This window comes from Roseicella aerolata (assembly GCF_020523605.1).
In the GTDB taxonomy this organism is placed as follows: domain Bacteria; phylum Pseudomonadota; class Alphaproteobacteria; order Acetobacterales; family Acetobacteraceae; genus Paracraurococcus; species Paracraurococcus aerolatus.
In genome coordinates, this window is record NZ_JAJAQI010000003.1 from 108,180 (window position 1) to 163,287 (window position 55,108).

A 55,108-nucleotide genomic window follows, 5' to 3' on the forward strand; every position below is an offset into this window, starting at 1 on the left:
GCTTCTGGGCGGCGGCGATCTGCCTGCCCGGGTTCCTCGCGCTCAAGCTGTTCGGTTGGGCGGATGGCGATGGGCCGGCCGGCGGGCTCGGGCGCGGGGTGCTGGCGGAGCTGATCGGCTTCATCGTCGCCTGGGCTGGCTTTGCGCTGGCTACTTTGCCGCTGGCGGAGGCGCAGGGGCGCAAGGCGGACTGGCCGCGCTTCATCGCCGCCTGGAACTGGGCGAATGTGGTCCAGTACTTGGTGCTGCTGGCGCTGACGGTGCCGACGCTGCTCGGCCTGCCCGGGCTGCTGGCGCATGGGCTGGGGCTGGCCGCCATCGGCTACGCGCTCTGGCTGGAGTGGTTCGTGACGAAGACCGCGCTGCGGATCGCCGGCGGGCCGGCGGCGATGTTCGTCGTGCTCGACCTGCTGCTCGGCGTCTTCGTCGGCGGCTTCGTCGCCCGGCTGGGCGGGGGCTGAACCCGGACCGGTCCAGGCCAGAGACCGGCGCGGTGGGGGAGAACGGGCGCCCATGGATGGGGCAGGGCCCGCTCGCTCGTATCACGCCCAGTCCGGCTCCTCCGCATAGCGTACGAAGGTGAAGCACAGCCCCTCCGCCGGCGCGGTCATCCCCGCCCGGGTCCGGTCGCGGCTGTCCAGCACCTGCCTTGGCCAGGCCACCCCGCGCCTGCCCTGGCCGACCTCCAGCAGGGTGCCGACCAGGTTGCGCACCTGGTGGTGCAGGAAGCTGCGTGCCTCCACCGTCACCACCACCTCCTCGCCGATGCGCGCCACATCCAGCCGGTCGAGCGTCCGCAGGGCGGATTTCGCCTGGCAGGCGGCGGCCCGGAAGGCGGAGAAATCGTGCTTCCCGAGCAGACGCTGCGCCGCCGCATGCATCGCCGCGGCATCCAGCGGCGCCTTCACATGCCAGACCCGGCCATCCTCCAGCGCCGGCCGGGCGCGGCGGTTGAGGATGCGGTAGCGGTAGCCGCGATGGATGGCGGAGAAGCGGGCATTCCAGCCGGGCGGGGCCAGGCCGGCGCGCAGCACGGCGACGGGGTGGGGCCGGGTGTGGAAGTCCAGTGCCTCCCGCAGCCTCTGGGGTTCGATCTCGCGCGCGAGCTCGATCTGCGCCACCTGCCCCTCGGCATGCACCCCGGCATCGGTGCGGCCGGCGGCGATGGCGGCGGGCGGCACGCCGCCGTTCAGCTTCGCCGCCGCCTCCTCCAGCACCTGCTGAACCGAGAGGCCATTCGCCTGCCGCTGCCAGCCGACGAAGGGGCCGCCATGGTATTCCAGCGTGAGGGCATAGAGCGGCATCAGCCGCCCGATCGCCGGAGCGCAAGGCGCGGAGGCGTGAATCGGCCGGCCGGCAAACCGCCCGATCGCCGGAGCGCAAGGCGCGGAGGCGTGAATCGGCCGGCCGGCAAACCGCCCGATCGCCGGAGCGCAAGGCGCGGAGGCGTGAATCGGCCGGCCGGCAAACCGCCCGATTGCCGGAACGCGAGGCGCGTGCGAGTGAATCGGCCGGCTTGCATCAGCCGAGCAGGGTGCCCGGCGGCAGCGGGAAGCCGCGCAGGAAATCCGCCGCCGGCAGCGGGCCGCGTCCGGGGCGCTGGAGACGGAGCAGGCGGAGCGCGCCGCTGCCGCAGGCGATGGTGGCGGCCTCGTCCAGCACCGTGCCGGGCGCACCGCCGCCGGCGGCGGGTTCGGCCGCCAGCACGCGGATCGCCTCCCCGCCATGTCGGAAGAAGGTGCCGGGCCAGGGGTTCAGCGCCCGCACCCGGCGGTCCAGCGCCGCGGCCTCCTGCACCCAGTCCAGCCGGCCATCCTCCTTGGTCAGCTTCGCCGCATAGGTCACGCCCGCCTCGGGCTGCGGCATGGGCGGCGGCGCCTCGGCCAGGGCGCGCAGGATGAGCCTGGCGCCGAGGTCCGCCAGGGCGTCGTGCAGTTCCGGCGTGGTGGTGCGCGGCCCGATCGGCACGGCGCCCTTCAGCAGCATCGGGCCGGTGTCGAGCCCTTCCTCCATCTGCATGATCGTCACGCCGCTCTCGGCATCGCCGGCCAGGATGGCGGCGTGGATCGGCGCCGCGCCGCGCCAGCGCGGCAGCAGGGAGGCGTGGATGTTGAGGCAGCCGCGGCGCGGCGCCTCCAGCATGGGTTTCGGCAGGATCAGTCCATAGGCGGCGACCACCGCCGCATCCAGGTCGAGCGCGGCGAAGGCAGCATGTTCGGCGACATCCTTCCGCACCCGGGCCGGGCTGCGCACGGGCAGGCCGAGCGCGAGTGCGGCGCGGTGGACGGGGCAGGGGGTCTCCTTCTGGCCGCGGCCGGCCGGACGGGGCGGCTGGCAATAGACCGCCGCGATCTCGTGCCCGGCGCCGTGCAGGGCATGCAGGGCGGGGACGGCGAAGTCCGGGCTGCCCATGAAGGCCAGTCTCATGGGCCGGTATCCGGCGTTATCGCTGCCCGGCCGTGGCGGGCCGTAATGGCATGCGCGGCCCGCCTCGCTCCCGGCGCGAGGCGGAGCGGGGCCCGCATCGGCCCCTTTCCACCCCGGTCGCGCGGGGGAGGGAGGGCCGCCACGGCGCTCACGCCCGCGCCTTCGCCTTCAGATCCTTGGCAAGCTTCCTAAGAATCATGTTGCGCTTCAGCGTGCTGAGGTGGTCCACGAACAGCACGCCGTCGAGATGGTCGTATTCATGCTGCAGGCAGGTCGCCAGCAGCCCGTCCGCCTCGATCTCCCGCTTCGCGCCGGTCAGGTCCAGGTAGCGCATCTTCACCCGGGCCGGGCGCGTCACATCGGCATACTGGCCGGGGAGGGAGAGGCAGCCTTCCTCCCGCACCGCCAGTTCCTCGCTGAGCGCCAGGATCTCCGGGTTCACCAGCACCATCGGGTCCGGCTTCTCCTCCTTCTGGAGGTCCACCACGAACATCCGCAGCAGGCTGCCGACCTGCGGCGCCGCCAGCCCGATCCCCGGCGCCTTGTACATGGCGTCCAGCATCCTGGGCGCGAGTTCGCGCACGGCATCGGCATCGGCCGGCCCGACCGGGCGGGCCTTGGTGCGCAGCCGCGTATCGGGGACCAGGAGGATGGGCAGGGTATCGGCTTCGGACATCACGGGATCACTCTGGGCGCCCCGGAAGTAGCCCCCGCCTGCCCCCCTTGCAACGGCGGCGGCGCCTGACAACATTCCCAGCCGTGGCAGGGTGCTTCGGGCCCGGCCGCCCGCTTCGCTCCGCATGAGGAGGCTACCGTGTCGCGTCCATCGGTCTTCGGTTCGCCGCTCTTTCTCGGCTTCGACCATCTCGAGCAGATGCTCGACCGGGTCGCCAAGAATGCCGATGGCTATCCACCCTACAATATCGAGCAGACCGGCGATAACCGGCTGCGCATCACCCTCGCCGTCGCCGGCTTCGCGATGGAGGACCTGCAGATCACGCAGGAGGACAACCAGCTCGTGATCCGCGGCCGGCAGAAGGATGACTCGGAAGGCCGGATCTTCCTCCACCGCGGCATCGCCGCGCGGCAGTTCCAGCGCGCCTTCGTGCTGGCCGAGGGGATCGAGGTGGAAGGGGCTTGGCTCGACAACGGTCTGCTGCATGTGGAGCTGCGCCGGCCCCAGCCGGAGGTGCGGGTGAAGACCATCCCGATCGCCGGCGGCACCACCGCGAACGGGCCGGCGGCTGCCAAGGTCAACGGGGCCGGACGGCCCGTTGTCGAAGGGCGTGCCACGCGGGGCTGATCCCGCGGGACGCCATCAAGAGCCGGAGCGGAGGGGCGAACCAAGCGTGCCACGCGGCGCTTGGGTAACACCGATGCTCCAGGCCGCATGGGCTTCGGCCATGCCGGAAGGAGAATGTGAGATGAAGAGCAGCAACCCTACCAACGGCCCGGCGGATGCGTCGCAGGTGGCGCTGTCGCTGCGCGAGCTTTCCGTGGCCGACTGGCAGCGCTTCGGCGCGCAGGAGATCGCCTATATCCGGCCGGTGGTCGTGAATGGCGTGCATGCCATGGCGATCCACGCCGCGGACGGCACCCCGATCGGCGCCGCGCCGAATGCCGAGCTGGCGATCGCCGCCATCCTGCAGCATGAGATGGCGCCCGCGCTGGTGCATTGAGGTCCCCATCCGGGGGTGGGAAGATCTCCCGCCCCCGGGGCCGCGCGGCGTTCAGGCCGCGGGCGCGTCGATCCAGCCGATGCAGCCATCCGGCCGACGATAGACCACATTCAGCGCGCCGGAACCGCTGTTGCGGAACATCAGCACCGCCTGGTGCGTGAGGTCGAGGCGCATCACCGCCTCGCCCACTGTCAGCCGGGCGATCTCGGTCGGCTGTTCGGCGACGACCACGCTGTGGTCCACCTTCGCGCCGTCGATCGGGGCGGCATCCTGCTCCTCCGCCTCCTCCTCCGGCTGCAGCACGTATTGCGTCGCGGTCTCGGCCGCGATGTCGCGCGCCTCAGCGAGGCTGCGGGCGTGATCGTTCACGCGGCGGCGGTAGCGGCGCAGGCGCTTCGCGACATGCTCGGCCGCCACCTCGAAGGCGCGGTGGGCGTCCGGCCCCTCGCCCTCGCCCCGCATGAACAGGTTGCGCCCGGCCTTGAGGTTGATGTCGCAGGCGAAGGCGCCCTTCACCTTTGCATCGCGCCGGAAGGTCACGTTCGCCTCCAGCGCATGGTCGAAGTACTTGCGCGCGATGGAGGCCAGGCCCTCCCGGACATGCGTCTGCAACGCTTCCCCGGTCTCGACCTGCTTTCCGGCTACGGTGATGTGCATGAAGGCATGCCCTCCTTGACTGGGGGAGGGGCCGCCCGGCGGGGCCCGCGGCGGCGCGGCGCGGAAGGCGCGCCGTGCCCCGAGTGCGTGCCGTCCGGCGATTCCGAAGGGGCCGGGACGGCAGGATCAGGCCGGGACGGCCTTCTCCCGTTTGCGCTGCACCGAAGATGGGATGCGCAGCGCCTCGCGGTATTTGGCCACGGTTCGGCGGGCGATGTCCACGCCTTCCTGGCGCAATTTCTCCACGATCGCATCATCCGAAAGTACTGCGTCCGGGTCCTCCGCCGCGACCATGGCGCGGATCCGCCAGCGCACCGCCTCGGCGCTGTGCTGCTCGCCGCCCTGGGTGCCGGCGATGGCGGTGGTGAAGAAATATTTGAGCTCGAAGGTGCCGCGGGGGGTTGCAATGTATTTGTTCGCGGTCACGCGGCTGACCGTGCTCTCGTGCATCTGCACCTCCTCCGCGATGTCGCGCAGGATCAGCGGGCGGAGATGCTCGACGCCGTGGCGGAAGAAGGCGTCCTGCCGGCGGACGATCTCCTGCGCCACCTTGATGATGGTGCTGGCGCGCTGCTCCAGGCTCTTCAGCAGCCAGTTCGCGCTCTGCAGCTTCTCCGCCAGGAAGACCCGGTCGTCCTTGCTGCGGGCCCCGACCTGGCAGCGGGCATAGAAGCCGCGCCTGACCAGCACGCGCGGCAGCGTCTCCGGGTTCAGCTCCAGGATCCAGCCGCCATCCTCGCCGCGGCGCATCAGCACGTCCGGCACCACCGCCGGCGCCGGCGGCGCGTCGAAGCTCGCGCCCGGCTTGGGGTCGAGCCGCTTCAACTCGGCGATCATGTCCGAGAGGTCCTCGGCATCCACGCCGCAGACCGCCATCAGCCCGGCGCGGTCGCGCCGCGCCAGCATCTCCAGATTGTCGAGCAGCGCCTGCATGGCCGGGTCCAGCCGGTTCTGCTCGGCGAGCTGGACGGCGAGGCATTCCGCCAGGCTGCGGCAGAACATGCCGACCGGCTCGAAGCGCTGCATGCGCGCGCGCACGGCGGCGACCTTCGCCAGCTCGCAGCCCATCGCCCGGGCGATCGCCGCGTCCTCCACCGCCAGCCGCCCGGCCGGGTCCAGCAGCGCGATCATCTGCGCGGCGATCAGCCGGTCCCGCGCATCCTCGAAGGTGAGGCGCACCTGCTCGCCGAGGTGCTCGCGCAAGGAGCGGCCGCCGCTGGCCAGATCCTCGATGCCCGAGAGATCGTCGGCGAAATCGGCCCGGCCGCCGCGGCCATAGGGGGATTCATAGCCGCCGCTGTCATAGACATTGTCCCACTCGGCATCGAGCGGCCCGGCCTGCTCCTGCGGCAGCGCGTCGGAGACGGCGGCGGCATGGGCGTCCGGCGCCTCCGGCGCGGCGGGCAGGGGATCGACGCGATGGCCATCATCCGGCCCGGGCTGCGGGCGCTCGTCGCGCTCCAGCAGCGGGTTGCGCTCCAGCTCCTCCTCGACGAAGGCGGCGACTTCCAGGTTGCTCGACTGCAGCAGCTTGATGGCCTGCCGCAATTGCGGCGTCATGACCAGGGACTGCGACTGCCGCAGGTCGAGGCGGGGCGCGAGGCTCATGCGCCGGCCCCGCGGCGGGCGGGCGGGCGCGGCAGCCCGGCTACCCGCATGGCGCGCTCACAGGCTGAAGCGCTCACCGAGATAGACCCGCCGCACGCCCTCATGCGCCACGATGTCGCGCGGCGCGCCTTCCATCAGCACCTGGCCATCATGCAGGATATAGGCGCGATCAATGATCTCCAGCGTCTCCCGCACATTGTGGTCGGTGATCAGCACGCCGAGCCCGCGGTCCTTCAGATGCTTCACCAGGTCCCGGATCTCCCCGACCGCGATCGGGTCGATGCCGGCCAGAGGTTCGTCGAGAAGGATGTAGGAAGGGTGAGTGGCGAGCGCGCGGGCGATCTCGCAGCGCCGCCGCTCGCCGCCCGAAAGGGCGAGCGCCGGGGCGCGGCGCAGATGCGCGATGCCGAACTCGGCCAGCAGCGCGTCCAGCATCTGCTCCCGCCGGTCGCGCACCGGCTCCACGACCTCGAGCGCCGCGCGGATGTTGTCCTCGACGCTGAGGCCACGGAAGATCGAGGCCTCCTGCGGCAGGTAGCCCAGGCCGAGCCGGGCGCGGCGGTACATAGGCAGGTGGGTCACGTCATGGCCGTCCATGACCACCTGGCCCTCATCGGGCTGCACCAGGCCGGTGATCATGTAGAAGGTCGTGGTCTTGCCGGCGCCGTTCGGGCCGAGCAGCCCCACCGCCTCGCCGCGCTTCAGGTTGATCGAAACGTTCCGCACCACCGGCCGCTTGCGGTAGCGCTTGCCGAGGCCATAGGCGGCGAGGCCGCCCTCGCCGGGCATGGCCTTCAGCACGGGGGCGGGGGAGGCCTCGTTCATCGGCCGATCCTCGCCGAGCCGGGCTGCTGCTGCTGAGCCGGCTGCTGCTGCCCGGCGCCGTCCTGCTGCGGGACGATCAGCCCCTGCACCCGCGCGCCTGGGGCGGAGACCAGCCGGGCGACGCCGGTGCGCATGTTCACGATGGCCTCCCGGCCGTTGATCTGGTTGTCGCCGCGGGTGATGCGTACCTCGCCCAGCAGCCGGGCCATGCCGGTCTGGGCGCTGTAGACGCCGCGATCGCCGCGCACCACCTCGGTCGCAGTGCGGATCTCGACATTGCCATAGGCCTCGACCCGGTCCATGCGGCCGGCGCCGGGAGGCTCGCGCTCCCCGGGCGCCGCCACCGGGCGGGGCGCCGGCGCGGCGCCGGGCGTGCCGGCGCCTTCCAGGAAATAGGCGACCAGCGTGTCGGCGGCGATGCGGCGGTTCTCCGCCGGCTCCGTGACCACCGCATTGCCGCGCGCCACCGCCATCCGGCGCTGGGACCAGTATTCCAGGCTTTCCCTGGCGGTGATCACCTGGCTCTGGGTGGCCAGCGAAAGGTCGCGGCCGGTCAGCACCAGCACCGCCTGGTCCACGTCATAGACCGCGCGGTCGCCGCGGGCGGTGTCGGTCGCGGTGCGGATGGTGACGCGCCCCTCCGCCTCCAGCCGCCAGATCTCGTTGTTGCCGCCGCGCGCGGGGTCCGCCGAGGGCTCCGCTGGCTGGGGGGCGGCAGGATCGCGCTGGCCGGCGGGGCGGTAGCGCGCCAGCAGCCGCTCCGCCTCCACCGTCACCCCGCCACGGATGGCGCGCGCATTGCCGCGGGCGATCACCACCTGCTCGGCCTGGCGCCATTCGATGCCGTCATTCGCGGTCAGGTCCACCGGCCCGCCCTGGGACAGGTCGATGCCCTGGGCCGCGGCCAGCCGGGGCAGTGCCAGCAGCCCGGCGGCGAGGAGCATCCAGCGGCGCCTCACCGGCCGCCCTCCAGCACCGCATGCGACCGGCCGGTGAAGATCACCACGGCGCCGCGCTCGCGCAGGCGGAAGCCCTCGGCGGTCAGGGTGCCGAAGCCGCCCTGCGCCGCCACCGGCGCATCGCCGCTGGCCGTGCCGGCCTCCACCTGCACGGAGGCCTCGTTGGTGCGCAGCATGGTGCCGTTGTCATGGTAGATCGTGACATCGCCCGTCAGGTCGAGCCGGCCCGCCGGCTTGTCGTAGCGACCGGCCTCCGACTGCACATAGATCCAGGCGCCGTCGCCCAGGACGATGTCGCCGCGCGGTTCCTCCAGGTTGAGGATCTCCTCGCTGCCTTCCTGTTGCCCGGCGCGGGCGGTGACGGTGAAGGGACGGTTCAGCTCGTCCACGCCCTGGTAGCGCGGATTCACCACCCGCAGCGCCTCGGCGCGCGGCTCCACGGTACGGCGGAAGCTGACGCGCGAGCGGTCCTCATTGCCTTCGATCTCCGGCCAGAACACCACCGCGGCCAGCAGGCCGAGGGCGAGGACCGGCAGCAGGCGCTTGGTCCAGGCCACCAGGAAGCGACGGCGGGCGAGCTGCCCCGGCTTTGGTGCGCGGCGGGCGCGGGAGGGCGGCAGCATATGCCGCGGGGCTGCGGCCGTCCGGGCCGCGACCGACGGCATGGGGGGGGACCGGTCCTGCTTCACGGTCGGTCTCCGGCGACGTCCCGGCGGCACTGGGCGGCGGGCCCGGGGCGGTGGTGCCGGCACGGTGCGGGGGCGGGAAGGGTCAGGTCCACGGGCCGATGTATGAGGGGTGCGGGGACGGGGGTCAATGAGCCGTCTCCGTAGCGGACAAGAATCGTGCCAGGGTGTGGCCGCACGGCAGTGTGGCCGGGCGGCAGGGGTGGCGGCGGTCAGTGCGCCAGGATGTCCGGGTCGGCGTAGCCCAGCAGGTCCAGCTCGCCCCGGACCGGCAGGAAGCGGAAGCATTCCTGCGCCAGGGCCAGCCTTCCCTCACGCCGCAGCAGCCCCTCCAGCCTGGCCCAGAGGGCGTGCAGATGGAGGACGTCCGAGGCGGCATAGGCCATCTGCTCGGCAGTCAGCTCGGCCGCGCCCCAGTCGGAGCTCTGCTGCTGCTTCGAGATCTCGACGCCCAGCAATTCCTTGCAGAGGTCCTTCAGGCCATGCCGGTCGGTGAAGGTGCGGACCAGCTTGGACGCCACCTTGGTGCAGACCACCGGCGCGACGGGGACGCCGAGATGCAGCCGCAGCGCGGCGCAGTCGAAGCGGGCGAAATGGAAGAGCTTGGTGGTGGCCGGATCGGCCAGCAGGCGCTTCAGGTTCGGACAGTCGGCGCCGCGGCCGCCCATGCCCGGCGGGATGATCTGCACGAGATGCGCATCGCCGTCGCCGGAGGAGAGCTGCACGAGGCAGAGCCGGTCCCGGTGCGGGTTGAGGCCCATGGTTTCGGTGTCGATCGCCACCATCGGACCGAGATCGAGGCCATCGGGCAGGTCGTGCCGGTGCAGGTGGATCACGGCGGGGCTCCCTGGAGAGGCGCCGCGCGAAAAGAGGGTGGCTCGCACGAGGCCCGAAATCTGGTTCAGCGGAGCCGGTTCCGTCCGGTGCGTCCCGGTTGGGGGTCTGACCCCGCTGCGGGAAATGGTGCCCAGGAAAGGACTCGAACCTTCACGACCTTGCGGTCACTGGCACCTGAAGCCAGCGCGTCTACCAATTCCACCACCTGGGCACAGGGTGCGGAGCCGACGGGGCGTTGTCCGCCGGTGGAGGGGGGAATAAGGCGCCGGAGAGGGAGCGTCAAGCGCCCCCGCGCAGCATTTTTCCTGAGCCAGGGTGGGCGCTTACGACCGGCCTCTCATTCTGTCTCGCAGACAGGCCGGCGCATGTCTGCGGCCTCGGTCGCCGGCGGCCTGGCTGCGCCGCGTCGTGGCCGCACCCCTTCGGGCGGTCAGCCGCCGATGGCGGCTGCGGGCCGGGATTCATGCCGGCGGAGACCGGCGCTGGGGCGGCCCGGCGGACCCGCCGCGCGGGGGGGGGGCGGTCCGCCGCGGCCGGGAAGAGGCCGGCCTGGCTTGGCGCTGCGAGGCACCCACCATATGGTCCGCCGCCCCCCAACATGGCTGGAGCCCCAAGAGCATGCGCGGAAGCACGGTACGCAAGGTTGCCACGGTCTTCGGGGGCTCCGGCTTCATTGGCCGCTACGTGGTCCAGCGGCTGGCCCATCTCGACTATGTGGTGCGGGTCGCCACCACCCATCCGGACAAGGCGCGCTTCCTGCAGACCCAGGGACGTGTCGGGCAGATCGTCCCGCTCGCGGCTGGCGTCGACGATCCCGGCGCCGTGGCCCGCGCCGTTGCGGGCGCCGATCTGGTGGTGAACCTGGTCGGCATCCTGCATGAGCGGAAGCCGGGCGACTTCCAGCGCATCCACCGCGAGGGCGCCGCGACCGTCGCCCGCCTCGCGGCCGAGGCGGGGGTGGAGCGGTTGGTGCATGTCTCGGCGATCGGCGCCGACCCGGACAGCCCGAGCCGCTACGGCAGGACCAAGGGCGAGGGCGAGGCGGCGGTGCGGGCGGCCTTCCCGGCGGCGGTGATCCTGCGCCCCTCCATCGTCTTCGGGCCGGAGGACCAGTTCTTCAACCGCTTCGCCGGCATGGCGCGGATGCTGCCCTTCATGCCGGTGGTGGCCGGCAATGCCCGGTTCCAGCCGGTCTATGTCGGCGACGTGGCCGATGCGGTGATGGCCGCCGCAGCGCGCGACGACGCGGCCGGCAAGACCTATGAACTGGGCGGGCCGCGGGCGATGAGCTTCCGCGAGCTGCTGCGCTTCATCCTGGACACCACCGGCCACCGCCGGCCGATGCTGGACATGCCGGGCGGGCTGGTGCGGCTGCAGGCGAGGCTGTCCGAATTCCTGCCCAACCCGCCGCTGACCCGGGATCAGCTGCTGATGCTGCAGCGGGACAATGTGGTCGCGCCCGGCGCGCCCGGCTTGGCCGAACTCGGCATCGCACCGAAATCCGTGGAGGCGGTGGTGCCGGGCTACCTGAAGCGGTTCCGGCCGGGCGGCGGGCAGCGCGGCTAGCCTGCGGCAGTTTGGTCCGATCCGGACCAAACTGCCCGCCGAGCGTTGCCAGCTGATTGCGAGCGCGGTCCCGATGCCGAATTAAAGGTCAGCTATGCTGACCTGACGCCGAAAAAAGACTCGCCATCAGCGGCACGCACCCGTATTGCTGCGCACAACGCCCTCGCGGGCGGCCGGATGCGCGTGCCCGGGATGGCGGCGACGTGCAGGCCCTGGCTGGCCCGCGACCTTTCGCCTGTTCTGTGAATGCAAGGACCGCGCCAATGGCCGAACGGATGCTGCAATTCGTGCGTCTCTCCCAGGCCCAGCCGGAGAAACGCGACGTCGCGGCCCGCCGGGCGGATTTCGGCGAGATCTACCAGTACCAGGAGTTCGACACCGGCGCGGCCTCCCAGCAGGCCAGCCGCTGCAGCCAGTGCGGCGTGCCCTTCTGCTCGGTCCACTGCCCGCTGAACAACAACATCCCGGACTGGCTGAAGCTGACCGCCGAGGGGCGGCTGGAGGAGGCGTACGAGGTCTCCTCGGCGACCAACACCTTCCCCGAGATCTGCGGCCGCATCTGCCCGCAGGACCGCCTCTGCGAAGGCAATTGCGTCATCGAGAAGGGCTTCGAGAGCGTCACCATCGGCGCGGTCGAGCGCTACATCACCGACACCGCCTGGGAGAAGGGCTGGGTCAAGCCGCCGAAGCCCCGGCAGGAGCTGCCCTGGAGCGTCGGCATCATCGGCGCCGGCCCGGCCGGCCTGGCGGCCGCCGAGAAGCTGCGCCTGCGCGGCTACCAGGTGCATGTCTACGACCGCTACGACCGCGTCGGCGGCCTGATGATCTACGGCATCCCTGGCTTCAAGCTGGAGAAGGAGGTCGTCCTCCGCCGCTGGAAGCAGTACGAGGAAGGTGGGATCCATTTCCACCTGAACTGCGCCATCGGCCGCGACGTGACGCTGGCCGAACTGCGCGAGCGGCACGACGCCGTCTTCATCGCGACCGGCGTCTACAAGGCGCGCGACATCGATTGCGTCGGCAGCGGCCTCGGCGGGATCGTCCCCGCGCTCGAATACCTGACGGCCTCCAACCGCAACAACCTGGGCGATCCGGTCCCGGCCTTCGAATCCGGTGCGCTGGATGCCAAGGGCAAGCGCGTGGTCGTCGTGGGCGGCGGCGACACCGCCATGGACTGCGTCCGCACCGCGGTGCGGCAGGGCGCCGTCTCCGTCACCTGCCTCTACCGGCGGGACAAAGCGAACATGCCGGGCTCCATGCGGGAGGTGAAGAACGCCGAGGAGGAGGGCGTGGAGTTCACCTGGCTGGCGGCGCCCGAAGCCTTCCTGGGCGACACGCAGGTGACCGGCGTGCGCGCCGTGCGCATGCATCTCGGCCTGCCGGACGCGACCGGCCGCCAGCAGGTGGCGCCGGTCCCGGGCAGCGCCTTCACCATCCCCTGCGACCTCGCCATCAAGGCGCTGGGCTTCGACCCCGAGGACCTGCCGAAGGCCTTCGACGAGCCGGCCCTGCCGGTGACCCGCTGGGGCACGCTGAAGGTGAACCACCGCACCATGATGACGGAACTCCCCGGCGTCTTCGCCGGCGGCGACATCGTCCGCGGCGCCTCCCTGGTGGTCTGGGCGATCCGCGACGGCCGCGACGCGGCCGATCAGATCGATGCGTATGTGAAGGCGAAGGCCGGCCAGAAGCTGGCCGCGGCGGCGGAGTGAGGACCATGGACGGCATCATCGAGAACGGCGCGGCCTTCGTCGGAAACTTCGCCGCCAACAAGGCCCGTCTCGAGGCCGCGCAGATCGACACGACCGAGCACGATGCCTGCGGTGTCGGCCTGGTCGCCTCGCTTGACGGCAAGCCGCGCCGCGGCGTGGTGAAGGCCGGCATCGATGCGCTGAAGGCGGTCTGGCACCGCGGCGCGGTGGATGCCGACGGCAAGACCGGGGACGGCGCCGGCATCCATATCGAGATCCCGCAGGATTTCTTCGCCGAGCATGTGCAGCGTGGCGGCGACCGCCTGCGCCCGGGCCGCATCGCGGTCGGCATGGTCTTCCTGCCGAAGACCGATTTCGGCGCGCAGGAGCGCTGCCGGCAGATCGTCGAGGCCGAGATCCTGGCCGCCGGCTACGGCATCTATTCCTGGCGCCAGGTGCCGATCCATGTCGGCTGCATCGGCGAGAAGGCGAATGCGACGCGCCCCGAGATCGAGCAGATCCTGGTCTACGACCCGGAGCAGCGCGACGAGGCGACCTATGAGCGCGACCTCTATGTCATCCGCCGGCGGATCGAGAAGCAGGCCATCGCCTCGCAGATCCCGGAACTCTACCTCTGCTCGCTCTCCAGCCGCTCGATCATCTACAAGGGCATGTTCCTGGCGGAGCACCTGACGGAGTTCTACCCGGACCTGCTGGACGAGCGCTTCGTCTCCCGCTTCGCGATCTACCACCAGCGCTACAGCACCAATACCTTCCCGACCTGGCGCCTGGCGCAGCCCTTCCGGATGATCGCGCATAACGGCGAGATCAACACGGTCAACGGCAACATCAACTGGATGAAGAGCCATGAGACGCGGCTCTCCCACCCGTTGCTCGACCCCTATCTGGACGACATCAAGCCGGTGATCCAGGCCGGCGGCTCCGACACGGCGACGCTCGACAACGTCTTCGAGCTGCTGGTGCGCGGCGGCCGCGACGCGCCGATGGCCAAGGCGATGCTGATCCCGGAGAGCATCGGCAACAACGCCACGATGCCGGCGGCGCATCGCGACTTCTTCCTCTACTGCAACGCGGTGATGGAGCCCTGGGACGGCCCGGCCGCCGTCTGCGGCACGGATGGCCGCTGGGTGGTCGCCGGCCTCGACCGCAACGGGCTGCGGCCGTTGCGCTACACCCAGACCGCGGACGGGCTGCTGATCATCGGCTCCGAGACCGGCATGGTGAAGATCGCCGAGGAGCAGATCGTCGCCAAGGGCCGTGTCGGCCCCGGCCAGTGCATCGGCGTGGACCTGGAGGAAGGCCGCTTCTACGGCGATGCCGAGCTGAAGGACATGCTGGCGGCGCGCCGGCCCTTCGGCCAGTGGACCGAGCGCACCATCCGCATCGACGGCATCGTCCGCGCCGAGCAGGGCGAGCCGGTGCAGTTCCAGGGCGAGGAGCTGCGCCGCCGGCAGCTCGCGGTCGGCTACACGCTGGAGGAGCTGGAGACCATCCTGCACCCGATGGTGGAGGAGGCGGCCGAGGCGGTCGGCTCCATGGGCGACGACACGCCGATCGCGGTGCTTTCCAGCCAGTATCGCGGCCTGCACCACTATTTCCGCCAGACCTTCAGCCAGGTCACCAACCCGCCGATCGACAGCCTGCGCGAGACGCGGGTGATGACTCTGAAGACGCGCCTCGGGAATCTCGGGAACATCCTCGATGAGGACCCGACCCAGTGCGACATGCTGATGCTGGACAGCCCGGTGCTGTCCAACGCCGAATTCGCCGCCATGCGCCAGTATATGGGCGCGACCGCCTGTGAGGTGGACTGCACCTTCGCGGTGGCCGAGGGCGGGCCCGGCCTGCGCCGCGCGCTGGAGCGCATCCGGCACGAGGCGGAGGAGGGCGTGCGCAGCGGCTGCGCCCATATCATCCTGACCGACGAGGCGCAGGGGCCGGAGCGCGCGCCGATCCCGATGATCCTCGCGGTCAGCGCCGTGCATTCGCATCTGGTGAAGACCTCGCTCCGCACCTTCACCAGCCTGAACGTTCGCACCGCCGAATGCGTGGACGTGCACTATTTCGCGGTGCTGATCGGCGCCGGCGCCACCACGGTGAATGCCTATCTGGCGCAGGAGAGCATCGCGGATCGCCACCGGCGCGGGCTGTTCGGCGACCTGTCGCTGAAGGATTGCGTCGCCCGCTACAAGAAGGCGGTGGACAAGGGCCTGCTGAAGGTGATGTCCAAGATGGGCATCTCCGTCATCAGCAGCTATCGCGGCGGCATGAATTTCGAGGCCATCGGCCTCTCCCGCGCCCTGGTCGCCGAATTCTTCCCGGGCATCCCCTCCCGCATCTCGGGCATCGGCCTGCAGGGCATCGCGCGGCGCGTGCTGGCGCTGCACCGCACCGCCTGGGACGCGGATGCGGTGACGCTGCCGGTCGGCGGCCTCTACAAGCTGCGCAAGCGTGGCGAGAGCCACGCCTTCGATGGCGGCCTGATCCACACCCTGCAAAAGGCGGTGGAGACGGACAGCTACTCCACCTTCAAGCGCTATTCGGACGCGGTGCGCAAGCTTCCGCCCGTCGCGCTGCGGGATCTGCTGGACTTCCGCACGGAAGCCCGCACGGCCGTGCCGCTGGAGGAGGTGGAGAGCATCACCGAGATCCGCAAGCGCCTGGTCGCGCCCGGCATCTCGCTCGGCGCCCTGAGCCCCGAGGCGCATGAGACGCTGTCCATCGCCATGAACCGCATCGGCGCGCGGTCCGACAGCGGCGAGGGCGGCGAGGACCCGGCGCGGGCGAAGCCGCGCCCGAACGGCGACAACGCCAACAGCGCCATCAAGCAGATCGCCTCGGGCCGCTTCGGCGTCACCGCCGAGTACCTGAACGCCTGCAAGGAGATCGAGATCAAGGTCGCGCAGGGCGCCAAGCCCGGCGAGGGCGGGCAGCTTCCGGGCTTCAAGGTGACGGGGCTGATCGCCAGGCTCCGGCATTCGACGCCAGGCGTGACCCTGATCTCGCCGCCGCCGCACCACGACATCTACTCGATCGAGGATCTGGCGCAGCTCATCTACGACCTGAAGCAGATCAACCCGGAGGCCACGGTCTGCGTGAAGCTGGTCTCGCGCAGCGGCATCGGCACCATCGCGGCCGGCGTGGCGAAGGCCAAGGCCGACGCCATCCTGGTCTCCGGCCATTCCGGCGGCACCGGCGCCTCGCCGGTCTCCTCCATCAAATATGCCGGCCTGCCCTGGGAGATGGGCCTGTCCGAGACGCATCAGGTGCTGCAGCTCAACCGGCTGCGGCACCGGGTGAAGCTGCGGACGGATGGCGGCATCAAGACCGGCCGCGACGTGGTGATCGCCGCCATGCTCGGCGCCGAGGAATTCGGCATCGGCACGGCCAGCCTCGTCGCCATGGGCTGCATCATGGTCCGGCAGTGCCACAGCAACACCTGCCCCGTGGGTGTCTGCACCCAGGATGAGGCGCTGCGGCAGAAATTCGCGGGCAGCCCGGAGAAGGTGATCAACCTCTTCAGCTTCGTGGCGGAGGAGGTGCGGGAGATCCTGGCCTCCCTCGGCTTCCGCAAACTGACCGACGTGATCGGCCGGACCGACCTGCTGAAGCAGGTCAGCCGCGGCTCGGAGGACCTGGACGACCTCGACCTGAACCCGCTGCTGGTCCAGGCCGATGCCGGCGGCCATGCCAGCTACTGCACGCTGGAAGGCCGGAACGAGGTGCCGGAGACGCTGGACGCCGACATGATCCGGGACGCCGCGGCGCTGTTCGAGCGCGGCGAGAAGATGCAGCTCCAGTACAACATCCGGAACACCCACCGGGCGATCGGCACCAAGATCAGCAGCAAAATCACCCGGAAATTCGGGATGACCGGGCTGCAGCCGGGGCACCTGGCAGTCCGGCTGCGCGGCACCGCCGGCCAGTCGCTCGGCGCCTTCGCCGTCCAGGGCCTGAAGCTGGAGGTCTTCGGCGACGCCAACGACTATGTCGGCAAGGGCCTTTCGGGTGCCACCATCGTGGTTCGCCCGGCGCCCTCCTCGACGCTGGTCTGGAACGAGAACGCCATCATCGGCAATACCTGCCTCTATGGCGCGACGGCGGGCGAGCTCTTCGCCGGCGGCCAGGCCGGCGAGCGCTTCGCGGTCCGCAACTCCGGCGCGACGGCGGTGGTCGAGGGCTGCGGGGCGAATGGCTGCGAGTACATGACGGGCGGCACGGTCGTCATCCTCGGGCCGGTCGGCGACAATTTCGGCGCCGGCTTCACCGGCGGCATGGCCTTCCTCTATGATGCGGAGGAGACCTTCGAAAAGCGGGTCAACCCGGACACGCTGCTCTGGTCCCGCCTCGCCTCCGCGCATTGGGAAGGCGTGCTGAAAGCCCTGGTGGAGCGGCATGTGCGGGAGACCGGCTCGCGCCTGGCCGCCCGTCTGCTGCACAACTGGGCGCAGGAGCGCGACCGGTTCTGGCAGGTGGTGCCCAAGGAGTATGCGAAGTACCTGCCCGTCCCGATGACGGAGGCGGCGGCGGTCGCCGCCGAGTAGACTCAACCAGGGGGGAAGGCGCCGCCGGCGCTTTCCCCGCTGCGGCACGGATGGCATAAGACATGCCGTGCGAATCCTGTATCACCTGCCGCTCTCGCCCTTCGCCCGCAAGGTCCGCCTTGCCATGGCGGAAAAGCGCATCCCCTTCGAGCTCCGCGTGGAGCGTGTCTGGGAGCGGCGGCCCGAATTCCTGGAGCTGAACCCGGCCGGAACCGTGCCGGTGCTGCAGGAGCCGAACGGCCTCGCCATCGCGGACAGCTACGCCATCTGCGAATACCTGGACGAGGCCTATCCGGATACCGGCCTGTTCGGCCGGACGCTGGCGGAGCGGGCCGAGGTGCGGCGGCTGGTCGCCTGGTTCGACGGCAAGTTCAACGCCGAGGTCACGCGCAACCTGCTGTTCGAGAAGCAGATGAAGCGCCTGCTCGGCCGCGGCAACCCGGATGCCTCGGCGATCCGTGCCGGTTACCAGAACCTGCGCCCGCACCTGGAATATATCGGCTGGCTGGCGGAGAACCGGGCCTGGCTGGCGGGGCCGCAGGTGAGCCTGGCGGATTTCGCCGCCGCGGCGCATCTCTCCGCGCTCGACTATACCGGGGATGTGGAGTGGAGCCTGAACGAGGCGGCGAAGGACTGGTATGCGCGCTGCAAGTCGCGCCCCTGCTTCCGCTCCCTTCTGGCCGAGCGGGTCGGCGGCATCACCCCGCCGACGCATTACGCCGATCTGGATTTCTGAGACCGGCCGCGCCGGCTACCGACGCTGCGGCCCTGCCTCGTTCAGGGCCAGGTTCTGCTGCGCCAGATCGGCCGCGGCGCTGTCCGGCGCCAGCGCGATCGTCCGCTGCCAATCCGCACGCGCGCCCGCCGTGTCGCCGCGCAATTGCCGGATGATGCCGCGCTCCAGCAGCGCCTCGGCATTCTCCGGCGCCAGGCGCAGCGCCCGGTCCACCGCGGCCATGGCCTGCTCCACCCGCTCCAGCCGCCGCAGCGCGGCGGCGCGGAACACCCAGGCCTCCGCCCGCTCGGGATCGGCGGCGACCACCCGGTCCAGGTCACCCAGCGCATCCGCGTAGCGGCCGAGCGTGCCGAGCGCGACCGCCCGGTCCATCATCAAATCCAGATCGCCCGGCGCGATGGTCAGCCCCATGGTCGCGGCCGCAAAGGCCCGACCGGACTGGTTGGCCAGCATCCAGGCCTGCACCGCCTGGGCATAGACCGCGGCGCGCGCCGGCGTGCTGCCGGCGCTGGTCCGCGCCAGTTGCTCCAGCCGCTCCGCCGCCTTCTCCGTCTCGCCGGTCGCCAGCAGCGCGAGGGCGCCGCAATGCTTCGCACCCTCGCCGCCGCCCGCGCCGTCCCAGGCCTCGGCGAAGGCGAGCGCGCCCTCGGGGTCGCGGCGCAGGCGGCCCAGGCATTCCTCATATTGCGGCCCGATCGCCAGGCGCGGCATGTCGGGCGGCAGCGGCAGGGAGTCGCCGGCGGCCTCCGCCTCCGGCCCCTGCACCAGAACCAGGGCGGTCCCGGCCAGGGCGGCCAGCAGCACGGCAGCCAAGGTGCCGAGCAGGACGGAGCGGATGCGGTTCACCGCACGACCCTAGCGGAGTGCGCGAATCGACGCCAGATCGGCGGCATGGCGGATCAAGAGAGAGGCAGCCCGGACCGGCTGGTCGTGGCCGGGCTGGGCTACAGCGGCATCGCGGTGGCGCGGGCGGCCGCGGCGGCGGGCTGGCAGGTCAGCGGGACGGCGCGCGACCCGGGGCGCGTCGTGCCGCCGGAGGGCGTTGCGGTCGTGGCCTTCGAAGCGGCGGGGGAGGCGATCGCCGCTGCTACCCATCTGCTGGTCACCACGCCGCCGGGGGAGGCGGGCGACCCTGTCCTCGCCGCCCATGCCGGGGCGATCCGCGCCGCGCCCGGCCTGCGCTGGATCGGCTATCTCTCCACCACGGGGGTCTATGGCGATCGTGGCGGCGCGGCAGTGGATGAGACAACGCCGCCCGCGCCGGGGCAGGCGCGCAGCCGGCGCCGGCTGGCGGCGGAGCAGGCCTGGGCCGCGCTGGCCGGCGGGCGCGCGGTCGATCTCTTCCGCGTCGGCGGGATCTACGGCCCCGGCCGCAGCAGCTTCGACGACCTGCGGGCGGGCACGGCGCGCCGCACGATCAGGCCCGGCCACCTCTTCGGCCGCATCCATCGCGACGACATCGCCCTCGCCGTGCTGGCCGCCCTGCGCCAGGCGCCGCCACCCGGCCTCAGGGTGCTGCACCTGGTGGATGACGAGCCGGCCGAGAGCGCGGCGGTGGTCGAGGAAGCGGCGCGGCTGCTCGGCCTGGCGCCGCCGCCGGCGATTCCCTTCGAGCAGGCCTGGCCCGCCATGTCCCCCATGGCGCGCAGCTTCTGGGCGGAACGCCGCGTGGTCACCAACAAGGCGACCAAGGCGGCGCTCGGCATTGCCTGGCGCTACCCGAGCTACCGCGAGGGGCTGCGCGCCATCCTGGCCGAGGAGGGGGGCGGGGCGGCGTAGGGCCGATCGCCGGGGGGGAGGCTGCTCCCCGACGCACGCCACCAGCGGACCGGCATCCGGACAGGAATGCCGGTCCGCACGCTCAGCCCGCGGGATCGAGCAGCGCGGCGAGGGTCCGGCGCAGCAGCAGCAGGTCCTGCGGCCGGGACAGCCGGTGGTCCCCGTCCTTCACCAGCGTGACCTGTACGTCCGGCCCGGAGATGGCGGCGGCGGTGCGGAGCGAGAGCTCCCAGGGCACGTCGGGGTCCTGCTGGCCGTGCAGCAGCCGCACCGGCGCGGTGATGGCAATGGGCGCGTGCAGCAGCAGGTGGCTGCGGCCGTCCTCCAGCAGGGCGCGGGCGATGGGGTAGGGGTCGCCATAGGCGCTCGGCCGCTGCCAGACGCCGTCGCGCGCCATGGCCTCGCGCGCCGCCGGCGACAGCGACTCCTCGATCCGCGCGGTGAAGTCGGGTGCGGCGGCGATGCCGATCAGCCCGGCCAGCCGCTCCGGCTGCCGCATCGCCAGCAGCAGGGCAATCCAGCCACCCATGGAGGAGCCGATGAGGATCTGCGGCCCCTCCGTCAGCGCGTCCAGCACCGCCGCGGCATCGGCCGCCCAGCGGCCAATCGTCCCCTCCACGAACCGCCCGCCGCTGGCGCCGTGGCCGCTGTAGTCGAAGCGCAGGAAGGCCTGGCCGCGCGCGGCGCAGAAGGCCGAGAGATCCTCGGCCTTCGTGCCCGTCATGTCGCTGTTGAAGCCGCCGAGGAACACCACGCCCGGACCCCGCCCGGCGCGCCGGCGCCAGGCGAGCTCGACGCCGTCGCCGCGATCCAGCCGGCCGGCTTCCTCCACGGCGGCACTCATCGCCGTGGCAGACCGCGCTGCGCTAGGTTGGCGAAGAGCGCGCCGGTGCCGAAGGTCCAGGGCGGGCAGGCATCGGTGCGCGCCACCTCGTTCACCAGCGCGCCCAGTCGGGGGGTCGCGATCCGCACCACATCGCCCGGCCGGTGCGTGAAGCCCTGGCCGGGCGCGCCGCGGTCCTTGCTGGGCGAGAAGGGCGTGCCGAGGAAGAGCACGGCGCCGTCCGGATACTGGTGGTGCGGCCCGATCAACTGCCCGACGATGTCGCGCGGGTCGCGGCTGATGGCGCCGACCGCGCCGGTCTCCTCCAGCCGGAAGCCATCCGCGCCCTCGATGGCCAGGCTGATCTCGGCGGCGCGCACATCCTCCAGCGTGAAGCCCGCATCGAACAGCCGCAGCAGCGGGCCGAGCGCGCAGGAGGCGTTGTTGTCCTTGGCGCGGCCGAGCAGCAGGGCGGAGCGCCCCTCGACGTCGCGCAGGTTCACGTCGTTGCCCAGCATGGCGCCAAGGATGGCGCCGCGGGCATTCACCGCCAGCACCGCCTCCGGCTCCGGGTTGCTCCATTGGCTGACCGGATGCACGCCGATCAGGGAGCCTGTGCCCACCGCTGCCATGGGCGGGCATTTGGTGAAGATCTCGGCATCCGGGCCGATGCCGACCTCCAGGTACTGGCTCCACCAGCCCTTCTGGACGAGGGCCGCCTTCAGCCGCATGGCCTCCGGGCTGCCCGGCCTCACGGCCGAGAGGTCGTCGCCGATGATGCCGCGCACCTCGGCCCGCACGGCCTCCGCCTGGGAAGCGTCGCCGCGGCAGCGCTCCTCGATTACCCGCTCCAGCATCGAGCGCACATAGGTCACGCCGCAGGCCTTCACCGCCTGCAGGTCCACGGGCGCCAGCAGCCAGGGCTTTCCCGGGTTGCGCCGGTCATGCACGCTGTTGGCCAGGGCGGCCGGCAGGTCGAGCGGCATGGGCACGCCGCGGTTGCGGATGGCAAGGACCGGATCGGCCTCGTTCAACCAGGCGCTGACCGTGCCATAGGCGGGTGTCATGTCGAAGGCGGCGCCGCGCAGCACCGCGACGGCCGCAGGTCCTTCCGGCGTCATCACCCGCGCGGCGAAGCAGCCCTCCCGCCAGTCCTCCGGCAATGCCTGTCCCTCGAGCCGCGCCATGCGTCCCATCCTCCCCGGTTTTCGTGGCCGCAGCCTAGCGGAGCGGGCGCGGCCGGGAAGCCCCCCGCGGATGTCGGAACGGGCTTGCCGCCGGCCCGGCTTTCGGCCGACCATCCCCCTCTACAGGGGCGGGCACGTATCCGCCCCGGTTTCGGGGAGAGATCCATGAACGGCATCACGCGCCGCGAGGCGCTGCGGGCCGGCGCGGCGGCATTGGCCGCCCCCGCCCTGGTGGAGCGGGCCAATGCGCAGAGCGCCTTCGACTGGCGCCGCTTCCGCGGCGAGCGGATCGAGGTGACGGTGCAGCTCTCGCCGCGCGGCCAGTTCCTGCAGCAGAACAACAAGGAATTCGAGGACCTCACCGGCATCCGGGTGGGGCTGGAGGTGGTGCCGGAACAGCAGCACCGGCAGAAGATCATCGTCGAATATGCCTCCGGCCGGCCCAGCTTCGACGTCACCGAGATCAGCCTGCATGTGAACAAGCGGCAGGTCGGCAAGGCGCGCTGGAACACCGACATCAAGGCGCTGCTGGACGACCCGGCGCTGACCGCGCCGGATTTCGACTTCGCCGATTACGGCGAGGGCATGGTCACCTACGCGACCCAGGCGGATGGGAGGCTGGACAGCTGCCCGGCCGGCGCGGACTACTTCATCCTCTACTACAACAAGGAGCTCTTCGCGGCGAAGAACGTGGAGGTCCCGAAGACCTGGGACGAGATGTACGAGGCGGCGAAGCGCCTCGCCGACCCGTCGAAGCAGGTCTATGGCCATGTCGGGCGCGGTCTCAAGAACGCCAATGTGGTGCTGTGGTCGAGTTACCTGCTCGGCACCTCGCAGCGCGACATGATCGATGCCAACCGCCAGCTCATCACCGACACGCCGGATGCGGTCTGGGCGGGCGAGACCTACAAGAAGTTCCTGCGGGACGTCTCGCCGCCCGGCTCCATCGGCTTCAATTGGAACGAGTGCCAGACGACCTTCATGCAGGGCCGCGCCGCCATGTGGGTGGACGGCATCGGCTTCGCCGCGCCGCTCGAGGATGCGCGGCGGTCGCGCGTCGCGGGCAAGGTGGGTTATGCCGTGGTGCCGCGGGGGCCGGGAAGCCACCATTGCGCGCTGTTCGGCGCGGGCTATGCGATCCCGGAGGCCTCGCGCAGGAAGGGCCCGGCCTGGTTCTACATCCAATGGGCGCTGGGCAAGGCGAACCAGCTGAAATGGCTCACCTCCGGCGCCGGCGTGCCGGCGCGCAGCAGCCCCTTCCGCAATGAGGAAGCGATCGGCCAGTCCCACTTCCCCCGCGACTTCTTCCAGACGCTGGAGGCGAGCGCGCGGATCGCCCGCGCCGGCCTGCCGGAGATCGTGCCCGTCACCCAGTTCCGCGACGTGATCGGCACGGCGCTGACCAATACCATCAGCGGGGCCGATGTGGCGGCGGAGCTGAAGCGCGCCACGGCGGAATTCCGCCCGATCCTGGAGCAGAGCGAGCGGGAGACGTGAGGCGAGGGGACCCCGCCTGATGCCGCGCGACATCGCCATCCTGGATGGCCCGGCCGAGGCGGCGCTGCCGCGCGGCCGCCGCAACTACGCCAGGCGCTATGCCTGGTTCGTGGTGCCGGCGGCGGTGGTGGTCGTCGCCGTCATCCTCTTCCCCTGGCTCTTCACCCTCTATGTCTCCGCCTTCGACTGGCATCTGGGCAGCGAGCGGCGCTGGGTGGGGCTGGAGAATTACGTCCGTCTCTTCACCGATGCCCGCTTCGGCTGGGCGGTGCTGCGGACCCTGCTCTACACCGTGCTGGCGGTGGTGGCGCCCATGGTTCTGGGTCTCGCCGCCGCGCTGTGCTTCCACCGCCGCTTCCCGCTGCGCGGCCTGGCGCGCACCGTCTTCATCCTGCCGATGATGGCGACGCCCGTGGCGGTGGCGCTGGTCTGGACTATGATGTTCCACCCGCAGCTCGGCGTGCTGAACTGGCTGCTGACCCAGGTCGGGCTTCCGCCCTCCATGTGGGTCTATTCCGCGGAGACGGTGATCCCGACCCTGGTGATGGTCGAGGTCTGGCACTGGACCCCGCTGGTCATGCTGCTGATCCTGGGCGGCCTCGCCTCCCTGCCGACCGACCCCTATGAGGCGGCGAAGATCGACGGCGCCTCGCCCTGGCAGGCCTTCCGCCACATCACCCTGCCGCTGCTCGCGCCCTTCATCGTGGTGGCGCTGATCATCCGCACCATCGACGCGCTGAAGGCCTTCGACACCATCTATGTCATCACCCAGGGCGGGCCGGGCCAGGCCAGCGAGACGATCAACATCTTCCTCTACCTGCAGGCCTTCGCCTTTTACAATGTCGGCTACGCCTCGGCGGTGGTGGTCGTCTTCTTCGCCATCATCATGGTCCTCGCGGCGCTGCTGCTCTGGACCCGCCAGCGGGTGAAGGTGACATGAGGCGCGGCATGGTCGGGCAGCCGGGCCACGCGCCCGGGCCACGCTCCCCGGCGATCAGGCGCCTGCGCCGCCTCGCCGCCGATGCCGGCTTCGGCCTCGCCGTCCTCGCCCTGGTCTCGCCGGCGGTGCTGGTCTTCCTCTGGATGCTCTCGCTGTCGCTGAAGAACGAGCTGGACAACACCGCCTGGCCGCCGGTCTTCCTCCCGGACCCGCCGACCCTGGACAATTACCGGGAGGTCTTCGCGCGGAACGACTTCCTCCTCTTTGCCTGGAACAGCGTGGTGGTGTCCTTCTCGGCCACCGGCCTCGCCCTGCTGGTCGGCGTGCCCGCGGGCTACGGCATCGCCAAGATGCGCGCCATCCGGGCGGCGGCGCTGATCCTGATCGCCCGCATCACGCCGGGCCTGTCCTACCTCATCCCGCTCTTCCTCCTGTTCCAGTGGCTGGAGCTGACCGGGACGCTGCTGCCGATCGTCATCAGCCACCTCGTCATCACCGTTCCCATCGTGGTCTGGGTGATGATCTCCTTCTTCGAGGGGCTGCCGGGGGAGCTGGAGGAGGCGGCGCTGGTGGATGGCGCGACCATCTGGCAGGCCTTCCGCCATGTGGCGCTGCCGCTGGCGAGGCCGGGGATCACGGTGGCGACCATCCTCGCCTTCATCTTTTCCTGGAACAACTTCGTCTTCGCCATGGTGCTGGCGGGACGGGAGACCCGGACGCTGCCGGTCGCAGTCAACAACATGCTGACCTTCGAGCAGATCAGCTGGGGCCCGCTCTCGGCCGCGGCGCTGCTGGTGACGCTGCCGGTGCTGCTGCTGACGCTGGTGGCGCAGAAGCAGATCGTGGCGGGGCTGACGGCGGGGGGCGTGAAGGGCGCCTGAACCCCCGCGCGCCATAATCGTTGGCCCGACGGTGACGGAGGGCAGGAGCATGGCGGAAGAGCGGGCGCGCGGAGCCTGGGCGGCGGGGCTGCTGGGCTTCGCCCTGGGCGGCTTTTTCGACGGCATCCTGCTGCACCAGATCCTGCAATGGCACCATCTGCTGAGCGGCTGGATCCCCGGCGGCACGGTCGAGCTGGACCGGATGCATGTCAGCTGGGACGGGCTGTTCCACACCGCGCACTACATCCTCCTGGCGCTCGGCCTCGCCCTGCTCTGGGGCAGGCCGGGGCGGGTGCCGGCCGGCTGGCTCGCCATCGGCTTCGGCCTCTGGCACGTGGTGGACGCCGTGGTGGTCCATTGGGTGCTCGGCCTGCACCGCATCCGGCAGGACAGCCCGCAGCCGCTGCTCTGGGACCTCGTCTTCTTCGGCCTCGGCATCGCCGCCATCGCTCTCGGCTGGGCTTGGCGCCGGCGCGCGCCGGCCCTGCCGCGCGGCGTGGCGACCGTCCTGCTGCTGCTCGGCGCCGCCGGCGCGGCGCTGCCGGCGCGCGGCCCGGCCCTGGTCGCCTTCACCCTGCCGGCCGGGCAGGCGCCGCTGCTCGCCGTGCTGGCCGATGCGCCGCTGGCGGGACTCGGCGACGGCATCGTCATACTCGCCGCCACCGACACGGCGCGGCTGCGCCGGGCGGCCTACGCCCTCGGCGCCGCACCGGTGCCCGTGCCTCCCATCCCCGGGCTTTGCCTCACCCGCCTCTGATGTTGTTCCGCATCAATGCGGAGGCATGGATGCGGCCTTCGGCGCCGGTGCCGCCTCAGCCGCCGATGGCGGCCGCAGGTCAGGACGCAGGCCGGCCGCCATGACGCATGGTTGACGAACGCCTCGCTTGCGCCGAGGAACGCGGCGTCACCCGCGCCGGAGAGTCCGCCTTGCGCCGCATCCCTCGCCTTCCCCCGCAGTCCTGCCCATGACCACCCGCTGGGATGCCGGCGCGCTGCGCGCCTTTGCCGCCACCCTGTTCGAGCGCGGCGGGATGGAGGAGGAGAAGGCCACGGTCGTCGCCGATGTGCTGGTCGAGGGCGACCTGATGGGCCACGATACCCATGGCCTCGCCCTGCTCGCCCCCTATCTCGATGGCCTCGCCAGCGGCGACATGCAGGGGGAGGGGCGGCCGACGGTCCTCACCGCGACGCCGGTCGCCGAGACCTGGGAAGGCGGCAAGCTGCCGGGGCCCTGGCTAGTGCGCCGCGCCGCCGACCTCGCCTCCGAGCGCGCGATGACCTTCGGCCTCGCCGCCGTCTCCATCCGCCGCGCCCACCACATCGCCTGCCTGGCCGCCTATCTCCCGCGGGTGGTGGAGCGCGGGCAGGTGCTGCTGGTCCTCTCCTCCGATCCCGGCACCGCCTCGGTCGCGCCCTGGGGCGGCACGCGGCGCGTCATCACCCCGAACCCGATCGCCGCCGGCTGGCCCAGCCCGACGGGCCCCGTCATGATCGATGTCTCCATGTCCATCACCACCAATGGCATGACCGGCCGCCGCCGCGCCGAGGGCACGCGCTTCCCCTATCCCGCGCTGCTGGATGCGGAGGGCAGGCCGACCAACGACCCAGAGGCCTTCTTCACCGAACCGGCGGGCACGCTGCTGCCGCTCGGCGGCATGGCGGCCGGGCACAAGGGCTTCGGCCTCGGCCTGATGGTGGAGGCGCTGACCTCGGCCCTCGGCGGCTATGGGCGGGCCGACCCGCCGGCCGGCTGGGGGGCTTCCGTCCTCGTCATGGTCATCGACCCGGCCCGCTTCGGCGGCACCGAGGCCTTCCTGCGCGAGACCGGCTGGATGGCGGACGCCGTGCACGCCAACCCGCCCGTGCCGGGCGGCCCGGCGCCGCGCCTGCCGGGCGAGCGCGCCTGGCAGCGCCGCGCGCAGGCAATGGCGGAAGGCGTGGCGCTGCATCCCACTATCCCGCCGGTGCTGGCGGCCCGGGCCGCGGCGGCCGGCATCGCCGCGCCGGCCCCGATCGCCTGACCGGCCTGGCCCGCCGATGCGCGCGGCCCGCGGCGATCCTGCGCATCGGCGGCGCGGGCGCGACCGGGGATGACGCGCCGCGGCGGCGCCGCTACCACCTGCTGATGCCCTCCTCGCCTTCCGACCTCACCGTCCTGCAGGTGCTGCCCGCCCTCGTCTCGGGCGGGGTGGAGCGGGGCACGCTGGAGATCGCCGAGGCCATCATCCGGGCCGGCGGCCGCGCCCTGGTCGCTTCGGCCGGCGGGCCGCTGGTCGCGCCGCTGGAGGCGCTCGGCGCCCGCCACATCACCCTGCCGCTGCGGAGCAAGTCTCCCCTCGGCATCCTGCGCAATGCCGGCGCCCTCGCCGGGCTGGTACGGGCGGAGGGCGTCCGCATCCTCCATGCCCGCTCCCGCGCCCCGGCCTGGTCGGCGCTGCTGGCGGCGGGGCGCACGGGCGCGCATTTCGTCACCACCTATCACGGCACCTACAACGAGAATTTCCCGGGCAAGCGGCTCTACAACTCGGTCATGGCGCGGGGCGAGCGGGTGATCGCCATCAGCAGCTTCATCGCCGGCCATATCCGGGAACGGCACGGGACCGGCCCCGAACGCATCCGCGTCATTCCGCGCGGCGTCGACCCGGCGCTGTTCGACCCCGCCGCGGTGGCGCCCGCACGGCTGGAGGCGCTGCGCGCCGCTTGGCAAGTGCTCCCCGGCCGGCCCGTCATCCTGCTGCCGGCGCGGCTGACCCGCTGGAAGGGCCAGGGCGTGCTGGTCGAGGCCATGACACAGGTGCCGGAGGCGGTGGCGCTGCTGGTCGGCGGCGGCAACGAGGCCTTCCGGGCCGCGCTGCGGGCGCGGATCGCCACGCTCGGCCTCACGGACCGGGTGCATCTGGTCGGCCATGCCGAGGACATGCCGGCCGCGCTGCTGCTGGCCGATATCGTGGTGCATGCCTCGACCGATCCGGAAGCCTTCGGCCGCACGGTGATCGAGGCGCAGGCCATGGCACGGCCGGTGATTGCCGCCGATCTCGGCGCGCCGCGCGAGACGGTGCAGCAGGGCGTCACCGGCTGGCGGGTGACGCCGGGCGACCCGGCCGCGCTCGCCGCGGCGCTGCGGGCCGCGCTGGAGATGCCGGCCGAGGCGCGGGCCGCGATCGGCGCGCGGGCGCGGGCGCATGTCATGACACGCTACACGACGCGCGCCATGCAGGACGCCACGCTCGACGTCTACCGGGAACTGGCATGAGCGAGGCGATCCTCGTCATCAAGCTCGCCGCGCTCGGCGATTTCGTGCAGGCCTTTGGCCCCTTCGCGGCCATCCGGGCGCATCACCCGAAGGCGCGGATCACCCTGCTGACGACGCCGCCCTATGCGGAACTGGCCGCGCGCAGCCCGTGGTTCGATGCGGTCTGGGCGGATGGCCGGCCTTCCTGGACCGACCTGCCCGCCATCTGGCGGCTGGCCCGGCGGCTGCGCGGCGGCGGCTTCCGGCGCGTCTATGACCTGCAGACCTCCGCCCGGTCCTCCCGCTACCGCTGGCTGGTCGGGCCTGGGGTGGAGTGGTCCGGCATCGCCCGCGGCGCCAGCCACCCGCACGACAATCCGCTGCGCGACCTGATGCACACGGTGGAGCGCCAGCGCGAGCAACTGGCGATGGCCGGCATCACGGAATTCCCGCAACCCGACCTGTCCTGGCTGGATGCCGATATCGCGGACTATGCCCTGCCGCCACGCTTCGCCCTGCTGATCCCTGGTGCCTCCCCCGGGCGGCCGGGCAAGCGCTGGCCGGCGGCGCATTTCGCGGCGCTGGCGGCCGGGCTGGGCCTGCCGGTCGCGGTGGTGGGCGGGCCGGCGGAGCGGCCGCTGGCGGCCGAGATCCTGGCGCGCGCGCCGGGTGGCATCGACCTGACGGGCCGCACCAGCTACGCCGCGCTCGGCGCGGTGGCGCGGCGGGCGGAATTCGCCATCGGCAACGATACCGGCCCGACGCATCTGGTGGCCGCGGCCGGCTGCCCGACGCTCGCGCTGTTCGGGCCGGAGAGCGACCCGGCGCTCTGCGCCCCGCGCGGACGGGCGGTGGCGGTGCTACGGCGGGACAGCCTGGCAAGGCTCGAGGTGGCGGAGGCAAGGACGGCGCTGGCGGGGCTGGTGGCGGCCTGACCGGCGCTGCCCCGGCGAAGCACGCCGCGAGCCCCCGGGGGCTCGCGGCACCATGGGTTCCGGCCGGTTCGGGGGCCGCGGCCCGGGCCGGATGGCGCCGTGCCGGGAATGGCCGGGTCGCCGGCGGCCCGGCCATCCCCACCCCTTCAGGACCTCCCGCGCCGCCTGTCGCGCGGCGCGGGGGCAGGATATCAGGCGATCCAGCTCACATCGTAATTGTACTGGTAGTTCACCACGCCGGTGTAGCCGACCAGCGTGACATGGCCGTTCGACTGGGCATTGGACCAGGAGATCACGGTATTGCCGCCGTCCGGTGTGACACTGAAGTGGGCGGTGCTCGTCACCCCGGTGCCGGTGCCGAAGACAATGAAGTTCTTGTCGGACAGGCCGGTGATCCGGTCGATGCCGTTGTCGCCGGCGATGAAGGCGAAGATATCGGCGTTGCCATTGCCGTCATGCATCGTGTCATTACCGGCGCCGCCGATGAGGATATCGTTGTTGCCGCCACCCGCCAGCGAGTCGTTGCCGTCGCCGCCGAAGATGTAGTCGATGCCGGAGCCGCCATCGAAGGTATTGGCCCCGCTTCCGCCGAAGACGGTGTCGTCGCCGCTGAGGAGGTTGAGGCTCAGCGGCGTGGTGGTGCCGCGGAAGTCGAACCGGTCGGCCTGCGGGGTGGGGGAGGCGGTGGTGCTGGTCACAACGCTGAGGCGGAAGGTGTCGCTGGCCGAGAAGGTGCCGTCCGAGGCCCGCACGGTGAAGGTGTAGCTGCCGAGCGCCGTGGGCGTGCCGCTGAAGGTGCCGGTGGCGGCGTTGAAGCTGACACCCGCCGCCGCGCCGCTGACGAGCGAGTAGGTCAGCGGGGTGCCGTCCGGGTCCGCGAAGTTGCCGGACACGCTGAACGAGGCCATCGCCTGGTTCAGGGTGACGACCAGATCCGGGATGAGCGTCGAGACGACGGGCGCCTCGTTCACATTGGTCACGCTGATGGCGACCGCCTTGTCGGTGGTCTGGCCGGCGGCCGTGGCGCGGAGGATGATGTCGTAGACATTGTTGGCGCCGTGGTCGGTCGGGGCCTCGAAGTTGGGCGAGGCCCTGAAGGTGACCGCGCCGGTCGAGGCATTGATGGCGAACAGGCTGGCATCGGCGCCACCGGCGATCGACCAGGCGATCGCATCGCCCTCCGGGTCGGTGGCGGTGGCGGTGTAGACCGCGACCTGGGTGCCGATGTTCTCGGCCAGGCTGGCCGCGGCGCCTGAAGTGATGACCGGTGCCTCGTTCACATTGGTGACGCTGATGGTGAAGGTCCTGCCGAGGCTCAGGCCGGCATCGGTGGTGGCAGTGAGGTTGAGGTTGATGCTGGACGCCGCCTCGTGGTCGAGCGCCCGGCCTTCCTTGAGCTTCAGCACGCCTTCGGCCACCTCGAAGCGGGCATCGTCGACCGCGTAGGTGATGCCGGTAGCGGGCGCCGGGCCGACCGTCGTCAGGACGCCGATCACGGCGCCATCCGCATTCTCGGCGACGCTGTTGCCCGCAAGGGTGATCCCGGTCGGCGCGCTCACGCCATCCACCAGCACCGTCAGCGCCTCGAAGCGGATGGCGGACAGCCTCAGCGCCGTGGCGATGTAGCTCTCGCTGTCCGAGGTCGGGCCGGCGAAATGCCCGGACAGACCGGAGAGGTCGGCCTGGATGCCGGCATCGAGCCATTGCGTGCCGGTCAGGTTCACCAGCAGGGTGTCGAAGCCCTCGCCACCATCGAGGAGATCGAGGCCGCTGGCCGGGGCGGCGGCCGGGCTCTGCTTGACGAGATCGTCGCCCTCGCCGCCGGCGACGGTATCCGCCCCCGCATTGCCTTCCAGCGTGTCATGGCCCGCGCCACCCGCAACCTGGTCGTCGCCGGCGCCGCCCATCAGGATATCCGCCTCGGCGCCGCCATCGATGGTGTCGTTGCCGTCGCCGCCCAGGATGGTGTCATTGCCGGCCTCGCCATACAGCAGGTCGTGGCCGCTGCTGCCGTCCAGGCTGTCCCTGCCGTCGCCGCCATAAAGTGTATCGCTGCCGTCGCCGCCATTCATGCGGTCATCGCCGCCACGGCCATAGAGCAGGTCGTTGCCGTTGTTGCCCGAGAGCGAGTCGAGGTCGTCGCCGCCATCCAGGGTGTCGTCCCCGTCCCCGCCCTGCAGGGTATCCATGCCGGCGCCACCGATCAGGCTGTCATTGTCGGCGTAGCCCATCAGCTGGTCGCTGCCGTCGCCGCCGATGAGGGTGTCATTGCCGTCGCCGCCGTTCAGGCTGTCATTGCCGATGCCGCCATCCAGGCTGTCATGGCCGGCACCCCCGACGAGCTGGTCGTTGCCGTCCTCGCCGAGCAGGGTGTCGTTCCCGCTGCTGCCCAGGACGCGATCGGCGCCGCCTCCCGCCGCCACATAGGCGGCGATCCCGAGGCCCAGCCGGGTGGCGGTGTCGATGTAGTCGGCGTTGTTCGTGCCGCTCAGGATGCCAGACATCGGGGATCTCTTTTTTGTTAACGTTCTGTGCGCAATGAAACTGTGGTTGATTACCTATTGCGGTCAAGTTCCAAAAAATAGAAAAACGCCACGAGTGTAATTTTTGAGAGTCTAAGGTGTCCTTCCGCGGGTCGCACCGAAGCCGGGCGCCGCCGGTGCGGCGAGCTGGCGTCAGGAATGATCCTATAAGTTGTGAAAATCGGCGGTTTCACAGCCATGCAGGCGGATGCCTCAAGAAGCATTCGACCCAGCCCCCGAGCGGTGCCGGACCGTGTTTCGCGTCATGCATGTGGTGCCGATCTGCGGTGGCCGCCTGGCGCGGCAGGCACACCGCCCAGCCCGGGTCCGGAAAGCACCGACGCGAAGCCGCCACCCTCGGATGGCGCGCCCATGGCCGAAGCTCCTCCGCCGGCAGGCCGTGCATCGCGGAGCAGGGTCTCGCTCCGGGGCATGCACGCCCCGCCGCGATCCGTTCCACCCGGGCCGCCCTGCCGGCTGCAGCGGGTTGCGTTCGGAACTGAACGCCCATCCGCCAAAGGCCATTGGTCGCGGAGCAGGGTCTCGCTCCGGGGCGTGCACGCTCTCCCGCGATCTTCTCTACAGCGGATTGCGTTCAAAACTGAACGCCAATCCGCTGCAGGCCATTGTCCGTAGAGCAGATTCACGCTGCGGGGCGTTCACGCCCCTCCGCGATCTTCTCTAGGCCGCGATGGCCGGTGGCCCGTCCTTCAGCGCGGCCGCAGGCTCGCCAGCGGCAGCTCGGCCTCCACCACCAGCCCCTCGGCCCGCCAGGCGCGCCGGAGCGCGCCGCCCAACTGCCGCTCCAGCGTCGCCTGCAGGACGCGCGTGCCGAAGCCTGCGACCGGTGGCGGGCCCGCCAGCGTCGGGCCGCCCCGTTCCTGCCAGCGGAGCCGAAGCCGGCCTTCGCTCTCCGCCACCTGCCAGTCCAGCGCCACCTGGCCGCCGGCGACGGAGAGCGCGCCGTATTTCGAGGCGTTGGTTGCCAGCTCGTGCATCGCCATGCCGATGGCCTGCGCCGCCTCCGGCACGACGGTCAGCGCCGGGCCCTCGACCAGGATGCGCGGCGCCCCCGGAGCCGGCCCCTCGCCCGAGAGGAAGGGCTGCAGCTCGGCCCGGAGCAGCGTGGCGAGGTCGGCGCCGGTCCAGCCATTCTCGGCGAGCAGGGTATGCGCCCGGGCCAGCGCCGAGACCCGCCCCTCCACCATCCGCGCATAGCTGTGCGGATCGTCCCGCGGCGTCAGGCGCAGCGCGGCCTGCACCACCGCCAGCACGTTCTTGCCGCGGTGATCCATCTCCCGCATCAGCAGCGCCTGGCGCTCTTCCACGCGCTTGCGGTCGGTGACATCGGCGACCACGCCGGCCATGCGGCGCCCGGCCGGCCGGTCCTCCGGCAGCGCGCGGCCCCAGCTCCGCAGCCAGCGCTCCTCGCCATCGGAGCGGCGGATGCGGAACTCCGCAGCATAGTCGCCGCCGGTCTCGATCGCCCGGCGGAAGGCGGCCGCGACGGCGGGGCGATCCCCGGGGTGGATCTGCGCGGCGATCGCGGCCCGGTCCAGCTCCGTCTCCGCCGGTTCGCGGCCGAGGATCGCCGCCAGCCGCGCATCCCAGCGCATGCGGCCGGTGGCGATGTCGGCCTCCCAGGCGCCGAGGCCGCCCGCCTCCATCGCGACCCGCAGCCGCTCCTCGCTCCGCCGCAATGCGGCCTCGGCCGCCTTGCGGGCGGTGATGTCGACATGTGCGCCGTAGGCGACCCGGCCACTGCCAAGATCGACCCCCTGGACCCGCACCAGCACGTCCCGCAGCACCCCGTTGCGGGTCCGGTGCTGCGCCTCGAATTCCTGCGCGCCCGTGGCGAGGCGGTGGGCGCGGCCGCGCTGGCGGATTGCCTCCTGGTCGCCGAGCACGTCGATATCGCCGATCGAGAGGCGGAGGAACTCCTCCCGCGGATAGCCGTAATCGGCGCAGGCCTGGGCGTTGACGTCGAGGATGCGGTGGCTGGCCGGGTCGATGACGATGACGGCGAAGGGGGCCGCATCGAACAACACCCGGTAGCGCGTCTCGGCCTCCCGCCGCTGGGTGATGTCGAAGGTGACGCCGGCCGCCCGCAGCGCCTGGCCGCTCACCGGGTCGCGCTCCGTCACCCGTCCTTGGGAGCGCAGCCACCGGACCGTGCCGTCCGGATGAGTGACGCGGAACTCGGCCGCATCGAACGCGTCCTCGCCGGGCGGGCGGGACAGAGCGCGTCGGATGGTGGCGGCGCAGCGCTCCCGATCCTCCGGATGCACGGCGTCCAGCACCGCCATCGTGGTGTCCAGGGTCCCGGCCGGGCGGCCATAGAGCGCCTCCCGCCCGGCCGAGCCTGTCACGCGGTCGCCCGGCACATCCCATTCCCAATGCGCCATGCGCGCGGCGGCGAGGGCGAGGCGCAGCCGGGCCTCGCTGGCCGCGAGCGCGGCGCGGCTGGCCCACAACTCCGCATTGGCGCGGCGCAGGGCCGCATTCGCGGCCTCCACCGCCTGCAGATCCGCCGTCCGCTCGGCAAGGTCCCGGGCGATCCGCCCGCCCTCTTCGCCCGAATCCGGCCGGCCCGGCCCTTCGATCATGGCAGCCGGCAGTGGCAGGCCGCTGCCGGATGGCCGGCGCGGCGAGGTGCATGGGGCGGCCGTCCGGCGATCGGCGTATTCTGAATCTGCAAGGCAGACGTAACTGGTTTTTCCACGATGTGAAGCATACCCGTCCGCGGCACCGGCATACAGGGCGCGTGCGGTTGTCATTTCGGCGGATCACCGGCGCCCCGCCACGGGCCATGCGGCCCGGGTTCAGCCGGTCAGCCCGGTGGAGCGGGGGACGCCTCCTCGGGCGCCGGCTCCGGGCCCGGGCGAGGGCCGAGGCCGATCCACTCCCGGAGGGCCGCCAGCGTATCGGGCGGCAGGCGTGCCCCGGCCGCGGCCGCCTGGCGCGTGATCTCGGCGAAAAGGGCGCGGCCGAAGCGGGCCGGCGTCTCCTCATCCGCCGGGCTGCGCCAGTCCACCCGGGCGCGGTTCAGCCAGAGCGCCAGCGCCTCGATCGCTCGGGCCGGCAGGTCGAGCCCGGCGCCCATCGCCTCGGCGGCCAGCGCGGCCCGCGCCTCGGCACCCGGCGGGCCCGCCTGCGGCAGCATGCCGGCCAGGCGGCGCAGGGCGAAATCCAGCTCCACCGGCCCGATCTGCGGCACCTCCAGCGCCGGGCCAAGGGCCGCGCGCAGATCCGCCATCAGACGCGAGAGCGGGTCGTCCGCCAGCCCGGGCTGCCGGAGCGAGGGGCGGGCATGCCGCGCCGGGTCGTAGAGCCAGCCGCCGCCCGGCCCCGCCTCCAGCGCCAGCCCCTCGGCGCCCTCGATCAGCTTGGCGAGCGTCCCGGCGCCGCCGAAGCGCGACTGCCGGATCCAGGCGCCGCCGAGCTGGTGGATGCGCTTGCCGAGGGCCGGCAGATGCAGCGGCTCCTCCGCCGCCGCGACCTGCTCGCGCAGCAGGGCGAGGATGGCGGCGCGCTGCGCCACCGGCTCCCCCGGGTCGGGCACGGCATCGGCGGGCGGGTCCGCCTGGGCCGGCGCCGCGGCGGCCTGGCGCGGCGCCGAGGCGTTGGTCGGCGCGTCCTCTGTCAGCGTCGCCTCCGCGAAGGTCTCGAAGCCGATGACCGCATCGGCCGCGGCACGGAAGGCCTGGGCGGAGAGCGGGTGGGTGACGACGAGACTCCGCCGGTCATGCGCGCGCAGCCGGTGCAGCAGCGGGGTGAAGTCGCTGTCGCCCGAGAGGATCAGGAATTCCTGGAAATGGGTCGGGTGGGCGAGGGCGTCCAGGATGTCGAGCGCCATCACCATGTCCGCGCCGTTCTTCAGGCGGGCGAGGCGGGGGCAATCCACCACCTGCAGGCCGGCGCGGACGAAATCCGCGCGGAAGCGGCTGTAATAGACCCGCGGCTGCTGGATCCAGGCGGCGAAGCGGCCGCCCGGCTCCGGCTCATGCCAGCCAGCCGGGTTCAGGTAGCAGCGGCGGACCAGCAGCCGCCGCGGGCCGCTATCCGCGCCCGATTCCAGCCAGGCCAGCCAGCGCCCGGGTTCGGTCGCGAAGCTCCAGGCCGCCCATTCGTCGATGGCGGCGAGGCTGGAGAAGACATTGTCGAAATCGATATAGAGGGCGGCGCGCAGCGGCGGCCCGGCGGTGGGCATGTCGGGTCCCCCTTGGACCAGGGCCTTCTATGCCGCCGGTGGCGCATGTCCAGCGAAGCTTGACGCGGGCGGGGCGGCCTGCCCATGGTCCGCGCCCTTCAGCCCCCGAGAGGAGCGAGCCAGCCCATGCCTGCGATCACCCTGCCCGACGGATCCGTGCGCCAGTTCGATGCGCCGGTGACGGGCACCGAGATCGCGGCGGCGATCGGCCCGGGCCTGGCGAAGGCCGCCCTCGCGATGCAGGTGGACGGCGCGACGAAGGACCTGGCGACACCCATCGCGGCCGATGCCGCGGTGCGCTTCATCACGCGCAAGGACCCGGAGGCGCTGGAGCTGATCCGGCACGATGCCGCCCATGTGCTGGCCGAGGCGGTTCAGGCGCTGTTTCCGGGCACCCAGGTGACGATCGGCCCGGCCATCGAGAACGGCTTCTACTACGACTTCGCCCGCAACGAGCCCTTCACGCCCGAGGATTTCGCCGCGATCGAGGCGAAGATGCGGGAGATCGTGGCCCGCAACAGCCGCTTCGTCCGCTCGGTGATGCCCCGCGACGAGGCGATCGCCTTCTTCGAGGCCCGGGGCGAGAGCTACAAGGCCGAGCTCATCCGCGACCTGCCGGCGACGGAGGAGATCAGCCTCTACTCCCAGGGCGACTGGATCGACCTCTGCCGCGGCCCGCACATGCGTGGCACCGGCGATGTCGGCTCCGCCTTCAAGCTGATGAAGGTGGCCGGCGCCTATTGGCGCGGCGACCACCGCAACGCCATGCTGTCGCGCATCTACGGCACGGCCTGGCGCGACCAGAAGGAGCTGGACGCCTATCTCCACCAGTTGGAGGAGGCGGAGAAGCGCGACCACCGTAAGATTGGCAAGGAGATGGGGCTGTTCCACCTCCAGGAGGAGGCGACGGGCAGCATCTTCTGGCATCCGAAGGGCTGGAAGCTCTACCGGGTGCTGGAGGACTACATGCGCCGGCGGCTGGACGCGACCGCCTATCAGGAGGTGCGGACGCCGCAACTGCTGGACCGCAAGCTCTGGGAGGCCTCCGGCCACTGGGAGAAGTTCCGCGAGGCCATGTTCATCGCGCGGGTCGAGGACGAGGACGAGAAGGACCGCGTCCTCGCCCTGAAGCCGATGAACTGCCCCTGCCATGTGCAGATCTTCAACCAGGGCCTCCGGTCCTACCGGGAACTGCCGCTGCGCATGGCCGAGTTCGGCTCCTGCCACCGCTACGAGCCCTCGGGCGCTCTGCACGGCATCATGCGGGTGCGGGCCTTCACCCAGGACGATGCGCATATCTTCTGCACGGAGGAGCAGATCGCCGCCGAGACGGTGGCCTTCGTCGAGCTGCTCTCCTCCATCTACCGCGACCTGGGCTTCGCCGAATTCCGGGTGAAGTTCAGCGACCGGCCGGCCAAGCGCGCCGGGACGGACGCGGTCTGGGACCAGGCCGAGGGCGCGCTCAAGGAAGCCTGCCGGATCGCCGGCGTGGACTACACGCTGAACCCGGGGGAGGGCGCCTTCTACGGCCCGAAGCTGGAATTCGTGCTGCGCGACGCCATCGGCCGGGACTGGCAATGTGGGACGCTGCAGGTGGATTTCGTGCTGCCGGAGCGGCTGGATGCGGAATACGTGGCCGAAGACGGATCACGGAAGCGGCCGGTCATGCTGCACCGCGCCATCCTCGGCAGCTTCGAGCGCTTCATCGGCATCCTGATCGAGCAGCATGCCGGCCGCTTCCCGCTCTGGCTCGCCCCGGTCCAGGTGGTGGTGGCGACCATCGTGGACGAGGCCGCGCCCTTCGCGCGGGAGGCCGCGGCGGCGCTGCAGGCCGCCGGGCTGCGGGTGGAACTCGACCTGCGGAACGAGAAGATCAACCGCAAGGTGGTGGACCATATCGACCAGCGTGTGCCGGTGCTGGCCGTGGTCGGCCGGCGGGAGGCAGAGGAGCGTGCCCTGGTGCTGCGCCGCCTGCCCGGACGCGAACAGGCCACGCTGCCTCTCGCGCAGGCGGCGGAATTGCTGGCCGCGGAGGCGACACCCCCTGACCGGGTGGTTGCAGCCGGATAAGTCAAGCCCCATAAGAGACGACCTAAGCCGTTTCCACAGCGACAGGAGCCGACCATAGCAAGAGGACCCATTTCGAATCAGCCGCCGACGCGCGATGGCCCCCGGGTCAACGAGGATATCCGCGTTCCGCAGGTGCGGCTGATCGACCAGAACGGCGAGATGATCGGCGTGATGTCCGCCCGGGATGCGCTGCTGCGCGCCTATGAGGTCGGTCTGGACCTGCTCGAGATCAGCCCGAACGCCGTCCCGCCGGTCTGCAAGATCACCGACTACGGCAAGTACAAGTACGAGCAGCAGAAGAAGGCCAACGAGGCCCGCAAGAAGCAGAAGGTCGTCGAGATCAAGGAAGTCAAGGTCCGCCCGAACATCGACGACCACGACTACGACGTGAAGATGCGCCAGATGAAGGGCTTCATCGGCGAGGGCGACAAGGTGAAGGTGACCCTGCGCTTCCGCGGCCGCGAGATGGCGCACCAGGACCTGGGCATCAAGGTGCTGGAGCGGATCCGGGTGGATCTCGGCGAAACCATCAAGGTCGAGCAGATGCCGCGGCTGGAGAACCGCCAGATGATCATGGTGCTGGCGCCGAAATAGGGGTGGCGGGCGGGTTGCCGCCCGGGCTTCCCGATCCCCGGACCAGACCCGCCATGCCCGGACCCGTTCCGGGCATTTCTTTTGCCGGTGGGAATTGCCGCTGGCCCGGTGCCGGCGGCCCGGGCCCCGCTTTCCCTTGACGCCGGGCCCGCCCGGGCGTAGCAGCACCCACCCGGGATCTTCCCGACCGAGGTCCCCTGCCGGGCAGGGGGCTCCGCCGCTCCGCGAAGGCTCGCGCAGCGGCGCGTTTCCTTTTGGGGGCATGCCAGCCCCCGCAACGAGTGGGGGTCAGGCAGGCCGCATGTTCGAGGCCCTGTCCAGCAAGCTGAACGGCGTCTTCGACCGGCTGCGCCGCCGTGGCGCGCTCTCGGAAGCCGATGTGCAGGAAGCGCTGCGCGAGGTCCGCGTCGCGCTGCTGGAGGCCGATGTCGCCCTGCCGGTGGTCAAGGACCTGACCGCCAGGGTGCGCGAGCGCGCCGTGGGCGCCGAGGTGCTGAAGAGCGTCTCGCCCGCCCAGCAGGTCATCAAGATCGTCAACGACGCGCTGGTCGAGGCGCTGGGCGGCGGCGAGGCGGATACCGGTGCGCGCGGCATCGACCTGAACGCGCCCTCGCCGGTGCCGGTGCTGATGGTCGGCCTGCAGGGCTCGGGCAAGACCACCACCTCGGGCAAGATCGCGCTTCGCCTGAAGAACCGCGACAAGAAGAAGGTGCTGCTGGCCAGCCTCGACGTGCACCGCCCGGCGGCTCAGCTGCAGCTCGAGACGCTGGCGAAGCAGGTGGGTGTCACCAGCCTGCCGATCGTCCCCGGCCAGACCCCGCTGCAGATCGCCGAACGCGCCATGGATCTCGGCCGGCGCGAGCTGTTCGATGTCGTCATCCTCGACACCGCCGGCCGCCTCGCGATCGACGAGGCGCTGATGGCCGAGGTCGCCGAGGTCAAGGCCGCGACCCGGCCGCATGAGACACTGCTGGTCGTGGATGCCATGACCGGCCAGGACGCGGTGAACACCGCCCGCGCCTTCCAGGAGAAGGTCGGGGTCAGCGGCATCGTCATGACCCGGATCGACGGCGATGCCCGCGGCGGCGCGGCGCTGTCCATGCGGGCTGTCACCGGCGCCCCGATCAAGCTGCTCGGCGCCGGCGAGAAGCTGGATGCGCTCGAGGATTTCCACCCCGACCGCATCGCCGGCCGCATCCTCGGCATGGGCGACATCGTCAGCCTGGTGGAGCGCGCGGCCGAGACCATCGACCGGGACGAGGCCGAGAAGATGGCCGCCCGGATGCAGAAGGGCCAGTTCAGCCTGGAGGACTACGCCAACCAGCTGAAGCAGATCGGCAAGATGGGCTCGCTGTCGGGCATCCTCGGCATGCTGCCCGGCATCGGCAAGATGAAGCAGCAGATCGAGGGCGCGAATCTCGACAACGCCATGCTGAAGCGGCAGGCGGCCATCATCGGCTCGATGACGCCGAAGGAGCGCCGCGCGCCCGACATCATCAAGGCGAGCCGCAAGAAGCGTATCGCCGCCGGCAGCGGGACCACCGTGCAGGAGGTCAACAAGCTGCTGAAGAATTTCGACGACATGTCCGCGATGATGAAGCGGATGAACAAGCTCGGCCAGAAGGGGCTGATGCGGGGTGGCCTCGGCGCCCTGCTGCCCAAGGGGATGAACCTCCCCGGTGGCCGGAAGCCTTTCTAGACCTTTACCCAGGAGTGACCTGAGACCATGGGCCTGAAGATCCGCCTCGCGCGCGCCGGCGCCAAGAAGCGCCCCTACTACCACATCGTGGTGGCCGACAGCCGCAGCCCGCGCGACGGCCGCTTCATCGAGAAGATCGGCAGCTACAACCCGATGCTGCCCTCCGACCATGCCGAGCGCGTGCGCCTGCAGGATGAGCGCGTGACGCACTGGATCAGCCAGGGCGCGGTCGCCACCGATCGCGTGGCGAAGTTCCTCGGCCATAAGGGCCTAGCGCCGATGCCGGTCTTCCCGGAGCAGCCGAAGAAGTCCGCGCCGAAGAAGAAGGCTCAGGAGCGCGCTGCCGCGGCTGCCGCGGCCGGCTGACAAGGCGTTCCGGTAGGCCATAGGTCATGGCGGGCAAGCGCATCCTGGTGGGAGAGATCGGCAGGCCGCATGGTGTGCGCGGCCTGGTGAAGCTGCGCAGCTTCACCGCCGATCCCGCCGCCATCGCCAGCTATGGCCCGCTGACCGACGAATCCGGCGCGCGCCGCTTCCCGCTCACGCTGCTGGCCGAAGGGCTGGCGCGGATCGAGGGCATCGCCGATCGCGACGCCGCCGCGCGCCTGACCGGCACGAAGCTCTATGTCGAGCGGGACCGGCTGCCGCCGCCGGAGGAGGAGGAATACTACCTCGCCGACCTGATCGGCCTCCGCGCCGAGACGGAGGCGGGGCAGGGCCTCGGCCTGGTCCGGGACGTGGAGGAGCATGGCGCCGGCGCCTTCCTGGTGCTGGACGGGCCGCCCGAGCGGCTGATCCCCTTCACCCGGGCCGCCGTGCCGGTGGTGGACATCGCCGGCGGCCGCGTGGTCGTCGTGCCGCCCGAGGAGGTCGTCGTCCCGCCCCAGCCCGGGGAGGAGCATGCGGCATGACGTGGCACGCCTCCGTCCTCACCCTCTTCCCCGAGATGTTCCCGGGCCCGCTCGGCCAGTCCCTGGCCGGGAAGGCGCTGCGGGACGGGCGCTGGGCGATCGACAGCTTCGATATCCGCAGCTTCGCCACCGACCGGCACCGCACCGTGGACGACACGCCCTTCGGCGGCGGCGCCGGCATGGTGATGCGCCCGGATGTGGTGGATGCGGCGATCGCGGCGGCGCTGGCGGCCGGGCCCGACCGCCCGGCGGTCTATCTCACGCCGCGCGGGCGGCCGCTGGACCAGGCCATGGTGCGGGATTTCGTGGCCGGGCCGGGCCTGATCCTGCTCTGCGGCCGGTATGAAGGGGTGGACCAGCGGGTCATCGAAGCCCGCGGCCTGCGGGAGGTCTCCATCGGCGACTACGTCCTCTCGGGCGGGGAGCCGGCGGCGATGGTCCTGCTCGATGCCTGCGTCCGGCTGCTGCCGGGCGTCATGGGCGCGGCCGCGAGCGGGGAGGAGGAGAGCTTCTCCCCCAAGGGGCGTGAATGCCTGCTGGAATACCCGCACTACACCCGGCCCGCCGAATGGCAGGGCCGCGCCGTCCCGCCGGTGCTGCTCAGCGGCCACCATGCGGAGGTGGCACGCTGGCGCCAGGCCGAGGCGGAACGCATCACCTGCGAAAGGCGCCCGGATCTCTGGGCGCGCCACATCGAGACTGCCGGCCGGGACCGGGCGCCTGCGGCGCCCCCTGCCGCGACGACCGAAAACGCTGCGGGGGCGGGGGCCATGGACGGCCGCCCCGCCGCCGCCTAAAGATCAAGGAAAGGACCAGACCATGAACCTGCTGCAGCAGTTCGAGGCGGAGCAGATGGCCCGCCTCGTCTCCGCCCGCGCGGTGCCGGAATTCGGCCCGGGCGACACCGTCCGCGTAATGGTGAAGGTGGTGGAAGGCGAGCGCACCCGCACCCAGGCCTATGAGGGCGTGGTGATCGCGCGCAGCAACCGCGGCGTGAACAGCAACTTCACGGTCCGCAAGCTCTCCTATGGCGAGGGCGTGGAGCGCGTCTTCCCGCTCTACAGCCCCTCCATCGCCGAGATCGCGGTGGTCCGCCGCGGCAAGGTGCGCCGCGCGAAGCTGTATTACCTGCGTGGCCGCACCGGCAAGTCCGCCCGCATCCAGGAGCGGGCGGTGAACCGCGAGGCGCCCGAGGCCGCGAAGCCGGCCGCGGCAGCCGCACAGGCCTGATGTAACGTCGCCCCGCGCGGCTCGGCGCGGGGCGCAAGCAAGAACGGGTAGGGACAACGCATGTCAGGGCAGAAGCCGCGCACTCTCTTCGACAAGATCTGGGACGCCCATGTGGTGGAGACGCTCCCGGACGGCACGGCGCTGCTCTACATCGACCTCCACCTGACCCATGAGGTGACGACGCCGCAGGCCTTCGACGGCCTGCGCCAGGCCGGCCGCAAGGTCCGGCGGCCGGAGGCGACGCTCGCCGTCATCGACCACAACATCGCCACCGATGCCTCCCGCTACACCGGTATCGAGGACCCCGAGAGCCGGGTGCAGGTCGAGACGCTGGAGCGGAACGTCCAGGAATTCGGCGTGCCCTTCATCCCGCTGCTCGACCAGCGCCAGGGCATCGTCCATGTCATCGGGCCGGAGCTGGGCCGTTCGCTCCCCGGCATGACGATCGTCTGCGGCGACAGCCACACCTCCACGCATGGTGCCATGGGCGCGCTGGCCTTCGGCATCGGCACCTCGGAGGTCGAGCATGTGCTCGCCACCCAGACGCTGCTGCAGAAGCCGGCCAGGAACATGCAGGTGCTGGTGGAGGGCAACCTCGCCCTCGGCTGCACCGCCAAGGACATCGTGCTGGCGATCATCGGGAAGATCGGCACGGCGGGCGGCACCGGCCATGTCATCGAATTCGCCGGCGACGCGATCCGCGCGCTCGACATGGCCGGCCGCATGACGGTCTGCAACATGTCGATCGAGGGCGGCGCCCGGGCCGGCATGGTCGCGCCGGACCAGACCACCTACGATTATGTCCGCACCCGCCCGATGGCCCCGAAGGGCGAGGCGCTGGAGCGCGCGATCGAGTACTGGAAGACGCTGCCGACCGATGCGGGCGCGCATTTCGACAAGGTGGTGAAGCTGGCGGCGCATGAGATCGCGCCGCAGGTCACCTGGGGCACCAGCCCGGAAGACGTGCTGCCGATCACCGGCATCGTCCCGAACCCGGAGGAGGCGGCGGACGAGGCGCGGCGCGAGCAGATGCGCCGCAAGATGCAGTATATGGGCCTCCAGCCCGGCCAGCGCCTGCAGGACTTGAAGGTGGACGTGGTCTTCGTCGGCTCGTGCACCAACAGCCGCATCGAGGACATCCGCGCCGCCGCCGCCGTCGCCCGCGGCCGCAAGGTGGCGGAGGGCGTGCGCGCCATGGTGGTCCCCGGCTCCGGCCTCGTGAAGGCGCAGGCCGAGGAGGAGGGGCTGGACCGCATCCTGCAGGAGGCGGGCTTCGAGTGGCGCGAGGCCGGCTGCTCCATGTGCCTCGGCATGAACCCGGACAAGCTGACGCCCGGCCAGCGCTGCGCCAGCACCAGCAACCGGAATTTCGAGGGGCGTCAGGGCCCCGGCGGCCGCACGCATCTGCTCTCGCCCGCCATGGCGGCGGCGGCGGCGATCGCCGGCCACCTGGCCGATGTCCGCGACTTCCAGCCCCAGCAAGCCCAGTAAGGGGGGACCGTGTGATGCAGGCCTTCACCAAGCTCACCGGCATCGCCGCGCCGCTGCCCAAGGCGAATGTGGACACGGACCAGATCATCCCGGCCCGCTTCCTCAAGTCCATCAGCCGCACCGGCTTTGGCAAGAACCTCTTCGCCAATTTCCGGTACCGGGAGGACGGGTCGGAGAACCCCGACTTCGTCCTGAACCAGGAGCCCTATCGAAAGGCCGAGATCCTCATCGCCTTCGAGAATTTCGGCTGTGGTTCGAGCCGTGAGCACGCGCCCTGGGCGCTGCTGGATTTCGGCATCCGCTGCGTCATCGCGCCGGACTTCGCCGACATCTTCCACAACAACAGCTTCAAGAACGGCGTCCTGCCGGTGCGGCTGCCGCGGGAGGTCTGCGAGCAGCTCATGGAGGATGCGCGGATGGGCGGCAATGCGCGCCTCACCGTGGATCTGGAGCGCGAGGTGGTGGTGCGGCCGAACGGGGAGGAGATTCCCTTCAAGATCGACCCGCTGCGCCGGCACCTGCTGCTGAACGGGCTCGACGATATCGGCCAGACCCTGCAGCACGCCTCCGCCATCGATGCCTATGAGGCGAAGCGGAAGGCGTCCCAGCCCTGGCTCGCCGGCGGCTGATCGCCGCCGTCTTTCGCACCCCCTGCTGACGCCGTCCGCGGGGCGGCGAGGACGGAGACGACCAATGCCTGCCAACAAGAAGCTTCTGGTCCTGCCGGGCGACGGCATCGGGCCGGAGGTCATGGGTGAAGTGCGCCGGATCATCGACTGGATGGACCGGCGCCGCAGCCTCTCCTTCGAGATCGAGGAAGGCCTGGTCGGCGGCGGCGCCATTGATGCCGTCGGCTCGCCCTGCCCGGACGAGACCGTGGCGAAGGCCAGGGCGGCCGATGCCGTGCTCTTCGGCAGCGTCGGCGGCCCGAAATGGGACAGCCTGCCCTTCGAGCAGCGGCCGGAACTCGGCATCCTGCGGCTGCGCAAGGATCTCGGCCTGTTCGCCAATCTCCGCCCGGCCGTGGTGCTCGATCCGCTGGTCGAGGCCTCCTCGCTGAAGCCCGACATCGTCCGTGGCGTCGATATCATGGTGGTGCGGGAGACGGTGGGCGGCGTCTATTTCGGCGAGCCGCGCGGCGTCGAGACCCTGCCCGACGGCAAGCGCCGCGGCTTCGACACCGATGTCTATCATGAGGACGAGATCGCCCGCGTCGCCCGCGTCGCCTTCGACCTGGCGCGCAAGCGCCGCAACAAGGTGACCAGCGTCGAGAAGGCCAATGTCATGCAGTCCGGCCGCCTCTGGCGCGCCGTGGTCGGCGAGGTGCACAAGGCCGAGTATCCGGACGTGCAGCTCGAGAACATGTATGCCGACAACTGCGCCATGCAGCTCTGCAGCCGTCCCAAGCAGTTCGACGTCATCCTCGGCAACAACCTGTTCGGCGACGTGCTGTCCGATCTGGCGGCGGCGCTGACCGGCTCGCTCGGCATGCTGCCCTCGGCGACGCTCGGCGCGGTGGACCCCACCACGGGCAAGCGCCACGCGCTCTATGAGCCGATCCATGGCTCGGCCCCGGACATCGCCGGCAAGGGCGTGGCCAATCCCTGTGCCCAGATGCTTTCCTTCGCCATGCTGCTGCGCTGGTCCTTCGGCCTGGAGGAGGATGCGAAGCTGCTGGAGGCGGCGATCGAAAAGGTCCTCGCCGGCGGCCTCCGCACCGCTGACATCATGCAGCCCGGCATGGCCCGCGTCGGCACCTCCGTGATGGGCGAGGCCGTGGTGCGCGAGCTGGAGAAGCTTTCCGCCTGAGTCCACCGCCCGGCCGCGACACCGCGGCCGGGCGATACGCCTGCGGGCGAGAGAAGGGGGTTGCGCGGCATCGCCGCCTCCGCTATTTCGCCCGCCTCGCCGCAAGGCGGAATGCGCGCCCGTAGCTCAGCTGGATAGAGCACCAGACTACGAATCTGGGGGTCAGGAGTTCGAATCTCTTCGGGCGCGCCATTTTCCCTTGCTGCGTTTCATTCTGGTTCAGGCGCCCGTAGCTCAGCTGGATAGAGCACCAGACTACGAATCTGGGGGTCAGAGGTTCGAATCCTTTCGGGCGCGCCAGTTTCCTCCCTATATTCCTCTCCGGGGCGCCCGTAGCTCAACCGGATAGAGCACCAGACTTCGGATCTGGGGGTTAGGGGTTCAAATCCTCTCGGGCGCGCTGCCCTTTGCCGCTGGGTGCCAAGGGCTTCCGGGTTGATCTGTTCCTCGCGGCTGTCTTGACCCTCTGCGGGCGTTCCATACAGGCGCCGCGGCCGCGGCGCTCCTCTACCGCCGGGGGCTCCCACAGGCGGCCCGCCTTGCCGTACTTCGCGCTCCTGCGCAGGACCGAGCAGTGGCAGCGGCCGGATCATGTTCGGAGGGCTCCATTGCTCACGAAAGCGTCATTCTACTGATCGGCCGCGAGGTCCAGCGACGTGGCCGGATGCATGCTGCGGGCGGAGCTCAAGGTGTGGCGCCAGCCCAGCCCCGGGCTGAGGATCAGGTAAGGCCAGTCCGGCCCGCTACTGCCGCCGCATCCAACACTGGCGGCGGTAGCGGGCCTGCGTGGCGAGGTGCGCTCCTGGACCGGCTGGCACCGCCACCTCACCCTGGCCATGCTCGCGCATGCCTGTCCCGCTGTCCTGCGCAAGGGCGCCATCGGACGGAGAGGACAGCGCCGACCTGCTGCCCGTCACCGTCCCGGAGGTCCGCCGCCTGCTCTGGCACCTCCTCTGGGATCAGCCGCCAGGGCAGAGATCGTGCTGCACTGGTCGGCCTGGCGCAGACGGACCCGCCATGATCAGGTCCGGTACTACAGCGGATTGCGTTCGGAACTGAACGCCAATCCGCTGTAGACCGTTGTTTGCAGAGCAGATTCACGCTCCCGGGTGTTCACGCCCGTCCGCGATCTGCTCTAGCCCTCTGGATCGAGCCGGGCGATGGGCCGCACCAGGGGATGCGGCGCCGGCTCGGTGGGGGCAGGGGGCTGTGCTGCCCGCTCGGCGCGGACGCGGGCAACCACTTCGGCCAGCGCGCGCAGCACTTCCGGCACGCCCTCGCCGGTGGCACCCGAGACCAGCAGCACCGGTTGCCCCGCCGCGCGCTCCAGCGCCTTCAGCCGGCTCGCCCGCGCCTGCGGCGTCATCGCATCCAGCTTGTTGAGGGCCAGCACTTCCGGCTTCTCCGCGAGGCCATGGCCGTACTGCTCCAGCTCCTCCCGCACCGTGCGCCAGGCGCCGGCGGGGTCGGGCTGGCTGCCATCCACCAGATGCAGCAGCACCGCGCAACGCTCGACATGGCCGAGAAAGCGGTCGCCGAGCCCCACCCCCTCATGCGCGCCCTCGATCAGGCCGGGGATGTCGGCGAGGACGAATTCCTCCGACGCATTGAGCCGCACCACGCCAAGCTGCGGATGCAGGGTGGTGAAGGGATAATCGGCGATCTTCGGCCGGGCGGCGGAAACGGCGGCGAGGAAGGTGGACTTGCCGGCATTGGGCAGCCCGACCAGCCCGGCATCGGCGATGAGCTTGAGGCGGAGCCAGATCCAGCGCTCCTCGCCCGGCCAGCCCTTGTCGGCGCGGCGCGGGGCGCGGTTGGTGCTGGTCTTGAAATGGGCGTTGCCATGGCCGCCATCGCCGCCGCGGGCGATCACCACCCGCTTGCCCGGCGCATCCAGGTCGGCGAGCAGCGTCTCCTTGTCATCGGCCAGGATCTGGGTGCCGACCGGCACCTTGAGGACGACATCCTCCGACCCCGCCCCGGTGCGGTCCGATCCCGCGCCGTTGCCGCCCTTCCGTGCCTTGAAGTGCTGGGCATAGCGGTAATCGATGAGGGTATTCAGCCCCTCCACCGCCTCGACCAGCACATCGCCGCCCTTGCCGCCATTGCCGCCGTCCGGGCCGCCGAATTCGAGGTACTTCTCGCGCCGGAAGGCGACGACGCCGTCGCCGCCATCGCCGGCCTTCACCCAGACCTTGGCTTCGTCGAGGAACTTCATGGGTGTGGGACCCTGGATGCGCGAATGCGGGCCGCGAGGGGCCGAAGGCAAGCAAATGGGGGCCTCAGGGCCCCCGGCAAACGAAAACGGGGGCCCTGAGGCCCCCGTCCGAACGCGCCATGTGGCGGTGTGTTACCCGCCGGAGCCTATTCGGCCGCCTGCGGCAGCGGCTCGACCGAGACGGCGACCCGGCCCTCGGCCTTGCGCTCGAATTTCACCCGGCCGTCGATCGCGGCGTGCAGGGAGTGCGTGCGGCCGACATAGACATGGCGGCCCGGCAGCATCTTGGTGCCGCGCTGGGTCACGATGATGTTGCCCGCGCTGACGGCCTGGCCGCCGAACAGCTTCACGCCGAGGCGCTTGCCGGCGCTGTCGCGCCCGTTGCGGGAGGAACCGCCGGCCTTCTTGTGTGCCATCGTCCTATCTCCTTCAGGCGGCCGCGATATCGGCGATGCGGACCACGGTCAGGTCCTGGCGATGGCCGCGCTTGCGCCGGTAGTTCTGGCGGCGCTTCTTCTTGAAGATGATCACCTTGTCGCCGCGGGTCTGCTCGACCACCGTGGCGGTGACGGTGGCGCCCGGAACGGTGGGGGCGCCGAGGGTCAGGCCGGCCTCACCGCCGACGGCCAGCACGTCGTGGAAGGTGATGGTGGCGCCGGGCTCGGCCTCCAGCTTCTCCACCGTCAGGACGGCGTTCGGCGTCACCCGGTACTGCTTTCCGCCGGTGCGGATCACTGCGAAGGTCATCGTGCGGCCCCACCTGGTCGCGCCAGGATTCCGTGCCGAGGCGGCACCGCCCCGGAAGACTCTGTGAAACACTCGGCCGTAAGCGGCCGCCGGCGGCACGAGGGCGCCGCCGGGAGGCGCGGCTTATAGCGGCGGGGGGCACCGGGCGTCAACGCCGTGTTGCGCCGGCGCGGGGAATCTGGGGCGGCGCCGGAAGGGCGTTGCACCCGGCCGCCGCTGCCCTTATAGGGCGGCGCCTGCCCCGCGGAGAGGTGGCAGAGTGGTCGATCGCGTCGGTCTCGAAAACCGAAGTACGGGCAACCGTACCGTGGGTTCGAATCCCACCCTCTCCGCCATCAACCCTAGGTTTTCTGCGGCTTTCAGCCCGATTTGGGGCGGCTTACCCCATTCCTTACCCCATCCGCCGCTCGCGCTAGGCTGCGATAACGTGCGACGGCATGGGATATTGGCGCCGCGGCGTGTCGTCCCATCGGGGTTCCGGAGACGATGCCCGGACCGGAAACCCCCCTCCCGGTTTTTGGTCCCCGCGCGAATGCAGCCCCGGTTCGGTCCGCACCCGGGGTACCGTTAGGGATTCGAGCCCCCCGGTGGCGTATCCACCAAGCCGTGGCCTAGGGGCTTGGACGGCGCAGGCGCCTTTGAAATGGGCCCCGGGAATAATCAAAGGGGCTCGAAAATCTGTGCGTGGGGGTTGATGCGGTTCCAGCCCCTCCGCCCGCCAGAGATTTGACCGCCCCCCTCCCGGCGCCTCGCCGCTCAGGACAGCAGCCGCTCCCAAACCGTCCCGCGCTCGGCCTCCGCCGCCGCGGCCTCGGCCGCAGCCTTCTTGCCAGGTGCCTCCATCTTCGCATGGAGGTAGGGCAGCGCCGCGATTGCCGCCCGGTCCCGCCGCGCCGGATCGGCATTAGGGTCGCGCATAATGGACAGCAGGTAGGCCAGCGGATCCGCATCGCCGGCCGCCACCATCTGCGGAAGCCGCATCGTCGTGCTGCCCTTCGGCCGCCCAGCGCCAGGCCGGTATCCGCCTTTCGGCATGTCGTCCTCCATCACGTCCTGACTTCCACCACCTCACCCGCTGGCAGATGCGCGGGCGGGTGGCAGGTCCAACAGGCCCAGCCGGTGGGGGCCTTTGCCTCCCGCCACCATCGCCCGCCGGATCGGTCGAACCGGCCGCAGCATGAACACCAGGCGCCCGGCGGCGGCATCGCCTCCGCGCCGGCCCATGCTGGCGGGCGCTGGGGGCGAATGTGCATGTCCGGGGAGGCAGCCTTTGAAGGGGGCGCCGTAGGGCGCTCCCCAATATCCCCACAATCACCAGAATGGGCGCGCGCCTCGTCCTCTCCCCCCTGAGGCGCCGCCTCCCCAGAATCCGCAATATCCCCGGAACCGGCAGGCAGGCAGGCCGCGAGTGCGGGGGTGGGAGGCTCCGCACGGGCGCGAAAGGCGGCGAGCCATCGGCTCACCGGACCACCTGCCACAGTCGGGGGTTCACCCGGTGGTCCTGCCGCGGGCGGCCGGGTCCGCCGCTCGGCAGCGCCGGCAAGAGCACATCCTCGGCTGCCAGCACCGCCACCGCGGCCTTCACCGTATCGGCTTTCGTAAGGCCCGGCAGGCCAGGGGTGTCGCGGATCGCCCGCTCATTCACCACTGCCGGCCGCTTCGCCACGATCCAGCGCAGCAGCGTCCGGGCGTGCCGTTCGTCCTGGCCCAAGGCGCCGTCCCCGAAGGCCCGCGCCGCCATGGGCAGGAAGTAGCCGTCCATCAGGCCGCAGGCCGCTTCCGCCGCACGGGCGGAGATGCGGCAGGGCGGGGGCGTCTCGGCCGGGCCGGCACACCACCACAGATGCTCAAGCAGCAGCGCGAGACGCACCGCCTGGCCCCGCGCCTTGCCCAGCGCCCCCAGCATGAGGCCGGCGCTTTCTTCCTCCCGCGCCGCCCATTCCCCGCCGGCTTGCTCGATCACCGCCGCCGCGTCGTCGTCGAAGGAGAGGTAGAAGGGGCGTGGCGGGCCGTCATCCTCGGCCACCATGGGGAGGGCGGCGAGGCGGCGCAGCGCGTCGCGCATCGCATCCGGCGCGGCGGCACGCTGGGGGCGCCGAAAGGGGCGCGGTTCCGGCCAGAGCCACAGGAACCGGACCGCGAAGCCGTCATCCGCCCCCTTCATCACCTCGCGCAGCCGCTCCGGCTGGATGGTCCCCAGGAGGGAGAGGCCGAAGCGCGGGACGTGGATCGGCTCGGGGTGCTTCACCCGGTCCACGGTCTTGGGCGGCGCGTTGTAGCTTTCGAGCCAGGCCGCGCGGTCCCCGCCCATGCCGCCGCTGTTGTACTTCTCGAACCCCGCGATCCAGGCGGCCAGCTCGTCACGGTGCAGCAGCAGGCCGCGCGGGAGATCGCGCAGCAGGGTTGCCACCGCCTCAAGCGTCGGATCGTTGGTGACGATGCGCGGCCGGCTCGGCTTCTCCGGTTCCTGCGCCGCTTCCGGCATCAGCGGGGGCGGGGTGTTGTCCTTGGCCGCGGCCTTCACTTCGCGTTCCCAGATGGCGCGGCGCTCCTTCGCCTCGGCCGCCGCTGTCTCCCAGGCGCGAAGGGCCGCCGCGTGCCCGCTGCCCATCTCGCGCTCGATATCGGGCAGCACGTCGCGCAGCGTGGCATTGATGCCGGGCGACTTGCCGGCGCTGGGGTTGCCGATGGCACCAAGCCAGAGGAACGGCGGCTCGCGCCAGCCATGCCAGGGCGAGGCCCACCGGCTGTTGCCGATCAAGGCCGATGCGGCGCCCATCAGGCCGGCAGCGATGTAGTCCGGCGGCGCCGCAGCGCCCTCGGCCGCTTCTTCAATGCGGGCGGACCACCATGGGCCGAACACGTCGAGAGGCAGCAGCGGCGCCGGCTGCCGGTCGCGCAGCAGCGCGAGCGAAGGTTCCGGCAACTCGATTTCCTGAATGGTGAAGCCGTCAGCCATGGCGCGTCTCCCGCGCCTCAAGGCGGGCGCGCAGCAGGTCGTTGAAGTCGGTATCCGGGCTGTCAGGGGTGGCGATGCGGACCGCGCGCCCCTCGGCCCGCCAGCGATGCGCGGCGGCATGGGCGGCGCGCTGGCCGGGTGCATCGGGATCGGCGGCGATCACCACCACCGGGCAGGCCGGCAACGGCGGCAGGGGGAGCACGGCCAGGTTGCCGGCGGAGACTGCGGACCATGCCGCGCCGCCGATCATCGCCGCGGCGGAGAGGGCGGACTCTATGCCCTCCCCGATTACCAGCGGGGCGCCGTCGCGCGGCGGATCCAGCATGACAGCGCAGCCTGCCACCGGCCCGAGACTCGCCTTTGCCGGCTCTACCGCGGCCTTGCCGGTGCCATCCGGGCGCAGGAAGGTCCGGTGCACCGCCCGCAGTTCGCCCGTGCGGGTGTCGCGGATCGCGGCGAGCATCGCCGGCAGCCGCTTGCCGCCGGCCGGGTGTGGCGTGGCGGGCAGGTAGCGCAGCGCTGCGGACTCGATACCCGGCAGGCCGCGGACAGCGAGGTAGCGCGCCGCGATGGTGCCGGGCAGCGGCAGGGCTTCATCCCACAGCGCCCGCGCGAAGGCTGATTTCCGGGCCGTGGAGGGCGCCGGCCCCATGGGGCGGTCCACACGCTGGGGCGGAATCCCGCCCCGCCCCAGCGCGTGCCGGACCGCAGCCGTGATGCCCTCGCGGTCCTGGCAGGAGGCGCACCACCAGACGGCGCGGCCCTCCTTCTCCCCGACCACCAAGCCGCTGGCATAGCCGCAGCTCGGGCAGTCGCCGCGCCACTCGCGCCGCATCGGGATGGCGCGCAGCCCGAGACGGGCGGCAATGTCAGAGGCGGCGATCATCGCGGCACCTCCCGCAGCACGGGCGGGAAGGCATCGGCCCCGGCCACCCGGATCATGCCAGGCGACAGGCGCCGATAGGCGGCGAGCCTTTCGAGGATGGCGGCGCTGCAACCATGTGCGGCGCCAATCTCGGCCAGCAACTCGGCCAGGGCGCGCGGCCCCAGCCGATGAACATGCTCGGCACCGCGCCAGAGGCGCAGCATGGCCAGGTCGGGCATGTCAGCCATGGGCTCCGGCCTCCATGCGGCGCAGCTCCGCCACCGCCGCCGCCATGCTGGGGAAGGCGATGGGCAGGCGATGGCCCGGGATCATCAGGCCGGCGCGCGGCTCGCCATTCGCATCGCAGCAGTCGGGCAGCAGCACGAGACGCGGCAGCGGTCCCGTGCGGAGGATGGGCTTCGGCGGCGGCACCCAATCGAGCAAGGGTGTCGGCGCGAGCATCTTCGGGCGGCGCGGGCGATGCCGCCGGCCGCAGGTCGGGCAATGGTCCATGTGCCTTCGGTCCTTCGCTGGACCGGGGCGAGGGCGCTGGCGCGAGATGCCGGGCTTTGGTATCGGGCGGGCGCGAAGTAGTCCGCCGATCACCGCAGTCACGCATCCCCGCCGGGCGCCGACAGGCCCCGGCGGTCTGCGTTTCAGCACCGCGCCCAGCGCAGCAGCGCAGCGAGGGCGAGGACGGCGAGCGGTTCGGCCAGCACGGCGAGCGCAGGCAGGTCGGCGCGGATCACTCCGCCACCCCCAGCAGCGCGCGCAGGCTGGCGGCGCATACCAGCGTGCGACCGCCCACCTTCAGCAGCCGCAGCTTCCCGGCCGCGCCATGCCGGTAGAGCGTCGCGCGGGACAGGCCCGAGACGCGGCAGGCGTCGTTGAGGGTGTAGGACAGCGGCGCGGGCGCCGTGCTGCGCTGGGGGGCGGAGGGGCGGCCGGCGGTCGTCTCGGCAAGGTGCATGGTGTCGCCTCATCAACCATGGCGCGTATTGCGTCAGGGCGACACACTTAATAATCAGCATTTCCCGCGCCTGAGAGCGGAAAGCCGCGGAAACTCGTTTCCGCGCCCTCGTCCTATTCCGGGCACCAGGCTGCCAGCCAATCGCGGATCGTCGTCTCTCCGGGCGCGTCATCGCCCAACTCGGCGTCGCACCAAGCGATCATGCGTCGGAACAACTCCGGCCGTGGGGGAAGTCCATCCGGGTCTAGTGCCAACCGGACAAGCTCGCGGATGAACGTGTCTCGGCCCTTGTGGGGAGGTCGTCCAGTGAAGTTGGCGCGGCCAGGCTTCCGATCCTTGGCGGGGATCCTGGGGGCGTCGGCCAGGCTATGAGGGGCAGGCCAGATCCGTAGCAACTCGCCAGCGTCGATCAGGATGCCGCAGAACAACAGCCGGTATTGGACCGGGTAATCGTGATGCCGGGGGAAAGGCACGACGCCTGTCTGGGTGAGAGTAACGGGTGCGCGCAGTAGCTCGGGCGGCACTCGCTCCCTGCATATCGGCCACGGCTCGTTGTCCCACTTCGGCTCGCGCTCGCCTCGCCATCCGTATGCGGCGAGTTCTCCCGCGGCCAGGGCGCGGCGCAGCGCCTCGGATGCCGCCCAGATTTCCTCATGCCACGCCCCCCATTGGGACAGGCGAGGGCGCATGTCGGCTGCGATCTCGCGGGCTGTCTCTGCAAGCAGCTCGGGCGTCGGATGGCTCAGGCATCGGACTGTTTCCGCCGCTATCGCCGCCTCATTCAACAGGCCATCAACCTCATCTAACATACGGCGAGCCGCGTCCCGGTCCGCCTCGATCGCCTGCGCCTCAATCTCATCCATCATCGCCATGGCGCCGCGCTGCAATTCCATCTGGCGCCGCCGCATGGCGCCAGTCTCGGAGCCGCATGGCGCCAGTCTCGGACTTGAGCATGATGGAGGTGCGCAAGGCCGCCGCCAGCCAAGGGCTTTCGCTCTCGATTGCATTCGGATTTGCCGCCGCCCAATCCAGCATATCAGCCACTGCCTCGGGCGCGGCCTCGAACCAACGCTCGGCGCCGAAGTAAAAAACCTCGTTCCACCAGTCGGGCGGCACGGCGTGCTTGAATGTGATCCAGGCGAGGGCCGTGCCGACTGTCTCCCACCCACTCGGCACATATTTCGCGCCTTGTGGCGCAGCCTGAATGTCGCTCATGCCGCAGCCTCCCTCTACGCCCGCGCCAGCAAAGCGCCGCCCGGGCGCGGGGTCGTCAACTCGTCAAGAAGTGCTGGCGTGGTAGGGG

General features: G+C 71.2%; 51 protein-coding genes, 5 tRNA genes and 1 pseudogene (1 of these 57 running past the window's edge). 30 read left to right on the forward strand and 27 right to left on the reverse strand.

The annotated features are described in order from the left end of the window. Positions 1-461, forward strand: partial view of a hypothetical protein gene (locus LHA35_RS03025; RefSeq protein ID WP_226604311.1) — the 3' portion only. It extends 97 nt beyond the left edge of the window; the window shows 461 of its 558 coding nt (coding positions 98-558); its start codon lies off the left edge, out of view; the stop codon is at positions 459-461. Between the two features lie 81 nt (positions 462-542). Here the strand turns inward: LHA35_RS03025 and truA are convergent, their stop codons facing one another. The 3 genes from truA to def form a co-directional block, all read right to left on the reverse strand. After that, a complete protein-coding gene (gene truA, locus LHA35_RS03030) occupies positions 543-1,304 on the reverse strand; it encodes a tRNA pseudouridine(38-40) synthase TruA (protein WP_226604315.1) in 762 nt (253 codons plus the stop codon). A gap of 217 nt (positions 1,305-1,521) precedes the next feature. Then, a complete protein-coding gene (fmt, locus tag LHA35_RS03035; RefSeq protein ID WP_226604317.1) occupies positions 1,522-2,427 on the reverse strand; it encodes a methionyl-tRNA formyltransferase in 906 nt (301 codons plus the stop codon). Positions 2,428-2,575: 148 nt separating this feature from the next. Then, positions 2,576-3,103, reverse strand: coding sequence for a peptide deformylase (gene def, locus LHA35_RS03040; RefSeq protein ID WP_226604320.1), 528 nt, complete (start codon positions 3,101-3,103; stop codon positions 2,576-2,578). A 138-nt stretch (positions 3,104-3,241) separates the two neighbouring features. Between def and LHA35_RS03045 the strand changes: the two genes are divergently transcribed. Both LHA35_RS03045 and LHA35_RS03050 read left to right on the forward strand, forming a co-directional pair. Next, positions 3,242-3,730, forward strand: coding sequence for an Hsp20 family protein (locus LHA35_RS03045; RefSeq protein ID WP_226604325.1), 489 nt, complete (start codon positions 3,242-3,244; stop codon positions 3,728-3,730). 121 nt (positions 3,731-3,851) lie between these two features. Then, positions 3,852-4,106, forward strand: a complete 255-nt coding sequence (locus LHA35_RS03050) for a DUF1150 family protein (RefSeq protein WP_226604328.1) — start codon at positions 3,852-3,854, stop codon at positions 4,104-4,106. A 51-nt stretch (positions 4,107-4,157) separates the two neighbouring features. Here LHA35_RS03050 and hpf read toward each other — a convergent pair whose 3' ends face one another. From hpf to LHA35_RS03085, 7 genes are all read right to left on the reverse strand, one after another. Next, complete coding sequence (gene hpf, locus LHA35_RS03055) at positions 4,158-4,763, reverse strand: ribosome hibernation-promoting factor, HPF/YfiA family (RefSeq protein ID WP_226604332.1); 606 nt, start codon at positions 4,761-4,763, stop codon at positions 4,158-4,160. Positions 4,764-4,889: 126 nt separating this feature from the next. Beyond that, positions 4,890-6,371 (reverse strand): RNA polymerase factor sigma-54, encoded by a 1,482-nt coding sequence (gene rpoN, locus LHA35_RS03060; protein WP_226604333.1) that lies wholly within the window; start codon positions 6,369-6,371, stop codon positions 4,890-4,892. A gap of 57 nt (positions 6,372-6,428) precedes the next feature. Next, positions 6,429-7,196: an LPS export ABC transporter ATP-binding protein gene (gene lptB / locus LHA35_RS03065; RefSeq protein ID WP_226604335.1), complete on the reverse strand. Its 768-nt coding sequence runs from the start codon at positions 7,194-7,196 to the stop codon at positions 6,429-6,431. Further along, positions 7,193-8,155 carry an LptA/OstA family protein gene (locus LHA35_RS03070; RefSeq protein ID WP_226604336.1) on the reverse strand — a complete coding sequence of 321 codons (963 nt, stop codon included), beginning with the start codon at positions 8,153-8,155 and terminating at the stop codon, positions 7,193-7,195. The genes lptB and LHA35_RS03070 overlap by 4 nt, the downstream gene beginning before the upstream one ends. Then, the gene (gene lptC, locus LHA35_RS03075) at positions 8,152-8,844 is read right to left on the reverse strand and encodes an LPS export ABC transporter periplasmic protein LptC (protein WP_226604338.1); all 693 of its coding nucleotides are present in this window, start codon (positions 8,842-8,844) and stop codon (positions 8,152-8,154) included. Before lptC ends, LHA35_RS03070 begins: the two co-directional genes overlap by 4 nt. Before the next feature lie 209 nt (positions 8,845-9,053). Beyond that, positions 9,054-9,626 carry a ribonuclease D gene (locus LHA35_RS03080; RefSeq protein WP_226604649.1) on the reverse strand — a complete coding sequence of 191 codons (573 nt, stop codon included), beginning with the start codon at positions 9,624-9,626 and terminating at the stop codon, positions 9,054-9,056. Positions 9,627-9,802: 176 nt separating this feature from the next. Next, a tRNA-Leu gene (locus LHA35_RS03085) sits at positions 9,803-9,889 on the reverse strand. A gap of 407 nt (positions 9,890-10,296) precedes the next feature. Here LHA35_RS03085 and LHA35_RS03090 point away from each other — a divergent pair. The 4 genes from LHA35_RS03090 (at position 10,297) to fzlA (ending at position 18,236) form a co-directional block, all read left to right on the forward strand. Then, positions 10,297-11,244, forward strand: coding sequence for a complex I NDUFA9 subunit family protein (locus LHA35_RS03090; protein WP_226604340.1), 948 nt, complete (start codon positions 10,297-10,299; stop codon positions 11,242-11,244). Between the two features lie 263 nt (positions 11,245-11,507). Then, positions 11,508-12,956: an NAD(P)-dependent oxidoreductase gene (locus LHA35_RS03095; protein ID WP_226604342.1), complete on the forward strand. Its 1,449-nt coding sequence runs from the start codon at positions 11,508-11,510 to the stop codon at positions 12,954-12,956. 5 nt (positions 12,957-12,961) lie between these two features. After that, entirely contained in the window at positions 12,962-17,500 is a 4,539-nt protein-coding gene (gltB, locus tag LHA35_RS03100) for a glutamate synthase large subunit (RefSeq protein ID WP_226604344.1), read from the forward strand. A 67-nt stretch (positions 17,501-17,567) separates the two neighbouring features. After that, entirely contained in the window at positions 17,568-18,236 is a 669-nt protein-coding gene (gene fzlA, locus LHA35_RS03105) for an FtsZ-binding protein FzlA (protein ID WP_226604345.1), read from the forward strand. Between the two features lie 15 nt (positions 18,237-18,251). On the opposite strand, the gene LHA35_RS03110 is transcribed toward fzlA, so the two are convergent. Further along, positions 18,252-19,082: a tetratricopeptide repeat protein gene (locus LHA35_RS03110; RefSeq protein WP_226604347.1), complete on the reverse strand. Its 831-nt coding sequence runs from the start codon at positions 19,080-19,082 to the stop codon at positions 18,252-18,254. 45 nt (positions 19,083-19,127) lie between these two features. Here LHA35_RS03110 and LHA35_RS03115 point away from each other — a divergent pair, with 45 nt between their 5' ends. Continuing rightward, positions 19,128-20,015 carry a Rossmann-fold NAD(P)-binding domain-containing protein gene (locus LHA35_RS03115; protein WP_226604349.1) on the forward strand — a complete coding sequence of 296 codons (888 nt, stop codon included), beginning with the start codon at positions 19,128-19,130 and terminating at the stop codon, positions 20,013-20,015. 82 nt (positions 20,016-20,097) lie between these two features. Here LHA35_RS03115 and LHA35_RS03120 read toward each other — a convergent pair whose 3' ends face one another. Together LHA35_RS03120 and LHA35_RS03125 are read right to left on the reverse strand one after the other, a co-directional pair. Further along, positions 20,098-20,859: an alpha/beta hydrolase gene (locus tag LHA35_RS03120; protein ID WP_226604351.1), complete on the reverse strand. Its 762-nt coding sequence runs from the start codon at positions 20,857-20,859 to the stop codon at positions 20,098-20,100. After that, positions 20,856-22,025 carry a fumarylacetoacetate hydrolase family protein gene (locus LHA35_RS03125; protein ID WP_226604353.1) on the reverse strand — a complete coding sequence of 390 codons (1,170 nt, stop codon included), beginning with the start codon at positions 22,023-22,025 and terminating at the stop codon, positions 20,856-20,858. The genes LHA35_RS03120 and LHA35_RS03125 overlap by 4 nt, the downstream gene beginning before the upstream one ends. Before the next feature lie 165 nt (positions 22,026-22,190). Between LHA35_RS03125 and LHA35_RS03130 the strand changes: the two genes are divergently transcribed. The 7 genes from LHA35_RS03130 (at position 22,191) to LHA35_RS03160 (ending at position 29,510) form a co-directional block, all read left to right on the forward strand. After that, a complete protein-coding gene (locus LHA35_RS03130) occupies positions 22,191-23,522 on the forward strand; it encodes an extracellular solute-binding protein (RefSeq protein ID WP_226604355.1) in 1,332 nt (443 codons plus the stop codon). Between the two features lie 19 nt (positions 23,523-23,541). After that, positions 23,542-24,462, forward strand: coding sequence for a carbohydrate ABC transporter permease (locus LHA35_RS03135; RefSeq protein WP_226604357.1), 921 nt, complete (start codon positions 23,542-23,544; stop codon positions 24,460-24,462). Continuing rightward, positions 24,459-25,343, forward strand: coding sequence for a carbohydrate ABC transporter permease (locus LHA35_RS03140; protein WP_226604359.1), 885 nt, complete (start codon positions 24,459-24,461; stop codon positions 25,341-25,343). Before LHA35_RS03135 ends, LHA35_RS03140 begins: the two co-directional genes overlap by 4 nt. A 49-nt stretch (positions 25,344-25,392) precedes the next feature. Then, on the forward strand, positions 25,393-26,100 hold the full coding sequence (locus LHA35_RS03145; RefSeq protein WP_226604361.1) for a DUF2243 domain-containing protein: 708 nt from the start codon (positions 25,393-25,395) through the stop codon (positions 26,098-26,100). Positions 26,101-26,308: 208 nt separating this feature from the next. Next, on the forward strand, positions 26,309-27,364 hold the full coding sequence (locus LHA35_RS03150; protein ID WP_226604362.1) for an Ldh family oxidoreductase: 1,056 nt from the start codon (positions 26,309-26,311) through the stop codon (positions 27,362-27,364). A gap of 104 nt (positions 27,365-27,468) precedes the next feature. After that, positions 27,469-28,596, forward strand: a complete 1,128-nt coding sequence (locus tag LHA35_RS03155) for a glycosyltransferase family 4 protein (protein WP_226604364.1) — start codon at positions 27,469-27,471, stop codon at positions 28,594-28,596. Continuing rightward, positions 28,593-29,510 carry a glycosyltransferase family 9 protein gene (locus LHA35_RS03160; RefSeq protein WP_226604367.1) on the forward strand — a complete coding sequence of 306 codons (918 nt, stop codon included), beginning with the start codon at positions 28,593-28,595 and terminating at the stop codon, positions 29,508-29,510. Before LHA35_RS03155 ends, LHA35_RS03160 begins: the two co-directional genes overlap by 4 nt. A 191-nt stretch (positions 29,511-29,701) precedes the next feature. On the opposite strand, the gene LHA35_RS03165 is transcribed toward LHA35_RS03160, so the two are convergent. From LHA35_RS03165 to LHA35_RS03175, 3 genes are all read right to left on the reverse strand, one after another. Continuing rightward, a complete protein-coding gene (locus LHA35_RS03165) occupies positions 29,702-32,014 on the reverse strand; it encodes a calcium-binding protein (protein WP_226604369.1) in 2,313 nt (770 codons plus the stop codon). 728 nt (positions 32,015-32,742) lie between these two features. Further along, the gene (locus tag LHA35_RS03170; RefSeq protein WP_226604371.1) at positions 32,743-34,638 is read right to left on the reverse strand and encodes a PAS domain-containing protein; all 1,896 of its coding nucleotides are present in this window, start codon (positions 34,636-34,638) and stop codon (positions 32,743-32,745) included. 224 nt (positions 34,639-34,862) lie between these two features. Further along, entirely contained in the window at positions 34,863-36,242 is a 1,380-nt protein-coding gene (locus LHA35_RS03175) for an NYN domain-containing protein (RefSeq protein WP_226604373.1), read from the reverse strand. A gap of 126 nt (positions 36,243-36,368) precedes the next feature. Here LHA35_RS03175 and thrS point away from each other — a divergent pair, with 126 nt between their 5' ends. The 14 genes and pseudogenes from thrS to LHA35_RS03245 all read left to right on the forward strand — a co-directional run. After that, positions 36,369-38,312: a threonine--tRNA ligase gene (thrS, locus tag LHA35_RS03180; RefSeq protein WP_226604374.1), complete on the forward strand. Its 1,944-nt coding sequence runs from the start codon at positions 36,369-36,371 to the stop codon at positions 38,310-38,312. A gap of 69 nt (positions 38,313-38,381) precedes the next feature. Beyond that, a complete protein-coding gene (gene infC / locus LHA35_RS03185) occupies positions 38,382-38,906 on the forward strand; it encodes a translation initiation factor IF-3 (protein ID WP_226604650.1) in 525 nt (174 codons plus the stop codon). A 301-nt stretch (positions 38,907-39,207) separates the two neighbouring features. Then, positions 39,208-40,605 carry a signal recognition particle protein gene (ffh, locus tag LHA35_RS03190; protein ID WP_226604375.1) on the forward strand — a complete coding sequence of 466 codons (1,398 nt, stop codon included), beginning with the start codon at positions 39,208-39,210 and terminating at the stop codon, positions 40,603-40,605. A gap of 27 nt (positions 40,606-40,632) precedes the next feature. Then, the gene (gene rpsP, locus LHA35_RS03195) at positions 40,633-40,971 is read left to right on the forward strand and encodes a 30S ribosomal protein S16 (RefSeq protein WP_226604376.1); all 339 of its coding nucleotides are present in this window, start codon (positions 40,633-40,635) and stop codon (positions 40,969-40,971) included. A 26-nt stretch (positions 40,972-40,997) separates the two neighbouring features. After that, a complete protein-coding gene (rimM, locus tag LHA35_RS03200) occupies positions 40,998-41,516 on the forward strand; it encodes a ribosome maturation factor RimM (protein WP_226604377.1) in 519 nt (172 codons plus the stop codon). After that, on the forward strand, positions 41,513-42,313 hold the full coding sequence (trmD, locus tag LHA35_RS03205) for a tRNA (guanosine(37)-N1)-methyltransferase TrmD (protein ID WP_226604378.1): 801 nt from the start codon (positions 41,513-41,515) through the stop codon (positions 42,311-42,313). The genes rimM and trmD overlap by 4 nt, the downstream gene beginning before the upstream one ends. Before the next feature lie 22 nt (positions 42,314-42,335). Further along, positions 42,336-42,746 (forward strand): 50S ribosomal protein L19, encoded by a 411-nt coding sequence (gene rplS, locus LHA35_RS03210; protein ID WP_226604379.1) that lies wholly within the window; start codon positions 42,336-42,338, stop codon positions 42,744-42,746. Positions 42,747-42,806: 60 nt separating this feature from the next. Further along, positions 42,807-44,237: a 3-isopropylmalate dehydratase large subunit gene (leuC, locus tag LHA35_RS03215; RefSeq protein ID WP_226604382.1), complete on the forward strand. Its 1,431-nt coding sequence runs from the start codon at positions 42,807-42,809 to the stop codon at positions 44,235-44,237. A 14-nt stretch (positions 44,238-44,251) separates the two neighbouring features. Beyond that, positions 44,252-44,866, forward strand: coding sequence for a 3-isopropylmalate dehydratase small subunit (gene leuD / locus LHA35_RS03220; RefSeq protein ID WP_226604385.1), 615 nt, complete (start codon positions 44,252-44,254; stop codon positions 44,864-44,866). 64 nt (positions 44,867-44,930) lie between these two features. Beyond that, positions 44,931-46,046 carry a 3-isopropylmalate dehydrogenase gene (leuB, locus tag LHA35_RS03225; RefSeq protein WP_226604386.1) on the forward strand — a complete coding sequence of 372 codons (1,116 nt, stop codon included), beginning with the start codon at positions 44,931-44,933 and terminating at the stop codon, positions 46,044-46,046. A 115-nt stretch (positions 46,047-46,161) separates the two neighbouring features. After that, positions 46,162-46,238 (forward strand) — tRNA-Arg (locus LHA35_RS03230). Between the two features lie 31 nt (positions 46,239-46,269). After that, positions 46,270-46,346, forward strand: a tRNA-Arg gene (locus LHA35_RS03235). A gap of 26 nt (positions 46,347-46,372) precedes the next feature. Next, positions 46,373-46,446: transfer RNA gene (locus tag LHA35_RS03240), tRNA-Arg, on the forward strand. A 391-nt stretch (positions 46,447-46,837) separates the two neighbouring features. Then, positions 46,838-47,122 (forward strand): annotated as a pseudogene (locus tag LHA35_RS03245) (hypothetical protein); the annotation flags it as partial. A gap of 59 nt (positions 47,123-47,181) precedes the next feature. On the opposite strand, the gene obgE reads toward LHA35_RS03245, so the two are convergent. From obgE to rplU, 3 genes are all read right to left on the reverse strand, one after another. Further along, entirely contained in the window at positions 47,182-48,264 is a 1,083-nt protein-coding gene (gene obgE, locus LHA35_RS03250) for a GTPase ObgE (protein WP_226604389.1), read from the reverse strand. A gap of 146 nt (positions 48,265-48,410) precedes the next feature. Next, positions 48,411-48,680, reverse strand: a complete 270-nt coding sequence (gene rpmA / locus LHA35_RS03255) for a 50S ribosomal protein L27 (protein WP_226604392.1) — start codon at positions 48,678-48,680, stop codon at positions 48,411-48,413. A gap of 13 nt (positions 48,681-48,693) precedes the next feature. Beyond that, complete coding sequence (gene rplU / locus LHA35_RS03260) at positions 48,694-49,011, reverse strand: 50S ribosomal protein L21 (protein ID WP_226604395.1); 318 nt, start codon at positions 49,009-49,011, stop codon at positions 48,694-48,696. Between the two features lie 245 nt (positions 49,012-49,256). Between rplU and LHA35_RS03265 the strand changes: the two genes are divergently transcribed. Beyond that, positions 49,257-49,346 (forward strand) — tRNA-Ser (locus tag LHA35_RS03265). 421 nt (positions 49,347-49,767) lie between these two features. Here LHA35_RS03265 and LHA35_RS03270 read toward each other — a convergent pair. The 8 genes from LHA35_RS03270 to LHA35_RS03305 all read right to left on the reverse strand — a co-directional run bounded on the left by LHA35_RS03270 (position 49,768) and on the right by LHA35_RS03305 (position 55,020). Then, entirely contained in the window at positions 49,768-49,992 is a 225-nt protein-coding gene (locus LHA35_RS03270) for a hypothetical protein (RefSeq protein ID WP_226604398.1), read from the reverse strand. A 478-nt stretch (positions 49,993-50,470) separates the two neighbouring features. Further along, a complete protein-coding gene (locus LHA35_RS03275) occupies positions 50,471-51,970 on the reverse strand; it encodes a DUF3987 domain-containing protein (protein ID WP_226604400.1) in 1,500 nt (499 codons plus the stop codon). Continuing rightward, positions 51,963-52,856: a DUF7146 domain-containing protein gene (locus LHA35_RS03280; protein ID WP_226604403.1), complete on the reverse strand. Its 894-nt coding sequence runs from the start codon at positions 52,854-52,856 to the stop codon at positions 51,963-51,965. The genes LHA35_RS03275 and LHA35_RS03280 overlap by 8 nt, the downstream gene beginning before the upstream one ends. After that, positions 52,853-53,083: a hypothetical protein gene (locus LHA35_RS03285; protein WP_226604405.1), complete on the reverse strand. Its 231-nt coding sequence runs from the start codon at positions 53,081-53,083 to the stop codon at positions 52,853-52,855. The genes LHA35_RS03280 and LHA35_RS03285 overlap by 4 nt, the downstream gene beginning before the upstream one ends. Then, the gene (locus tag LHA35_RS03290; RefSeq protein WP_226604408.1) at positions 53,076-53,297 is read right to left on the reverse strand and encodes a hypothetical protein; all 222 of its coding nucleotides are present in this window, start codon (positions 53,295-53,297) and stop codon (positions 53,076-53,078) included. The genes LHA35_RS03285 and LHA35_RS03290 overlap by 8 nt, the downstream gene beginning before the upstream one ends. Before the next feature lie 283 nt (positions 53,298-53,580). Next, positions 53,581-53,805 carry a helix-turn-helix domain-containing protein gene (locus LHA35_RS03295; protein WP_226604411.1) on the reverse strand — a complete coding sequence of 75 codons (225 nt, stop codon included), beginning with the start codon at positions 53,803-53,805 and terminating at the stop codon, positions 53,581-53,583. 113 nt (positions 53,806-53,918) lie between these two features. Next, positions 53,919-54,698 carry a hypothetical protein gene (locus LHA35_RS03300; protein ID WP_226604413.1) on the reverse strand — a complete coding sequence of 260 codons (780 nt, stop codon included), beginning with the start codon at positions 54,696-54,698 and terminating at the stop codon, positions 53,919-53,921. After that, positions 54,661-55,020, reverse strand: a complete 360-nt coding sequence (locus LHA35_RS03305; protein ID WP_226604417.1) for a hypothetical protein — start codon at positions 55,018-55,020, stop codon at positions 54,661-54,663. The genes LHA35_RS03300 and LHA35_RS03305 overlap by 38 nt, the downstream gene beginning before the upstream one ends. Between the last annotated feature and the right edge of the window lie 88 nt (positions 55,021-55,108).

What these genes read in the sequence shown, in the direction of transcription:
- obgE (WP_226604389.1), bottom strand. Translation starts at nt 48,264, where the DNA reads ATGAAGTTCCTCGACGAAGCCAAGGTCTGGGTGAAGGCCGGCGATGGC.
- rimM (WP_226604377.1), top strand. Translation starts at nt 40,998, where the DNA reads ATGGCGGGCAAGCGCATCCTGGTGGGAGAGATCGGCAGGCCGCATGGT.
- lptB (WP_226604335.1), bottom strand. Translation starts at nt 7,196, where the DNA reads ATGAACGAGGCCTCCCCCGCCCCCGTGCTGAAGGCCATGCCCGGCGAG.
- LHA35_RS03095 (WP_226604342.1), top strand. Translation starts at nt 11,508, where the DNA reads ATGGCCGAACGGATGCTGCAATTCGTGCGTCTCTCCCAGGCCCAGCCG.
- LHA35_RS03155 (WP_226604364.1), top strand. Translation starts at nt 27,469, where the DNA reads ATGCCCTCCTCGCCTTCCGACCTCACCGTCCTGCAGGTGCTGCCCGCC.
- LHA35_RS03295 (WP_226604411.1), bottom strand. Translation starts at nt 53,805, where the DNA reads ATGCACCTTGCCGAGACGACCGCCGGCCGCCCCTCCGCCCCCCAGCGC.
- LHA35_RS03135 (WP_226604357.1), top strand. Translation starts at nt 23,542, where the DNA reads ATGCCGCGCGACATCGCCATCCTGGATGGCCCGGCCGAGGCGGCGCTG.
- LHA35_RS03130 (WP_226604355.1), top strand. Translation starts at nt 22,191, where the DNA reads ATGAACGGCATCACGCGCCGCGAGGCGCTGCGGGCCGGCGCGGCGGCA.
- rplS (WP_226604379.1), top strand. Translation starts at nt 42,336, where the DNA reads ATGAACCTGCTGCAGCAGTTCGAGGCGGAGCAGATGGCCCGCCTCGTC.
- truA (WP_226604315.1), bottom strand. Translation starts at nt 1,304, where the DNA reads ATGCCGCTCTATGCCCTCACGCTGGAATACCATGGCGGCCCCTTCGTC.
- leuD (WP_226604385.1), top strand. Translation starts at nt 44,252, where the DNA reads ATGCAGGCCTTCACCAAGCTCACCGGCATCGCCGCGCCGCTGCCCAAG.
- LHA35_RS03285 (WP_226604405.1), bottom strand. Translation starts at nt 53,083, where the DNA reads ATGGCTGACATGCCCGACCTGGCCATGCTGCGCCTCTGGCGCGGTGCC.
- rpmA (WP_226604392.1), bottom strand. Translation starts at nt 48,680, where the DNA reads ATGGCACACAAGAAGGCCGGCGGTTCCTCCCGCAACGGGCGCGACAGC.
- leuB (WP_226604386.1), top strand. Translation starts at nt 44,931, where the DNA reads ATGCCTGCCAACAAGAAGCTTCTGGTCCTGCCGGGCGACGGCATCGGG.
- LHA35_RS03170 (WP_226604371.1), bottom strand. Translation starts at nt 34,638, where the DNA reads ATGATCGAAGGGCCGGGCCGGCCGGATTCGGGCGAAGAGGGCGGGCGG.
- fmt (WP_226604317.1), bottom strand. Translation starts at nt 2,427, where the DNA reads ATGAGACTGGCCTTCATGGGCAGCCCGGACTTCGCCGTCCCCGCCCTG.
- LHA35_RS03080 (WP_226604649.1), bottom strand. Translation starts at nt 9,626, where the DNA reads ATGGTGGCGATCGACACCGAAACCATGGGCCTCAACCCGCACCGGGAC.
- LHA35_RS03270 (WP_226604398.1), bottom strand. Translation starts at nt 49,992, where the DNA reads ATGCGGCTTCCGCAGATGGTGGCGGCCGGCGATGCGGATCCGCTGGCC.
- LHA35_RS03280 (WP_226604403.1), bottom strand. Translation starts at nt 52,856, where the DNA reads ATGATCGCCGCCTCTGACATTGCCGCCCGTCTCGGGCTGCGCGCCATC.
- def (WP_226604320.1), bottom strand. Translation starts at nt 3,103, where the DNA reads ATGTCCGAAGCCGATACCCTGCCCATCCTCCTGGTCCCCGATACGCGG.
- LHA35_RS03175 (WP_226604373.1), bottom strand. Translation starts at nt 36,242, where the DNA reads ATGCCCACCGCCGGGCCGCCGCTGCGCGCCGCCCTCTATATCGATTTC.
- LHA35_RS03090 (WP_226604340.1), top strand. Translation starts at nt 10,297, where the DNA reads ATGCGCGGAAGCACGGTACGCAAGGTTGCCACGGTCTTCGGGGGCTCC.
- LHA35_RS03145 (WP_226604361.1), top strand. Translation starts at nt 25,393, where the DNA reads ATGGCGGAAGAGCGGGCGCGCGGAGCCTGGGCGGCGGGGCTGCTGGGC.
- rpsP (WP_226604376.1), top strand. Translation starts at nt 40,633, where the DNA reads ATGGGCCTGAAGATCCGCCTCGCGCGCGCCGGCGCCAAGAAGCGCCCC.
- trmD (WP_226604378.1), top strand. Translation starts at nt 41,513, where the DNA reads ATGACGTGGCACGCCTCCGTCCTCACCCTCTTCCCCGAGATGTTCCCG.
- LHA35_RS03165 (WP_226604369.1), bottom strand. Translation starts at nt 32,014, where the DNA reads ATGTCTGGCATCCTGAGCGGCACGAACAACGCCGACTACATCGACACC.
- thrS (WP_226604374.1), top strand. Translation starts at nt 36,369, where the DNA reads ATGCCTGCGATCACCCTGCCCGACGGATCCGTGCGCCAGTTCGATGCG.
- LHA35_RS03160 (WP_226604367.1), top strand. Translation starts at nt 28,593, where the DNA reads ATGAGCGAGGCGATCCTCGTCATCAAGCTCGCCGCGCTCGGCGATTTC.
- hpf (WP_226604332.1), bottom strand. Translation starts at nt 4,763, where the DNA reads ATGCACATCACCGTAGCCGGAAAGCAGGTCGAGACCGGGGAAGCGTTG.
- LHA35_RS03275 (WP_226604400.1), bottom strand. Translation starts at nt 51,970, where the DNA reads ATGGCTGACGGCTTCACCATTCAGGAAATCGAGTTGCCGGAACCTTCG.
- LHA35_RS03115 (WP_226604349.1), top strand. Translation starts at nt 19,128, where the DNA reads ATGGCGGATCAAGAGAGAGGCAGCCCGGACCGGCTGGTCGTGGCCGGG.
- LHA35_RS03140 (WP_226604359.1), top strand. Translation starts at nt 24,459, where the DNA reads ATGAGGCGCGGCATGGTCGGGCAGCCGGGCCACGCGCCCGGGCCACGC.
- rpoN (WP_226604333.1), bottom strand. Translation starts at nt 6,371, where the DNA reads ATGAGCCTCGCGCCCCGCCTCGACCTGCGGCAGTCGCAGTCCCTGGTC.
- LHA35_RS03290 (WP_226604408.1), bottom strand. Translation starts at nt 53,297, where the DNA reads ATGCTCGCGCCGACACCCTTGCTCGATTGGGTGCCGCCGCCGAAGCCC.
- gltB (WP_226604344.1), top strand. Translation starts at nt 12,962, where the DNA reads ATGGACGGCATCATCGAGAACGGCGCGGCCTTCGTCGGAAACTTCGCC.
- LHA35_RS03125 (WP_226604353.1), bottom strand. Translation starts at nt 22,025, where the DNA reads ATGGCGCGGCTCGAGGGACAGGCATTGCCGGAGGACTGGCGGGAGGGC.
- LHA35_RS03120 (WP_226604351.1), bottom strand. Translation starts at nt 20,859, where the DNA reads ATGAGTGCCGCCGTGGAGGAAGCCGGCCGGCTGGATCGCGGCGACGGC.
- leuC (WP_226604382.1), top strand. Translation starts at nt 42,807, where the DNA reads ATGTCAGGGCAGAAGCCGCGCACTCTCTTCGACAAGATCTGGGACGCC.
- LHA35_RS03300 (WP_226604413.1), bottom strand. Translation starts at nt 54,698, where the DNA reads ATGGAATTGCAGCGCGGCGCCATGGCGATGATGGATGAGATTGAGGCG.
- LHA35_RS03050 (WP_226604328.1), top strand. Translation starts at nt 3,852, where the DNA reads ATGAAGAGCAGCAACCCTACCAACGGCCCGGCGGATGCGTCGCAGGTG.
- rplU (WP_226604395.1), bottom strand. Translation starts at nt 49,011, where the DNA reads ATGACCTTCGCAGTGATCCGCACCGGCGGAAAGCAGTACCGGGTGACG.
- LHA35_RS03305 (WP_226604417.1), bottom strand. Translation starts at nt 55,020, where the DNA reads ATGAGCGACATTCAGGCTGCGCCACAAGGCGCGAAATATGTGCCGAGT.
- LHA35_RS03150 (WP_226604362.1), top strand. Translation starts at nt 26,309, where the DNA reads ATGACCACCCGCTGGGATGCCGGCGCGCTGCGCGCCTTTGCCGCCACC.
- ffh (WP_226604375.1), top strand. Translation starts at nt 39,208, where the DNA reads ATGTTCGAGGCCCTGTCCAGCAAGCTGAACGGCGTCTTCGACCGGCTG.